A 57,671-nucleotide genomic window follows, 5' to 3' on the forward strand; every position below is an offset into this window, starting at 1 on the left:
GTTCCTGGGCCGGGTGGATCACCAGGTCAAGGTCCGCGGGCACCGCATCGAACTCGGCGAGATCGAAACCGCCCTGCACGCCCACCCGGCCGTACGCCACGCCGTGGTCACCACCGTCGGCCGGCCGGCCCGCCGCCTGGCCGCCCTCGTCGTCGCCGACGCGGATCCCCGGGCGCTCACCGAATGGCTGGCCGAGCGCGTGCCCGCCTACGCCGTACCGGCCACCGTCACCTTGCTGGAGCGGTTCCCGCTCAGCGCCAACGGCAAGGTCGACCGCGCCGCGCTGGCCAGGCTCGCCGAGCGGGACGTCCCCGCGGCGGCCGAGGACGAGCCGCCGTCCGGTCCCGTCGAGGAGAGGCTCGGCCGCATCTGGTGCGAGCTGCTCGGCATGGAGCGGGTCGGCCGCCATCAGAACTTCGTGACCCTGGGCGGCGACAGCATCCTGGCCGCCCGCCTCGCCGAGGAGATCCGCCGCGCCTTCGGCGCGGATCTCGCCCTGAGGCAGATATTCGCCGGTCCGACCGTCGCCGAACACGCGGTCCTGATCGAACAGCAGGAGACAGGAGCCTTCGAGGAGGGCGTCGTATGACAGCCGGTCAGCTCATCGCGGAACTAGAGAACCTGGGCGTACGCCTGTGGGAGGAATCAGGGCGGCTGCGCTTCCGGGCACCGCAGGGCGTGATGACCGAGGAGCGGAGGGCACAGCTCTCCGCGTACCGGGACGACCTCCTGGAGTGCCTGCGCGAGCCCGCCGGGGCACTGACCCCGGAACCGGCGGACCGGCACGAGCCGTTCCCGCTGACCGACGTCCAGGCCGCCTACATGCTGGGACGCAGGGAGGCCTTCGACTTCGGCGGCACCGCCTGCCAGGTCTACGCCGAGCTGGCCTTCGCCGAGCTCGACCCGCCCCGCCTGGAGGCCGCCTGGCAGCGGCTGGTCGGCCACCACGACATGCTCCGCGCGGTCGTCCACGTCGACGGCCACCAGCGGATCCAGGCCGACGTCCCCGCCTACCGGGTGCGCGTGACCGACCTGCGCGGGCGCCCGGCCCGGGAGGTGGACGCCCACCTGGAGGCCGTCAGGGCCGAGATGGACCACCGGGTCTACGACACCGGCACCTGGCCGCTGTTCGAACTGCGCGTCACCCAGGCCGGCGACCGGGCCGTGCTGCACGTGTCCATCGACTTCCTGATCGCCGACTACCTCAGCATCCAGCTGCTGCTGACCCAGCTCAAGCGGCTCTACCTCGATCCGGGCCACGAGCTGCCCACCCTGGAGATCGGCTTCCGCGACTACCTGCTCGCCGCCCGGCGGCAGCGAGACGGAGCCGCCTACGAGCGCGACCGCGACTACTGGGAGGGGCGCGCCGACGACCTGCCGGGCCCGCCCGAGCTGCCCGTACGGGAGAACGCCGCCACCGAGGCCGGCCGTCGCTTCACCCGCCACCAGGTCACCTTCGACCCGACGCGGTGGGCGCGCCTGCGCACCCGGGCGGGCGCGCACGGCGTGACCCCGTCCACGGCGGTGCTGGCCGCCTTCGCCGAGGTCGTCGGACGCTGGAGCCGCCGCCCCCGCTTCTCGCTGAACCTGACGCTGCTCAACCGGCAGCCGCTGCACCCGCAGGTGGGAGAGCTGGTCGGTGACTTCACCACCGTCAGCCTGCTCGCCGTCGAGGGCGGGCGGGGCACCGCGTTCCGCGACCGGGCCCGCGCGATCCAGGACCGGCTCTGGGAGGACCTCGATCACCGCCTCTACTCCGGGGTGGAGCTCATGCGGGAGATCGCCCGCCGCCGGGGCCGGGGTGCCGCGCTGATGCCCGTGGTGTTCACCAGCACGATCGGGCTCAGCGACGAGGCCGCCGGGCACGAGGGGATGAGCGGTCTCGCCGAGGTCGTGTACGGCGCGAGCCAGACGCCGCAGGTGTGGATCGACTGCCAGGCGGTGGTCGAGGGCGGCGCGCTGGAGGTCAGATGGGACGTCCGTGACGGGGTGTTCCCCGAGGGGGTCGTGGAGGGCGCCTTCGAGGCCCTGTCCGGCCTGCTCGGCGAGCTGGCCGACACGGACGAGGCGTGGGACGCCACCTGCCCGGTCGAGCTGCCCGCCGCGCAGGCGCGCGAGCGCGAGAAGGTCAACGACACCGCCGCGCCGCTGCCCCCGGGGCTGCTGCACGAGCCGGTGGTCGCCCAGGCGCGCCGCACGCCCGAGCGGCCGGCCGTCGTCTCCGGCGGCCGGACCCTCACCTACGGCGAGCTGCTCGGCAGAGCGGAGGACGTGGCGCGGGTCCTGGCCTCGCGCGGCTTCGGCAGGGGCGACCTGGCCGCGGTCATGATGGAGAAGGGGTGGGAACAGGTCGTCGCGGTGCTCGGCACGCTGCTGGCCGGTGGCGCGTACCTGCCGGTGGACACCGGGCAGCCACCCGCAAGACGGGACAGGATCCTCACCGACGCGGGCGTCCGCCACGTGCTCGCCCAGTCGCGGATCGGCGACCGTCCGGAGGGCGCGATCGACGTCGACCTCCTGCCCGGCGTGCCCGGTCCGGGCGGTTCCGGCTCCTTCGTGCCCGGTCCGGGCGACGCCGGATCCGGCGCGTCCGGCCGGAACGGTGTCGGCTCCTTCGTGCCAGGTCCTGGCGATGCCGTTTCCGCCGCGTCCGCTCCGTCCGCCACGTCCGCTCCGTCCGCCCTGTCCGCCCTGTCCGGTCCGTCCGGCCCGAACGGTGCCGCGTCCGCCGTGGACCCGGGGGACCTCGCGTACGTGATCTACACGTCGGGCTCCACCGGTGCCCCCAAGGGTGTGATGATCTCCCACCGGGCCGCGCTCAACACCGTCGCCGACGTCAACCGGCGCTTCGCGGTGACGGCCGAGGACCGGGTCCTGGGCCTGGCGGGCCTGGGTTTCGACCTGTCGGTCTACGACATCTTCGGCCCCCTCGCCCTCGGCGGGACCCTCGTGCTTCCCGACGCGGGCAGCCGCGGGGACCCCGCGCACTGGGCCCGGCTGATCGCCGAGCACGGCGTCACGCTCTGGAACTCCGTCCCCGCTCAGCTCCAGATGCTCGACCACTACCTCAGCTCCCAGCCGGAGCCCGGCCTGACGTCGCTGCGGCTGGCGCTGCTCAGCGGCGACTGGATCCCCGTCAACCTCCCCGGCCGGGTGCGGGGCCGCCTGCCGGGGCTGGAGCTGGTCAGCCTCGGCGGGGCCACCGAGGCCGCCATCTGGTCGATCCACCACCCCATCGGCGAGGTCCCCGAGGGCTGGCGGAGCATCCCGTACGGCACGCCCCTGGCCAACCAGACCTTCCACGTCCTCGACGAGGACATGCGCCCGTGCCCCGACCACGTCCCCGGCGAGCTGTACATCGGCGGGGCGGGGCTGGCCCTGGGCTACCTCGGCGACGAGGAGAAGACCGCCCACAGGTTCGTCGGGCACCCGGTCACCGGTGAGCGCCTCTACCGCACCGGCGACCTGGGCCGCTACCACCCCGGCGGCACCATCGAGTTCCTCGGCCGCGAGGACCGGCAGGTCAAGATCCGCGGGCACCGGATCGAGCTCGCCGAGGTCGAGGCGGCCGTCCAGGCCCACCCGGCGGTCGCCGCGGCGGACGTGCTCGTCGAGGGCACCGGCCTGGACCGGCGGCTGGCCGCGTTCGTGGAACCGGTCCGCCTCGAACGGACGCCGGACGACGACGACCCGGTGCCGGAGATGACCGCCGCGGGGTCGGCGGCGGGCGACGTGCACACCCGGCACATCGACCGCGCCGAGCTCCTGGAGTTCTTCGACCGCCTGGACCGGGCCGCGGTGCTCGGCATGATGTGGGCGCTGCGCCGCCGGGGGCTGTTCGAGACAGCCGGGCGGGAGTCGACCCTGGAGGAGATCCTGGCCGTCACCGGGGCCGCGCCCCGCCACCACCGCCTGGTCCGCAGGTGGCTGCGGGTCCTGGTCGACGAGGGGCTGCTGGAGCGCGAGTCCGGCCGCTTCCGCGCGCTGCGCACGGCCGGTGCCGACGACCTGGAACAGGCCTGGCGGCGGGTCGGCGAGCTGCGGCGCGAGGACAGCTACAAGGCCGAGCTCATCGACTACTTCAGGACCAGCACCGAGCACCTGCCCGAGCTCGTCCGTGACGAGATGGACCCGCTGCCGCTGCTGTTCCCCGAGGGCCGCCTGGAGATATCCGAGGCCGCCTACCGCGAGAACATCATCAGCCGCTACGTCAACCACGCCGCCATCGCGATCCTCACCGACATCGCCGGGCGCCACGAGGGACGCCTGAACGTCCTCGAGGTCGGGGCGGGCGTGGGCGGCACCAGCGCGCAGATGATCCCCGCGCTGGCCGGTTTCGACGTCGACTACCTGTTCAGCGACGTCTCGCCCTTCTTCCTCAACGAGGCAAGGGAGCGCTTCGGCGACCGTCCCTGGGTGCGCTACGGCCTGTTCGACATCAACCGGGACTACCGCGAGCAGGGCTACACCGCCTGCTCCTTCGACGTCATCCTCTGCGCCAACGTGCTGCACAACGCGCGGCACGCGGGCCGGGTGCTGGCCAGGCTCAGGGAGATGCTGGCGCCCGGCGGCTGGCTGGTCTTCATCGACACCACCAAGGACAGCTACCAGATCATGACCTCGATGGAGTTCATGATGCCGGAGAAGGACCCGCGCAAGTGGGACTACGAGGACCTCCGCAAGGGCCGCGACCAGACGTTCCTGGGGCGCGAGCAGTGGCTGGAACTCCTCACCGAGGCCGGCGCCGACGCCACCCTCTGCCTGCCGGGACCCGGCGACGCCACCGTCACCCTCGGCCAGAGCGTCTTCGCGGCCCGCTTCAAGAACGACCGCGCGCGGCTGGACGCGCCCGGCCTCACCCGGCACCTGGCCGAGCGGCTCCCCGAGTACATGATCCCCGGACACGTCCAGGTCGTGGACGCCCTCCCGCTCACCGGCAACGGGAAGATCGACCACGACACGCTGCGCTCCTGGCTGCCCCGCGCCGTCGCCGGTCGGGCCGCGGCCGGAGGTCCCCCCGCCGACGACCTCGAACGCGCGCTCGCCACGGTGTGGGCCGAGGTCCTCGGCCTGCCCGAGGTCACCAGGGACGGCGACTTCTTCGAGCTGGGCGGGGACTCCCTCGTCATCGCCAAGCTCGCCGCGCGCCTGCGCGAGGAGGTCCCCGCCACCCGCGACGTGTTCTGGGACGACCTCGTCCGGCAGATCCTGCACCGGCCCACCGTGGCCGCGCTGGCCGAGCACCTGCGCCGCTCGCACGACGAGGGGGAGCAGGGCACCCGGCAGGCAGCCTCCCCGCTCGTGCGCCTCGGCGACGACGGGAGCGAGGGCGGCGGCGAGAGCGGCGAGGCCCTGCGCGTGCTGGTCCACGAGGGCGGCGGCACGCTGGCGCCGTACCGCGCGCTCGCCCGGCGCCTGGCGGACAAGGGAGGCCCGCTGGCGGGCCTGGCCGTCACGGAGGTGGAGCCCTATCTCGCCGAGGAGCCGGAGGGACTCATCGAGCGCCGCGCCGCCCGCTACGCCAGGACGCTGCTCGACAGCGGCTCCACCCGCTTCCACGTCGTCGGCTACTGCATGGGCGGGCTGCTGGCCACCGAGGTCGCCAGGCACCTCACCGAGGCGGGCGCCGACGTGGAGACCCTCACCGTGATCAGCAGCTACACCCTGCCTCGCGTCATCGAGGACGAGCTGGTCGCGGAGTACGTCTTCGCCCGCGTCATGGGCGTCGACCCCGCCGACGCCGGCTACCCCGGCGACGAGGACGTCATGTCCAGGGTGTTCGAGCTCCTGCTCGGCGAGAACCCCGAGCGGGTGCCCAGGGGCCGGGTGGCGGAACTCACCGGAGACCCGGCCGTGGAGGCCGCCGCCGCCGACTTCCGGCGGCTCGCCGCCGTCGCCCCCGAGGAGAGGCTGGCCGCCATCGGCCGCGCCGCCACCGCCGCCCACTCCGACCGGGAGGTCGAGCGGCACGTGAACTCCCTGTTCCGGGTGGTCAAGCACAGCCTGGACGCCGTCGGCAGGCACGTCCCCCAGCCGTACGCGGGGGACATCACCTTCCTGCGGCAGCTCGGCGACACCAGGTTCCTGCCGTGGCTGCGCGACGACATGACCGGCTTCTGGCGCGACCTGTGCCTGGGGGACCTGGACGTGGTCGACATCCCCGGCGACCACTTCTCCTGCCTGCAGCCGCCCAACGTCGACCAGGTGGCGGACGCGCTGGCCCGGATACAGGGGGAACGATGAGAGCCGTCGGGATCCTCGGCTGTTACGGGGCGGTCGGCCGCTCCGCCGTGCGCAGGCTCCGCGAGGCGGGCATCGGCCCGCTCCGGCTGGGCGGCCGGGACCTCGGCAGGGCCGGGGAGCTGGCGGAGCGGGACGGCCCCGGCGACGGGGCCGGGCGGGACGTTCGCGACTCCGGCGGCGGGGCCGGGCGGAACGCCTCCGGCCGCGGCCCCGCCGACGAGGCCGTGGCCGTGGACATCGCCGACGCCGCCTCGCTCGCCGCGTTCTGCGACGGCTGCCGCCTGGTGCTCAACTGCGCCGGGCCTTCATGCGTGATTCTCGACACGGCCGCCCGCGCGGCCCTGGCCGCGGGCGCCCACTACGTCGACGTCGCCGGGGACGCCGCCGCGTTCGACGGCGTCTCCCGCGCGGCCCGCGACAATCCGGGACTGGTCGCGCTCCTGTCGGCCGGCATGATGCCCGGCCTGTCGGCGCTGCTGCCCCGCCACCTCGCCGCCGGATTCGACCGGCCCGAGCGGCTGCGGGCCTACACCGGGGGCCTGGACCTGTTCACGCCGGCGGCCGCGCTCGACTACGTGGCCTCGCTGTCGGGCGGGTACGCCACGCCGCTGGCCGCCTGGCGCGGCCACCAGGTGATCCCGCGCGCGCTGCGTCCCGGCATGGGCGTGCGGGTGCCGCACTTCCCCGGCAGGGTCGACACCTACCCCTACCTCGCCGCCGAGACCGAGCGGCTCGCCAGGGAACTCGGCCTCGCCGAGGTCGAGTGGGCGAGCGTGTTCGACGGCGACCTCACGGCCGCCGCGCTCGGCAGGCTCCAGGACATGGACGCCGAGGAGGCCGCCGCGGAACTGGTGCGGGTCTCCCGGCTGGAGGCGTTCGGGCGCTCCCCGTACTTCCAGCTGGTCTTCGAGATGTCCGGGGAGTCCGGTGGCGCGGCCGTGACCCGCACGCTCCTCGCGCGCGCGGCCGACGGCTACGAGCTGACCGCGGCGGTCGCCGCCGCGGCGGTGGAGGCGGTGGAGGCCGGGCGGGTCCCGCCGGGACCGGGCGAGGCGGCGGACGTGCTCGACCCTGGCCGGGTCTTCGCCGCGCTTCTCGACGACCCGCGGGTCACCCGCCTGGAGATCGTCGAAGGGGCGGCGCACACCGCGCCGGTGGAGGAGGGGGTCCTGTGAGCGACCGGCCACGCGTCGTCGTCTGCGGCACCGGTTTCGGGCGGGTGCACCTGGCGGCGCTGGAACGGCCGGGCACGCCGTTCGAGCTCGCCGGAGTGCTGGCCAGGGGAGGCGAGCGTTCGCGCCTGTGCGCCGAGCGCGCGGGGGTGCCGCTGTTCACCGACGTGGACGAGATACCCGCCGAGGTCGACCTGGCCTGCGTGGTGCTCCTCGCCGACGTCAACGGCGGCCCCGGCAGCCAGGTGGCGGCCAGGCTGATGGAACGCGGCGTCCACGTGCTGCAGGAGGCGCCGCTGCTGCACGACGAGCTCGCCGCCTCGCTGCGCGCCGCCCGCCGCAACCGGGTCGTCTTCCGGGTCAACACGCACTATGTCCACCTCGATCCGGTACGGCGGTTCGTGGCCGCCGCCAGGACGCTGCTCGCCCGCGGGCCCGCGCTGTTCGTCGACGCCGCGTGCGGCGTCCAGGTCTCCTACACCATGTTCGACATCCTGGGCCAGGCCCTCGGCGGGCTGCGGCCGTGGGGCTTCGCGGAACCGGGCCGGCTGCCCGAGACGGTACGGCGGCTGTCGGAGAGCGCGCCGCCCTTCCGCACCGTCGACGGCGTGCTGGCGGGCGTCCCGCTCACCCTGCGGGTGCAGAACCAGCTGCACCCCGCCGACCCCGACAACCACGCCCACCTCCTGCACCGGATCACCCTCGGCGTCGAGGGCGGCACGCTCACGCTGGTCAACACCCACGGCCCCGTGCTGTGGTCGCCCCGGCCGCACCTGCCGGCCCGCGCCAGGGAGCTCACCGCGCTGGACGGCGCCGAGGACGAGCACCTCGACTTCCCCAGCTGCGTGCCCGTCGGCCCGGCGCGCGCCCCCAGCTACCGGGAGATCCTCGGCGAGATGTGGCCGGGCGGGGCCGGGCGGGCGATCGACGCCGCGTGGGAGGCCGTCCGCAGTAACCGGGATCCCTTGAAGGAGGGGCAATATCATCTCTCCGTGAGCAAGGCGTGGCAGGATGTGGCGGCGGTCCTGGGCTATCCGGAACGACTCGCGGGGCCGTCTCCCCGCCCGCTGTCGGCCGGTGATCTGATGTCCGCGATGACCGCAGAACACCAGGAGGTGCCCCTATGACCATCACCGGCGACGACCTGCTGGCGCGATGGCTGCGCCGCTACCGGGACGTGCCCGTGCCCGGCCTGAGGCTGGTCTGCTTCCCGCACGCGGGGGGCGCGGCCGGCTTCTTCAGGACGTGGGCCGCGCGGCTGCCGTACGGTGTGGAGCTCTACTCCGTCCAGTATCCCGGCCGTCAGGACCGCATCCAGGACGGCTTCGCCCCCGACATGGACGCCCTCGCCGGTCCCGTCGCCGCGGCGCTTCGCCCCCTGTGCGACCGCCCGCTCGCGCTGTTCGGCCACAGCATGGGCGCGGCCGTCGCCCACGAGGTGGCGATGCGGCTCGAGGAGGGCGGAAGCGGGCCGCTCGCCGGGCTGTGCGTCTCCGGGCGCCCGGCGCCCGACCGCACCCGGCACGCCGAGGTGCACCTCGGCGGCGACGAGGCGCTCCTGGCCGACCTGCGCAAGCTCGGCGGCACCGACGAGGAGGTCCTCGCCGACCCCGACCTGCGCGAGCTCGTGCTCCCCGCGCTGCGCGCCGACTACCGCCTGATCGAGACGTACGAGGCGCCGCCCGCGCCGCCGGTGGAGACCCCTGTCCACGTCTTCGTCGGGGACGCCGACCCGGAGGTCGACGGCGACGAGGCCGCCGCGTGGTCGCGTCACACCTCCGGCGCGTTCACCCTGCGGACCTTCCCCGGCGACCACTTCTATCTGCTGCCCAACGAGGCCGGCGTGGTCGAGGAGGTGATGCGCGCCTGCGGCCCGGTCGATCCGTGGCCTTCGACCCCCTAACACTCCCGAGATTCCACGACATCGTCAGAGAGAGGAACCATCATGGGTAACGGTGCCATCGAGAAGGAACTGCTGGTCCTGGAGGAGCAGGGCTGGAGCGCGATCTCGAAGGGCGACGGGGAGTTCTACCGGCGGCTGGTCACGGAGGAGACGCTGTGCGTCGAGCCCGACGGCCTGCAGACCGGTGCCGAGCTCGCCGACGACATCGACGCCAACCCCTCACCGTTCGACGACTACAAACTGGAGGACGTCAAGGTCCTGCCGCTCACCGGCGACAGCGCGATCATCACCTACCGCGCCGTCGTGCGGCTCAGCCAGACCGATTTCACCTTCCAGCTCTACATGACCAGCGCCTACGTGCGGCACGACGGCGGCTGGAAGCTGATCTTCCATCAGCAGACGCCCGTGAAGGAGGAAAACCAGGAGGCCCAGGCGAGCTGATCCGGGTTCCCGCTCTCCCCCCGGGCATATGGATGGGACCACTTCTCACAGTAGGGAGGCACCACCATGAACGGAGGCGGCATCGACGTCGACCACCTCCGCAAGACCTTCGGCAAGAAGGTGGCCCTGGACGACGTGTCATTCGTGGTCGAGCCCGGCAGCATGGTCGGCCTGCTCGGCAGGAACGGCGCCGGCAAGACCACGGTCATCAACTGTCTCAGCACGCTGCTCCCGCCGGACGGCGGGCGCGCCACGGTCGCCGGCCACGACGTGGTGAGCGATCCGGTCGGCGTGCGGGCGTCCATCGCCCTCACCGGGCAGTTCGCCGCGGTCGACGAGGTCCTCACCGGGCGCCAGAACCTGGTGCTCTTCGGCCGCCTGCTGAAGCTGAGCAAGAAGGCGGCCCACGCGCGCGCCGGGGAACTCCTGTCGGGATTCGGGCTGACCGAGGCGGCCGACGATCCGGTGGGCTCCTACTCGGGGGGAATGCGCCGCAGGCTGGACCTGGCGGCCAGCCTCGTGGTGGAACGGCCGGTGATCTTCCTGGACGAGCCCACGACGGGGCTCGACCCCGCCGGGCGGCGCGAGGTGTGGGACGTCGTCTCCGGCCTGCGCAGCGGCGGCACCACCATCCTGCTGACCACCCAGTACCTGGAGGAGGCCGACCGCCTCGCCGATCGCATCGTCGTCGTCGAGGGCGGAGCGGTCATCGCCGAGGGCACCCCGCGGGAGCTGAAGGACCAGGTCGGCGGCACCGTCTGCGCCGTCCACCTCGAGTCGGCGACCGAACGCGAGAAGGCGCTCGGCGCCCTGCGCGGCGCCATGGACGGCACCGCCGAGCACGACGGCGTCATCACCGTGCCCGGCGCCACCGTCCGTACGGTCGCGGAGGTGGCGCGGATCCTCGGCGACGCGGGCATCGAGCCCGACGACGTGGCACTGCGCCGCCCGACGCTCGACGACGTCTTCTTCGCGTTGACCGGGACGGCGCCCCGCGCCACCGGAGACGACGGCCCCGGAGACGACGGCCCCGGAGACGGTGGCGCAGGCGACGGTGACGCGGGAAGCGGGCCGGGCGGCTCCGACGGTTCCGGGAACCGGGACGCCGGATCGCGGTCCCGCGACGGCGGTCCGGTGAGGACCCCGGAGAGCGGGCCGGCCCGGCAGGGAGCCAGGCCGTGACCGCGGTGCCGGTGCGGACCGAACGCGGGCTCGGCAACCTCGCGCGACAGGGGATGCTGCTCGCGGGCCGCAACATCCGGCTCACCTCGGTGTCCGACACGATCAGCACCATGATCGTCTTTCCGGTGATCTTCGTGTTCGGCTTCCTCGCCCTGTTCGGCAACCTGTTGCAGGTCAAGGGCATCGAGTACGCGCAGTTCCTGCCACCGGCACTCGTCGTGCAGTGGATGTTCTCGGTCGCCATCTCCACCGCGTTCTTCTTCGCCTCGGACCGGCGCTCGGGCATCCTCGCGCGATACCGCGCGCTCGCGATCAACCGCGGCGCCGTGGTGGTCGGCCGGATGGCCGCCGACGTGCTGCGCGCGCTGCTGGCGATCGCGGTGATCGTGACCGCCGGATACGTCGCGGGCTTCCGCTTCGAGGCCGGGCCGCTCGCGGCGCTCGGGTTCGTGGCGCTGTCGGTCGGGTTCGCGCTCACGCTCTCCGCCGGGACGAGCGCGCTCGGGCTGGCCTCCAGGGAGCCGGAGACGGTCTCCTCGACCCTGCACCTCGTCTACATGCCGCTGCTGATGATCTCCTCGGCGTTCGTGCCCGCGGACGCGTTCCCGGCCTGGCTGGAGCCGGTGGTGCGCCTCCAGCCGGTCACCGCGGTGATCGACGCGTTGCGGGCGCTGGCCGAGGGCGGGCCCACCGCGGGCCCGGTGACGCGGGCGCTCCTGTGGATGGCGGGGCTGCTGGTCCTGTTCTCCCTGGCGGCCGTGCGGGCGTTCAGGAGGGCGACATGAACACTCTCACCGAGACCGGCCTGCTGGCCGGTCGCAACCTGCGGAGGTTCTTCAAGACGCCGCAGCTGGTCGCCGACACGGTCATGTTCCCCGTCATCCTGCTGTTTTTGATGCTGCTGGTCTTCGGCGAGCTGGTCGGCGCGGCCACCCGTGGCGCCTACATCGACCGCCTGGCCCCGGTGATCATCCTGTTCAGCGCCGCCTACGGCGCGGTCGGGACCGGCATCGGCTTCCACACCGATTTAAGGAGCGGCCTCGTCGACCGGTTCCGCGCGATGGACATCGGCAGGCTCTCGGTCCTGACGGGCAGGCTGGCCGGAGACCTGGTGCGGGTTCTGATCGTCGCGGTGGTCACCACCGCGGTGGCCTATCTCGCCGGATTCCGCTTCACCCAGGGGCCGCTCGCCGCCCTGGCCTTCTTCGGGGTCGTCCTGCTGTTCGCCTCGATGTTCCTGTGGCTGGCGATGGTGGTGGCGCTGACCGCGTCCAGCGAGCAGGCGGTCAGCGGCGCGCTCAACACCCCGGTGACCCTTCTGCTGTTCCTGTCGTCGGGCTTCGTGCCGCTCGAGCAGTTTCCCGGCTTCCTGCAGCCGATCGTGCGGGCCAACCCGCTCTCCCTGGGCGGCGACGCCCTCGTGGGGTTGTCGCAGGGCGGCCCGGTGGCGGCGCCGGTGCTCTTCACGCTGGCGTGGACGGTGGTGGTGACCGCGATATCGGCACCACTTTGCGTTCGGCTCTACCGGAGGCGGTAATTCACCGGAGGCGGTAATTCGCCGTGACGATCATTGGGAGCCGGTGACGATTCCGACGGGAATTGTCTGGGAACGGTGCCGGATAAATGTGGAGGAAGAATTCCTCCGAGCCTTTTCAGGCTCGGAGGAATTCGATCAGCCGGTAGTTTATGCGGCCCTGCGGCGCGAGGCATTCCGCGGCTCGCAGGGTGACCTGGCGCCAGCCGTGCCTGACGGCGATCTCGTCGATCAGCGACGCGTTCCCGAGGTCGGTGAACCCGAGCAGCAGCCTGCCGCCCGGGTGCAGGCGGGCCGCGGCGCCGGCGAGGTAGGCCTCGTGCGCGGCGTATCCGGGGTCGAAGAACGCCCGGTCGAGGTCGTCGGCCGAGGCCTCTCCCGCCGGCGCCTCGACGAAGTTGGAGTTCCAGTAGATCATGTCGAAGCGCTCGTCCCCGCCCAGCGGCTCGAACATGTCTCCGCAGCTCACGCGGACACGATCGGCCACGCCGTGCCGCTCGGCGTTGCGCCGCGTGTTGTCGGCCGCCGCCCGGCTCATGTCGATCGCGGCCACCTCGGCGCAGCCGCGCAGGGCGGCGGTCACGGCGATGTAGCCCGTGCCGCTGCCGACCTCGCAGAAGCTCCCGAACAGGGGATAGGGGATCCACTCGGCGTACAGCGCGGACGACTGGGCCAGGTGGGGCGCGTAGACGCCGGGCAGCAGGTCCCATTCGAGGCCGAGCAGGCGGAACGTCCGCGGCCCGGTTATTTCCCTGTGCCGGGCCAGTAGATTTCCCGCGGCCTCCTGCGCGCGAGTATTCATCGGCTCTCTCCGATCTCCGGTTGACATTGCGTCTCTCAATTATAGGCATTAGCGTTTAAAGCATGCCAGCCGTGGCATGGTGCCGAAAGACATTCAACAGAGGGAATGAAGATGTCGATGACAGCAGACCTCTCGCGGCTGGGCGCCTCCTACCGGAGGGAGGGGGTGGAGCCCTCGGAGCTGGAGAGCGACCCGCTGGCGCAGTTCCGCCGCTGGCACGACGAGTGGCTCGCCGCCGCCCGTCCGGCGAGCTCGTCCGCCGTCCTCGCGACCGCGGACGACGCGGGCCGCCCGTCGGCCCGCTGGGTGGACGTGGCGTACGTGGACCACGGGTTCGTGTTCTTCACCGACCACGGCAGCCGCAAGGGCGCCGACCTCGCCGTCAACCCGCGGGCGGCCCTGTGCTTCGGCTGGCTGGAGGTGGGCCGCCAGGTCCGCGTCGAGGGCGAGGCGGCCAGGATCCCCGACGTGGAGTCGGACGCCTTCTTCGCCGCCCTGCCCAGGGGGATCCAGTCGCTCGCGTGGGCGACCGACCAGCGCCGGATCGTGAACGGCGGGCAGGAGCTTCGGGAGAGCCTGGCCGAGGTCGGCGAGCGTTTCTCCGGCCAGGAGGTGCCGCGCCCCGTCCACTGGGGCGGCTACCGCCTGGTGCCGGGTGAGGTGGAGTTCTGGCAGCGCCGCGCCGACGAGGTCCAGGACCGGTTCCGCTACAGCCGCGAGGGCGGCGGCTGGCGGATCGACCAGGTGGCCCCCTGAGGGCGGACGCCGAGAAACAGGCGGCCCCGCGGGAGCCGCCGGGCGACCGGCGGCTCTCCGGGAGCGGAGGCCGCCGGGCGACCGGTGGCCCTCCGGGAGCGGAGGCCGCCGGGAAAGGTGGCTCTCCGAAAACGGACGCCGCCGGGAAAGGAGACCCATGCTTGCCGGATGTGTGGAATGGCCGTCGGAGATCGCGGACTTCTATCGGAGGGAGGGCTACTGGCGCGGTGAGACGCTCGGAGACCTGCTGCGCCGCCTCGCCGCCGCCCACGGCTCCCGGACCGCGCTGGTGGCGGGGGAGGCCCGCTGGACCTACCGCGAGCTCGACGAGCGGGCCGACCGGCTGGCGGCGGGCCTGAGCCGCCTCGGCATCGGTCACGGTGACCGCGTGCTGGTGCAGCTGCCGAACGTCCCGGAGCTGGTGGTGTTGTGCTTCGCGCTGTTCCGGCTCGGCGCGCCGCCGGTGCTGGCGCTGCCGCCCCACCGCGGCAGCGAGATCGGGCACCTCGCCGAGGCCACCGGCGCCGTCGCGTACGTGATCCCCGACGTCTTCCAGCGGTTCGACCACCGTGAGCTCGCCCGCCGGGTGCGGGCGGAGGCGCCGTCGCTCGCGCACGTGCTCGTCGTCGGCGACCCGCAGGAGTTCACCGCCCTCGCCGACCTCGAAACAGGCCCCGAGGTCGTCTCCGAAACCACTTCCGGAGCGGGCATGGGAACCACCCCCGGGGCGAACCTCGAAGCCGCCTCCGGGGTGGGCGCCGGAGCGGACCTCGAACGCGGCGGCTCCCCGCCGCGGGGGCCCGAGCCGGGTGACGTCGCGCTGTTCCTGCTGTCGGGCGGCACCACCGGCCGTTCCAAGCTCATTCCGCGCACGCACGACGACTACGCGTACAACATCAGGGTCAGCGCGGAGAACGCCGGTCTCGACGAGACCTCGATCTATCTCGCGGCCCTGCCGGTGGCGCACAACTACGCGCTCGGCTGCCCCGGCGTGCTGGGCACGTTGCAGGCGGGCGGCACGGTCGTGCTCTCCCCGGCGCCCAGCCCCGACGAGGCGTTCCCCCTGATCGAGCGGGAGCGGGTGACCGTCACCGGCCTGGTGCCGTCCCTCGCGCTGCTGTGGGTGGAGGCGGCCGGCTGGTCGCCCCAGGACCTGTCCAGCCTCCGCCTGGTCCAGGTCGGCGGCGCGGCGGTCTCCCCGGACCTCGCCCGCCGGGTGGGCAAGGAACTGGGGCGGGTCCAGCAGTCCTTCGGCATGGCGGAGGGACTGCTCAGCCAGAGCCGCGGCGACGACCCGGACGAGCTGCTGGAGACCACGCAGGGCAAGCCGATCTCCCCGGCCGACGAGGTGCGCATCGTCGGCGAGGACGGCGAGGAGGTGGCCCCCGGCGAGGTCGGCGAACTCCTCGCCCGCGGCCCCTACACCATCCGCGGCTACTACCGGGCCGCCGACCACAACGCCGCCGCCTTCACCCCGGACGGCTTCTTCCGCAGCGGCGACCTGGCTCGCCTCACCCCGTCGGGTCATCTCGTCATCTCCGGCCGGGTCAAGGACGTGATCAACCGGGGTGGCGACAAGGTGCCCGCCGACGAGGTGGAGGACCACCTGCTGGCCCATCCGGGCGTCCGCGCCGCGGCGGTGGTCGCCATGCCGGACGCGTTCATGGGGGAGCGCTCGTGCGCCTACCTCGTCGCCGGCGCCACGAACACCGGCACCACCACCGCAACCGCCCCGAGCACCGCCCCGAGCACCGGCACCGGTGCCGCCCTCGACCTGCCGTCCATCGCGGCCTTCCTGCACGAACGCGGGGTCGCCGCCTACAAGGTGCCCGACCGGATCGAGGTGGTCGCGGCCCTGCCGCTGACCCCGGTGGGGAAGGTCGACAAGGCCGATCTCCGCGCCCGGCTCAGGGACGGTGACGGATCGTGAAGACCACGGCCACCGGAGCCGCCACCACGACCGCCGGGGTCGCCGGGGTAGCAGCCCAGCAGCCGGAGTGGAGCGACCCGGAAGCGCTCGAGGAGGTCAGGCGCGAGCTGCGCTCCCGGCCGCCGCTGGTCACCGAGGACGAGTGTGCGACGCTGGCGGCGTCGCTGGAGCGGGTCGCGCGCGGCGAGGCGTTCGTGCTCCAGGGCGGCGACTGCGCCGAGCGTTTCCGCGAGGCCAACGCCGAGGAGACGGGCAGGAAGGTCGACCAGCTCCACTCCCTCTCCGCCCGTCTGCGCGCCGGTTCGGGCGCCGGCGTGGTGGCGATGGGCCGGATGGCCGGGCAGTACGGCAAGCCGCGCTCCGAGTCGTGGGAGAGCGCCCCCGACGGCAGGGTGATCCCCACCTACCGGGGCGACGCGGTCAACGGCCCGGCGGCCGAGCCCGGCGCCCGTTTCGCCGACCCCACCCGCCTGCTGCGGGCCTACGACTGCGCCGGGCGCGTGCTGGCCGCCGTACGGGCCTCCTGGGAGGGGCGCGAGGCCACCGAGCGGATACACGTCTCGCACGAGGCGCTGCTCCTGGACTACGAGTACCCCCTGGCCAGGGACGGCGCCACGGGCCGCTACGCCTCCTCGGCGCACTCGGTGTGGATCGGCGACAGGACCCGCTCCGTCGACGGCCCGCACGTCGCCTTCGCCTCCTCGGTCTCCAACCCCGTCGGCGTCAAGATCGGCCCGTCGATCGGCCCGGCCGAGGCGGTCCACCTCAGTACCCTGCTCAACCCCGGCGCGCTCCCCGGCCACCTCACCTTCATCGTGCGCATGGGCAGCGCGCGGATCCGGCGCCTGCTTCCCGAGCTGGTGGGCGAGGTCGCCAGGCGGGGCATGCCGGTGGTGTGGGTGTGCGACCCCATGCACGGCAACACGATGCGGATGGGTACGGGGGTCAAGACACGGCCGATGGAGGCGATCCTGGAGGAGACCACCGCGTTCGTCCGGATCCTGCGCTCCCTGCGCGAGCATCCCGGAGGGCTGCACCTGGAGATGACGCCGCAGGACGTGACGGAGTGCGTGTCCGCCCCGCGCCCGTTCTCGGCGCCGCCGCCCCTGTCGCGCTACCGGACGGCCTGCGACCCGAGGTTGAACGCCGAGCAGGCCTGCGAGGTCGTCGAGCGATTCGCGGGCATGCTGTGAGCGTACGAGCGTGAGCGCAGGGAAGGAGAGACGACATCACCGGCTTCCAGGGGATCGGCAGGAAGGCGTTCGCCTTCTACGAGGAACTCGCCGCCGACAACACCCGTGAACACTGGCACAGGAACAAGGAGACCTACGAGAGCGAGGTCCGCGAGCCGCTGCTCGCCCTGCTCGAGGAGCTGGAGGACGAGTTCGGGCAGGCCAAGCTGTTCCGGCCGCAGCGCGACACCAGGTTCACCGGTGACAAGTCGCCGTACAAGACCTATCAGGGGGTGACGGTCGGCGTGGGCGGCACCGTCGGCTACTACCTCCAGCTCCAGGCCGACGGGCTGTTCCTGGGGGCGGGCTTCCACTCCCTCGACTCCGCCGACACCGCCCGCTACCGGGCCGCGGTGGACGCCGACGGGCCGGGCAAGGAACTCGTCAAGATCACCGACCGTCTGGTGCGGGACGGGTTCGAGCTCGTCGGCGAGCGCGTCAAGACCCAGCCGCGCGGCTACTCCGCGGACCACCCGCGCATCGAGCTGATCCGTCACAAATCGCTGGGAGCCGAGCGGACCGTCCCGAAGTCCAGGCTCCAGGGCCGTAAGGCGCTCACCGAGGTACGCGACGGCTGGCGCAAGGTCCGCCCCCTCGCCGACTGGCTGCTGGAACACGTGGCGACCGGCTGACCGGTCACCCCCGGGGCAGGGGGACCGGAGCGCGGCTCTCTTGCCGGAGAGAACTTCCGATGCGGAGTTTCTGGCGGGCGGGCGGGCGCGACCCGCGCCCCGGGCGGGGCGCGGGTCGCGGGGTGCCGCGGGAGACGGCCGTCAGAGCCGGGTGAGGCGAACGGCGTCGGCGATGACGAGTCCCGTGCCGGAGGTCCAGCGGCTGACGCCGACGGCGTTGTACGTCCCGGCCTTCAGGGGGAACGTCCCGATGCTTCGCCAGGCGCCGCCGCCGGCGCGCTGGTCGACGTAGACCGTCCTGCTCCCGGCGGAGGTGGCGACGATGTACGGGGCCGAGCTGTTGTGGCCGGGGGCGGCCGGGTACCAGACCTCGACCTGGTAGGTGGCCGCGGCGGGGACGGCGAACCGGTACCAGGCGACGTCGCTTGAGGTCACCGGCCTGGCCTGGCGGTGGTCGGGGCCGTGGCGCCCGGCCGCCTGGGCGGAGGCGGTCCAGTTCGCGCTCGCGGTGAACGCGCCGGAGGTGGCGTTGTCGGCGGTCGCCGACCAGGGGGCGGTGCTCCCGGTGACGTACCGCATGTACTTGGCCCAGTCCCAGTGGGCGCCCGGGTCGGTGTGCGTGGCGCCGGGGACCTGGTTGTGCCCGATGATGTGCGAGCGGTTCTTGGGGATGCCGTACTTGTCGCAGAGGGCGCGGGTCAGGGCCGCCGAGGCGCGGTACATAGCGTCGGTGAACCAGGAGGCCTTGTTGACGAACCCCTCGTGCTCGATCCCGATCGACCTGGCGTTGTAGGACCGGTTCCCGGCGTGCCAGGCGACGTCCTTGTCGCGGACCATCTGGGTGATGTCGCCGTCGGAGGAGCGGACGACGTAGTGCGCGGAGACCTTCGCGCTGGGGTTCTGGAACCAGGAGAGCGTGCCCGCGTACGCCCCCTGGGTCACGTGGACGACGATCCGGTCGATCTTGGAGCTTCCCGGCCTGCTCGCGGTGGCCCGGTTGCCGGCGTGGGCGGCCACCCAGCTCGCGGCCGGGTAGTCCGGGCTCGGGGCCTTGGCGGCCAGCTCCCGCACGCCCTCGTAGACGCCGCGGTCGGCCTGCAGTTCCACGGCCGTGACGGTGACGACCTCGCCGTTCGCGGCGGTGGCCCGGACGCCCTTGCCGAGGAGGTCGTAGACGGTGTCGGCGTACAGCCTGGCCGTCTCGGAGCTGGAGGCGTTGCCGTACCTGGCCACGGCCGGGTACCACCGCCCGGCGTCCTTCCTGGCGGTGGCGTCGAGGCCGAGCGCGTCGGCGTGGGAGCGCAGCACCGCGGCGCCGCCGAGGATGTTGGCCGCGTCGTCGGTCTTCAGCGTCGCCGCCGGCCGGCCGGTCAGCTGGGCCGCGCGTTCCAGAACGCGCACGGCGGGGTTGCTGACCAGGTGCATGACCCCGTACCCGCCGCTCGCGCTCGGCTCGCCGTCGTGCCCGTCGAGGTGCGTCTCCGCGTACGCGAGCGCCACGAGCAGGTCGCGCGGCACGTCGTACGCGGCGGAGGCGCGAGCGAAGGCGTCCGCCAGGGGGCCCGCCGACCGGGCGCCCGCCGCCTGGGCGGGCACGAGGAGCAGGACGGCGAGAACGGCGGACAGGATCGCGGCTGACCGGCGGTGCGAGCGCGGCCGTGCGTTCTGCACGGAGCCTCCTCGGGAATCGGGGTCCGGGTCCCGTCCGGACACCGGCTGATTCGGCACCGTAAAGCAGAAACACGACAAGTGTAAATAATTAACACTTCTTTGTTTGTTTCAGACAAATTCCCCCTTTAGTCTGATAGTCCGTTATCTGTGCAGGTGGGCGGGGGTCTCAGTGGACCGCCAGCCGGGTCGCCTCGTCCTTGGAGATCGTGTACGAGGCCGCGCAGAAGGTGCACTGCATTCCGTATCTCGTCCGTACCGGGAACAGCGGGATGAAGAACAGGCTGAACTTGGTGACCCGTCGCGACAGCACCTGCGCCGCCGTGTTGCCGCAGTTGCGGCAGGTGAGGGGCACGACCCCGAGCTGGTGGGCCACCGTACGCAAACCGAAGATGAGCATTCCCCAGACCTACCCGGTACGGACGCGCTACTCCCCGCGCTTCGTCACCCCTTGTCGGCCCCCTCGTTGGCGCCGCGGATGAAGTAGCGCTGGAAGATCACGAAGATGATCGCGACCGGGATGGTCGCGAGCACCGCCGCGCCGAGCTTGAGCGGATACTGGCTGCCGACTCCGAGGGAGCCGCTGACCAGGTCGGCCAGGCCACGCGGCAGGGTGAAGAGGCTGGGGTCCTGGACGGCCACCAGAGTGTGCGGGAACTCGTTCCAGCTGCTCTGGAAGGAGATGATCGTCAGGGTGATGACGGCGGGGCGTCCCATCGGCAGCACCACCGACCAGAAGACGCGGAACCGGCCCGCCCCGTCGATCCGCGCCGCCTCCTCCACGCTCACCGGGATCGACTCGAAGAACTGCTTCATGATGAACACCCCGGCCGCGTCCGCGACGATCGGCAGGATCAGCGCGGTGTAGCTGTCGTAGATGCCGAGCTGGTTCAGCACCAGGAACTTCGGGATGAACAGCACCACCCCCGGGACCGCCATGATCGCGACGATCGCGGTGAAGAGCGCCCCGCGCCCCCGGAAGCGCAGCCGGGCGAGCGCGTACCCGGCCAGGGAGTCGAGGAACACCCGGCCGACGGTGATGACGACGGTCACCAGCAGCGAGTTGCCCAGCCACAGCGGCATGCCGGTGTCGACGAACACGCGCTCGAAACCGGCCGTCGTCACCGGGTCGGGGATCGGCGAGAGCGGGCTGGCCGCGGCGTCGGGCTCGGTCTTGAACGCGTTGGCCACCTGGATGACGAACGGGTAGAGGAAGACCAGCGAGAAGAAGACCAGGACGGCGTACCCGCCGAAGGTGGAGACCAGCGAGCGGATCCCCCCGCCCGCCCCCTCCGGACGGGCGGGGGCGGGACGGGTCTTGACCGCGGACATCATGCCCTCCTCCGGCGTGACACGGGGCGCGGCGCGCGGCGTCTCGCGGTGCCGCCGCCCTTGGCGTCCCTGTCGCGCATGACCCACCGCTGGAACGCCGCCAGCACCACGATGAGCACGAACAGGACGAACGAGATGGCGGCGCCGGAGCCGTAGTCCAGCTCCTTGAAGGCCGTCTGGTACGACAGGAAGGCCGGGGTCAGGGTGGTCTTCGCGGGTTTGCCCTGGCTCATCACGTACACCTGGTCGAAGACCTGCCAGGTGGCGATCAGGCCGAGGGTGAGGACGAGGAACAGGGTCGGCTTGAGCAACGGCAGCGTCACGTGGCGCAGGCGCTGGCGGGAGGTGGCGCCGTCCAGCATGCTCGCCTCCTCCAGGGTCACCGGGATGTCCTGGAGCGCGGCGAGGAACATCAGCATGAACGTGCCCGAGGTGGTCCACACGACCAGGATGATGATCGTGCACATCGCCACGCTGGGGCCCGCCAGCCAGTCCCACCACGACAGCCCGAACGGGCCGCCGTCGGTCAGCGCCGCGGGGGGCGCCTCCGGATCGACCAGGCCGGCGGAGCCCAGCAGCAGGTGCAGCACGCCCCGCGCGTCGGAGAACCACGGGGGGCCGTCGACGCCGACGAACGCGAGCAGCTGGTTGACCGCGCCGGAGTTGCTGAAGATGAACAGGAACAGGACGCTGATCGCCACCGAACTGGTCACCGAGGGGAAGAAGAAGGCGGTGCGGAAGAAGGTCTTGCCCTTCAGCAGCCGGCGGTTGACGACCAGCGCCAGGCCGAGTGCCAGGACCGTCTGGGCGGGCACCACGATCAGCACGTAGTAGAAGTTGTTGCGAAGGCTCGTCATGAAGTTCAGGCGGCTCAGGTTGTCCTGGGTGAACAGCTCGGTGTAGTTGTCCACGCCGACGAACGGCACCTGCGCCCGGAACGGGCTGCCCTGCCCGTTCCAGTCGGTGAGGCTCACCCACAGCGCCATCAGGATCGGCAGCAGCATGAACAGGGTGAGGATCACCACCACCGGCGCCACGAAGAGCCAGCCCGCGATGTTCTCCCTGGCCCTGTCGCCAAGGCGGCGCGCGGGTCGCCGCGGTGCGGTCGTTGTCTCGGCCACGTCAGTCTCCCTCACGTCCGGTGCGCGGCCCCGGACCCGTCCGGGGCCGCGCACCGGGCTGACTCAGTTGCCGAGCGCGGCCTGGGTGTTCTTCTGCAGGTTCGCCAGGATCTTCTTGGGGTCACCGGCGGGCAGCCGCTGGATCGCGGTGTCGAAGTCGGCCAGCACGCTGTCCATCTTGGGGGCGTTGACCGGCCCCTGGGCGTACTCGGCGCCGTCGACGAACGGCGCGTCCTCGGGGAAGGCCTGGGTGAAGGCGTCCTTGGCCGACTGGCGCGAGGGCATCACGCCGAACGCCTTGGCGAAGGCCATCTGCTGGTCGGCCTTGGTCATCGCCTCGACGAAGGCGATCGCCTGCTCCTTGTACCTGCTCTTGGCGGCGACGCCCCAGCAGGTGGTGAAGGACAGGGTGCCCTTGCCCTTGGGGCCGGCCGGCAGTTCGTGGGCGCTGTACTCGACGTCCGGGTAGTCGGCCTTCATCGCGCCCTTGATCCAGTTGCCCTCGATGGTCATCGCGGCCTTGGCCTTGCCGAACGCCTCGCCGCCCCAGCCCGCGTCCACCTGCTTGGGGAACCGGGCGAGCTCGTCCTTCAGCAGGTCCCGCACGTAGCTCAGGCCCGCCGCGTTCTCCGGGCTGTCGGCGGTCGCCTTCTTGCCGTCGGGGCTCACGATCCAGCCGCCGGCCTCCACCATGAACGCGCCGACCCGGTCGCGGGTGTCGCCGATGACCAGCGGGGTGACGTCCGGCACCTTCTCCTTGAGCGTCCTGGAGACCGAGGTGAGCTGCTCCCAGGTGGTCGGCACGTCGGCGTCGGTGAGCCCGGCCTTCTTCCACAGGTCGTCGTTGACGATCAGCGCCAGGGTGGAGAAGTCCTTGGGCACGCAGTAGAAGGTGCCGTTGTAGGTGAACGTCTCGCGCAGGCTCGGGTAGAAGTCGGCGGCGTCGGAGATCTTGTCCGCGTACGGCTCCAGCGCCCCGACGCTCGCGTAGTCGGCGAAGCGCGCGGCGTCGACGTAGAACACGTCCGGCGGGTTGCTCCCGGCGAACGCCTGGCCGAGCTGCTGGGTCAGGTCCTGGGCGGGGGTGATCGTCGCGGTGTTGCCCGAGGACGCCGACCACGCTTGGGCGGCGGCGCGCAGCGCGCTCGTCTCCGCGTCGCCGGAGGAGCCGAAGAGCACCTGCAGGTTGGCGGGCCCGCTGCTCTGCGGGGCGGCGCTCTGGCCGGAGGAGTCGTCGAAACCGCTGCCGCAGGCGGCCGAGGTCGCCAGGGCGCCGGCGGCGAGCGCGGCGAGCGCCGCGGTACGGAGGCCGCGCTGCTTGGTCCGCTGTTTCATCGTGGTCTTCCAATCTTCTGGGGGGTGGTCGGAAAGAGAGTCAGGTGATCATGCGGTCATGACGACTGCCGCAGGACCAGGGAAGGCTGGAGCAGTACGTGCGTGCGAGGCCCGCCGGCCTCGGGGTCATACGGGTCGCCGGAGCCACCGGATCCAACAGAGCCACCGGATCCACCGGGGTCACCGGGGGAGGGCGGGTCGAACAGCCGGGTGAGCAGGCCGACGCAGCCGGCCGCGGCCTCGGCCAGCGGCTGGCTGACGCTGCTGAGCCCCACCGCCTTCGCCACCGGCGTGTCGTCGAAACCGATCACGCGGACCGGAAGACCCTCCTCGCCGCCGGCCCGCCCCCCGACCGTGAGATGTCCCTCGGCCGTCAGGCGCCCGGAGGCGGTCAGCTGTCCCGAGGCCGTCAGGGAACGGACGGCGTGCAGCGCGCCGAGGGCGAGCGAGTCGCTGGCGCAGACCAGCGCGGTGATCGGCTGGTCGGCGCGCAGCAGGTCGCGGGCCGCCTTCTCGCCGTCGGCCACCCCGTCGTCCGTGGCCTGGTCCAGGCCCGCCGGGTCGACCCCGGCGGCGGCGAGGGTCCTGGCCCAGCCGGACCTGCGGTCGTCGCCCACGCCGGAGCCCGGCGGCCAGCCGAGGAACCCGATCCGCCGGTGACCCGCGTCGAGCAGGTGGCGGGTGGCCGCCGCGGTGCCCGCCGCGCCGTCCACGTCGACCCAGGGGTACCCCGGATCGCCGGAGGTGCCGTCGGGGCTCCCGGTGTCTCCCGCGTTTCCCGTGTTTCCCGTGTTTCCCCATGGCCGCCCGAACGTGACGAACGGCAGCCGCCGCTCGCGCAGCCACGCGGGGCGGCCGTCGCCGTGGTAGGTGCTGGTGAGCACGAAGGCGTCCGGCTCGTGGCTGCCGACCAGCTCGTCGAAGGTGTCGATCTCCGAACGCTCGTCGCCCGCCGCGTACAGCAGGATCCGGTATCCGGCACGGGCCGCCGAGGCGGTGAGCCCGTGCAGGAACCGGTCCAGCACCGAGCCGTTGATCCCGTCCCGGTCGGGCTCGATGCGCGTGGCGATCAGCCGCGAGCGGCCGGTCCGCATCTGCCGCGCGGCCTGGCTGGCCCGGTAGCCGAGCGTTTCGATGGCCTCCCGCACCCGGTCGCGAGTCTCCTCGCGGACCAGTTCGGGGCTGTTGAGCACGTTCGACACCGTCTGACGTGACACCCCGGCACGGCGAGCGACGTCAGTGATCGTCACCTTTGTAGCCATATTCACCTTTCTGGGGGTTTGAACGTTCAAAGGGGTATGAGGCATGATTGGATCGTTCAAGTAAACGAAGCGTAATGGTTGGATCGTTCAAGTAAAGAGAGTGTTTCGCAATGTGCACCCCCCGGCCGTCGTCTGTCAAGACGTCACCGGCTCGACACGATCTCAGGGAGTAAGTCGTGCTCGACGACGCCTCGTCCCCCACCCTCCAGGCGGTCACGGCGGCCGGTTCCACCGTGGCCTACCGCCTCCAGCCGCTGCTGCACGACCTCGTCAGCACCGTGCTGGCGCCGACCGTCGCGCTGAGCGGCGCCGACGGGCAGATCCGCCCGGCCGGTGTCCAGGGCGTGTTCCACGCGGACTCCCGCGCCCTGTCGCAGGCCACCCTGACGATCGACGGCCGGGAGCCGGAGGCCGTCGGCCACGCGCCGCGGGGGCCGGGCGCCACCACGTTCGTCACGCTGGCCCGATGGCTGGGCGATCCCGTCCCCGATCCCACTGTACGGATCGAGCGGTTCCGGCAGGTCGTACCGGGTGGCATGGAAGAACGTGTCGAGATCGTCTCCAGCGCGACCGTTCCCGTCACCGCCGTCGTGAGCCTGGAGCTGGGCTGCGACTTCGCCCCCATCGAGGTGGTCAAGTCCGGCGGCGACACCGCGGAGGCCGCGCCGGAGCGCACCGCGCCCGATGAGATCTCCTGGCGCTCCGGCGGCGTGCGGGTCACGGTGACCGGTACGGGCGCGCGGGCCGAGTCCCCGGGGTCCCCGGGGTCCACCGGGTACGCGCGCACGGGTTTCCTGCGCTGGCCGGTCGAGCTGGCGCCCCGCGGCCGGGTCACCCTGTCCTGGCGGGTGGAGGTGCACGACCCCCAAGCCGTGGTGACCGCGCCCGCCCGCCCCGCCGAGTGGGCGGTGGGGGAGGGGGAGCCCCGGGTCGTCGCCACCGACCACCGGTTGAGCAGGCTCTTCGAGCAGTCCATGGACGACCTGCGTTCGCTGCGGCTGGCCGAGACCGCCGCCCCCGGTGACACCTTCCTCGGCGCGGGAGTGCCCTGGTTCCTCACCCTCTTCGGCCGCGACAGCATCTGGGCCGCCCGCATGCTGCTGCCGCTCGGCACGGAGCTGGCGATGGGCACCCTGCGGGTACTGGCCCGCAGGCAGGGAACCAAGGTCGACCCCGGCTCCGGCGAGGCCCCCGGGAAGATCATGCACGAGCTGCGACGGCACGACTTCGCGGTCGAGGGCAACGGCCTGCACCTGCCCGCCGCCTACTACGGCACGATCGACGCCACGCCGCTGTGGATCGGCCTGCTGCACGACGCCTGGCGCTGGGGCGCCCCCGCCGAGGAGATCGCCGCGCTGCTGCCCCACCTGCAGGCCGCCCTCGGCTGGCTCGGCGGGCCCGCCGACCCCGACGGGGACGGTTTCGTCGAGTACGTCGACACCAGCGGCCGGGGCCTGGCCAACCAGGGCTGGAAGGACTCCGGCGACGCGCTGCGCTTCCACGACGGCCGCCAGGCCCAGCCGCCGATCGCCCTGGTCGAGGTGCAGGGCTACGCCCACCAGGCGGCCCGGCAGGGCGCCGACCTGCTGGAGGCGTTCGGCCGTCCCGGCGCGGCCCGCTGGCGCGAGCACGCCGCGGCGCTGGCCGAGCGCTTCCGGGCCCGCTTCTGGGTGGACGGGCCGATGGGGAGGTTCCCCGCCCTCGCCCTGGACCGGGACAAGCGCCCGGTCGACGCGCTGACCAGCAACATCGGGCACCTCCTCGGCACCGGCCTGCTCACCGGGCCCGAGGAGGCTCAGATCGCCGACCTCCTCGTCTCCCCGGAGATGGCCGGTGGCTTCGGCCTGCGGACGATGTCGGCGAACGCGGGCGGCTTCAGCCCGCTGTCCTACCACTGCGGGTCGATCTGGGCGCACGACACGGCGATCGTGGTCGCCGGGCTGGCCCGCGCCGGATTCGCCACGCACGCGGCGACCCTGGCCGAGGGGCTGCTCGCGGCGGGCGAGACGTTCGGCTATCGGCTGCCGGAGCTGTTCGGCGGCGACGACCGCTCGGCGCTCGGACGCCCCGTGCCCTACCCCGCCGCCTGCCGCCCGCAGGCCTGGTCCGCCGCCGCCGCGGTGACCGTCGTGCACGCGGCACTCGGCCTCTACCCCGACGTGCCCGAGGGCCGGCTGCTGCTGCGCCCGCTCGCCGGCGCCCCCCTGGGCGCGGTCTCCGCCCGCGGCCTGCGGGTCGCCGGAGCGGAGGTGAGCGCGGCCGTCGACCGGAGGGGAGAGGTCGTGGTGACCGGCCTGCCCGGGGGGATCTCCACCGAGCGCGCCTCGACATGAACTGAGCCCCGCCGTCCCGCCCGGTCCCGCCCCGCCCCGGCGCGCCGCCCGCGGCCTCTGCCCGGCGTCCCGCCCCGCTCCGCCGAGGCGGGCGGGGGCGCGTGGACACGGGGACCGCGTGGGCACGTGGGCTGTGGGGCGCTCAGACCAGGTGGCGGCCGAACCAGTCCAGGACGCGCCGGTACGCCTCGGCGGCGGCACCGGCGTCGTACCGCGGGCCGGTGTCGTTGAAGAAGGCGTGGTCGACGCCGGGAAACGTCACGATCTCGTGTTCCAGGCCCGCCCTCTCCAGGGCGGTCTTGGCCTCGTCGCGGGTGGCGTTGACCCGGTCGTCCCGCTCGGCGTAGATCGCGAGGACGGCGGCCCTCGATCCGGAGAGGTCGGCGTCGTCGGGAAGCGGGCCGTAGAACGGGACGGCCGCCGACAGGCGCGGCTCGTCCGAGGCGAGCAGCAGCCAGGTCATCGCGCCGCCGAAGCAGAAACCGGTGACGCCGAGCCTCCTGCCGGGGGCGCCTCGCTCCAGCTCGCCCAGGGCGGCCTTCATGTCCGAGGCGAGACGCTCGGGAGAGATGGCGCCCAGCGCCGCGGTGGCCTGCGCCGGGTCCTCGAAGGAGGCGGTCCCGCCCTCGCGGGAGAGCAGGTCGACGGCGAGCGCGCAGTAGCCGTCGGCCGCCAGGCGCCCGGCGACCGACCGGATGTGATCGGTGAGCCCGCGGTTCTCGTGGATGACCAGCACCGCGCCCCGCGGCTGCGCGGGCGCAGCCCAGGTGCCCCTGAGGGTGACGCCGCTCTCGGTGCCGGAAAAGATGATCTCCTCGGTCGGCAGGGGCGGGGGTCCCGGGGGTGAGGCGCCGTCCGGTGGCACGGCGGACGCCGTCGCCGTACCGGATCCGGTAGCGGCACCGGGTCCCGTGACGGCCGGCGCGGTCGCGTCCCCTCCGCTGGTTTCCCAGGCCGCGAGCAGGGCGGTGGCGGCGGGTTCCGCCAGCCCGAGAAGGGCCAGTCGGTGCAGCGCCGCGCGCCGGGGGACGAGCCCCGCCGCGTGGTCGACCGCGACCTCCTCCGCGAGGTACCGGTGAAAAGACGTCACCAGCACACGGTAGGACCGGCGGATGAAAGCCACGGCAAAGCCGGGCCACATGTCGTCGCCCGATGGAGGGCCCTCCACAGTGGACGTGGGAACCTCCGCGCTCCCCTCTTCGACCTTCCAGCCAGGAAGGTGAGCGGGGACGGGCGCGCGATGCCCGCCGAAGGACGTGGATGGGACGGAGCCGTCGTAGTGCTCCGAGCCGGCGGGGATTCAGCCGGTGCCGCGCGACGTGGACACGTTCCGGAGCCCGAGCGTCAACGCCGTTCGGGGCTCGCGCTGGGATCGTTCGTCACCCCGTGGCGGTGACAAAAATCGCTATTCGGTCCGTACTGGTAACAAAGGGCTCCGAATACCGCGGAGTTTTGCGAAAGTAGGGTGATCGACCACCCGTCGAGGAGCTCCCTGATGGCCCTGCGCGCCCGGCTTATGGCTGTTATCGCTTTATGTCTTCCTTTGCTGATCGTGCCCCGCGCGGCCCACGCCGTCGACCCGTCCGCGATCTGCTCGGTGGAGTTCACCATCGGCACCGGAAAGGACGGTCTCCGGGACGACTCCACGGAGATCATCAGCCTGGCTGGACAGGATTTCGTCATCGACGGGCCAGGCGACACGGGGGACACCCCGTACGCCGATCACACGTGGACGGGCCGGTTGCCCTCCTGCCTGCCGCGTTCGGCGCTGGCGGGCGGCTTCACGATCCGGCACATCACCGAGGCCGAAGGGGCCGACAACTGGGACCTGCGGACGTTCGCCGTCGCGGACGCCGACACCGGTCACGTGTTCTTCCGGGCGGGCCATCCGGGAAGGCGGCTGCACCGTTTCTACAAAAACCAGTTCCAGACCTGGAATTCCAATTCGGCGAATCCTGTCGAGGAAAAGGCCACGGCCGCCATCTGCCGGTTGACGTTCGCCATCAGCACTGGTTTCGAGGATGGAATTCGCGACGACTCCACCGAGATCATCCGCCTGGCCGGGCGCCCCGTCGTCTTCGATGACTCCGACGGCGACGGCGAACCCGACCCCGGCCCGTTCCACCGGGGCGGCACCGGCGACCACGGAAACGCCACCTTCGAGTGGACCGGCACCCTCACGCCCTGCGTGCCCCGGCGCGACCTGGCGCAGGGCTTCGAGCTGGAGCACATCTCACGGGACAACAACTACGAGGTCGACGCCGACAACTGGGACCTGGCCGGGCTGGTCATCCTCGACGCGGACTCCGGGCGGACCTACTTCGCGTCACCGCCCACCGGCGACCAGGTCCTCAACCGCTTCGACATCAACGCCAACCGCGTCTGGAACACCAACCAGGCCCGCAGCACGTCGGATGCCGACGCCGACGGAGACGGCCTGAAGGACGACTGGGAGATCCACGGGTACGACGGCGACGACCCGGACCACCGGGTCGACGTCAACCTCCCTGAAATGGGCGCCGACCCCCGGCACAAGGACATCTTCCTCGAACTCGACTGGCAGGAGGGCCAGGCACCGACCCATGCCGGGATCAGTGCCGTGAGAGGGGCCTTCGCCGCGGCTCCCGCGGACGCGGGCGGTCTGGCCGATGAGCTCCCCAACCGCCGGGGCATCCCGGGTATCGCCGCCCCGCCGAACCCCGACGGACGGCCCGGCATCACCCTGCACGTCGACGCGGGCGGCCGGGCCGATCCGACGGCGAGTGAGGGCGTGCCCGACTACACCTGCGCCGACGGCGGGGACAACGGCGGAGACGGCTTCGCCGACGGGGCCGATCCCGACTGCGTCAGTCTCGACGCCCACGTGGAAGACCCGCCGACACCGGCCACATGCGGCAACGGCGCGGACGACGACGGAGACGGGCGCGCCGACGCGAACGACGAGGACTGCCTGGTCGGCGACCCGCTCCACCCGGACGACCGGCGCGGCGGCCAGGTGTTCCCCTCGGTCGGCGCCTGCGGCCTCGACGACGACTTCGCGGACGTCCGGAACACCGGTTTCCACCTCACCCGCCGCCAGGTGTTCCACTACGGGATCCAGTCGGCGGCACCCGCCGGCTGCGCCTCCGGAGGCAAAGGCCAGCACGGCGGCAACGAAATGATCATCCATGACGGCGAACCGGCCACGATCATGCACGAACTGGGCCACAACCTGAACCTCGACCACGGCGGCAACGTGCCGGTGAACTGCAAGCCCAACTACGTCAGCGTCATGAACTATGACCACAGCGCGGGCATCTCCCGGGTGACCGGTCGCTCCATCATCGACTTCTCGCCGCCACGCCTCAGCCTGAACGGCCCGGCCCGGGGCCAGGCCAGGCTGCCGACCCTGAACGAGGCCATGCTCAGCGAGACGGCCGTCCTGGATCCCACCGACCACGACAACCGGTTCGAGTTCGTCGACTCCACCGGCCGCAAGGGCGGGAACCGGCTCGACCGGCCCACCGACTGGGATCCGTTCAACACGCCGCTGATGCCGTTCGTCAACATCAATACGGCCGACAGCGTCAACGGCCTGCCGCGCGACTGCGCCTCCAACACCTCCGACCAGGACCTGCTGCACGGTCACGACGACTGGGCCCACATCTCGTTGCCGTTCCGGCACTTCATCGGCGAAGCCGGGTCGTCCGAACCGGAACTCTCACCGACCCGTGAGGAGATCGCGATCGTGCGGCAGGCGGAGACCACCACCGATCTCGGGGTGACGCTCGCCACCGACCACGATCCGGTCATCTCGGGCACCCGCCTGGTCTACACGGCCACCGTCACCAACCACGGCCGCAACCCGGCGATGTCGGTGGTGCTCACCGGCACGCTGCCCGCGACGGTCACCCCGGCCGGCACGAACCCGGCGTGCCCCGTCTCGGGCCGCACCGTCACCTGCCGGATCGGCACGGTGCTCCCGGGAGCCTCCCGGGAGGTCGGCGTCACGGTCCGGGTGAACCCGGGGACCACCGCCGCGCTCACCACCAGGGTCTCGGCGGACGACGTCTCCGGGCCCGACCCGGTGAGCGGCAACAACGAGGCCGTGCGCACCACCCAGGTCGTGGCGCCGACGGTGACCCATCCGATCACGATCGACCCGACCGGGTTGTCGTACACCGACTTCGGCGTCTCCGGACACGGCTGGCACGGGGGCCGGGCCGCCAAGACCCTGTCGCTGCCGCCGGGCGAGTACACGTACCTGGCTCCGGTCGGGGGAGCGGGGGCGGGCCACCACGACGCCAGGCAACCCCGGACCCTGCGCCTGTTCCCCGGCTCCCACGCCTACATCGCCGCCGGGGTGACCACACCCGGCCCACGGTTCCGGGTCACCGGCGACGGCCTGATCGAGGTGGACGCCGAGTGGTCGGAGCGGCTCACGGGAACGGGCACGGCGACGGTGGCCGCGACCGGCCTGGCGGTCACGGCCGACGCGACGGCGGTGACCTACACCCACTTCGGCGCCGCCGGGGCGGGCTGGCGGGAGACCCGGGTGGCCCAACCGCTGCGCCTGTTCCCCGGAGGACATACGTACCTGGCCTTCGCGAGTTCGGCGGCGGCCCCGTTCACGGTGGACGCCGCAGGGCTCATCGGCTACGAATCGCAGTACGACGACATGCTCGGCGGCCGGGGCACCGGCACGCTGCGGGTACTTGGACCGGCTTGGACCGACGGCGAGGGATGAACCGTGACCGTGATCGTGGAAATGCCCGGGTCGGACTCCGACCAGCTGCGGAACCTGCGTGCCTGGCTGGTCGAGGAGGCCGGGTTGCGGGGAAACGTGCACCTGGCGGCCAGGCCCCCGGCCGAGCACGAGCTGGGCGGGTCCGTCGACCTGCTGCAGCTCGTGCTCGGTTCCGGCGGTGCGGCGGCGACCGCGGCCGGGGTGGTCATCGCCTGGTTGAACACCCGCAAGGCCGAGGTCACCGTCCGGATCCGCAACGGGGAGCGGGAGATCGAGGTGACCGCCAAGGGGGTGCGGGCCCTGCGGGTGGACGAGCTGCGGGAGGTGACGGCGCGGATGGCAGAGCTGCTGGAACCCGCCGAGGGTGACTGAGGACGCGACCCTGCTGTCGGGGAGCGGGGTCCGGGTGCTGGTGGCCGGGTCGGGCACGTACGAGCCCGGCTCGAAACTGCCGGAGGTCGGCGCGGTCGCGAGCACCGTAGCCGATCTCGGGCGCTGCCTGACCGAACAGGCGGGGTTGCTGCCGGAGAACCTGCGATCGCTGGTCGATCCGGCCGGGCCGCGCGAGTTCGCCGACGCGCTGCGGGCGCTCGCCGGGGAGGCCACCGACGTGGCGGTGCTGCACTACGTCGGGCACGGGCTGGTGGACGCTGACAACCGGCTGCACCTGGCCACCCACGCCACCGCCGACCTGGTGCCGCAGGTGGCGGGCTTCCAGACGCTGCCCTACGACGCGGTGCGCGACATCCTCGCCCAGTGCGGCGCCACTCTGGTGCTGGTCGTGCTCGACTGCTGCTACGCGGGCCGCGCCGACGTACGGGCCGGGCAGGTCGTGGACGTCCTGGCCGGGCGGCCGGGGTACTTCGTGATGGCGGCGGTGGGTCACGACGTGGTGGCCTGGGCGCCACCCGGTGACCGGCACACCACGTTCACCGGCGAGCTGATCCGGCTGCTCACCGAGGGCGAGGAGCGCGCACCCCGGCGGCTCGGCGTGGACGACGTGTTCGGCTGGCTGGCCAGGCGGATGCGGGAACGTGACCTGCCGGTGCCGGAACGGAAGGTCGCCGGGCACCTCGACACCCGCCCGGTGGTGATCAACCCCGCCTACCCGGCCGTGAAGCCCGGCCGCCCGCTCCCGCCTCCGGCCGAGGACGGGCACGCCAGCCCCTATCCGGGCCTGGCTCCGTTCTCGGCCGCCGACGCCGACCTCTTCTTCGGCCGCTCGGAACTGAAGGCGACCCTGCTCGGCCGGGTCGAGAACCTCGGCACCAGCGGGATGATCATGGTCACCGGTCCGTCGGGGTCGGGCAAGTCCTCGCTGCTCAACGCCGGTCTGGCGGCGGCGCTGCCGGGGGGATCGCGAACCATCACCCCGGGCGCCGACCCGCTCGGGCGGCTCGACGCCGTCAGGCGGGTGCTGCGGCCGGATCACGTACTGATCGTCGACCAGTTCGAGGAACTGTTCACCGTCTGCGAGTCGGAGCGCGACCGGGTCGCGTTCGTGTCGGCGCTGGCAGGGCTGCGGGTCGTGGTCGCGCTGCGCGGCGACTACTTCGACCGGTGCGCGCTCTACCCGGGGCTGGTGCCCGCGATGGGACACCCGGTGATCGTCGCTCCGATGACCGACGAAGACCTGCGCGAGGCCATCACCAAGCCTGCCGCCCGGGCCGGGCTGGCCGTGGCCGAAGGGCTGGCGGACCGGATCGTCCGGGAGATCGGTCAGGTCACCTCGGGTACCGGTCTGCCGCTGCTGGCCACCGCGCTGCTGTCGACCTGGACCCACCGGGAGAACCGCACCCTGACCCTGGCCGGGTACGAGGCCAGCGGTGGAATCGCCGGCGCCCTCACCAAAACCGCTGACGAGACCATCGACCGCCTGGGCTCCGAGGGGGCGGAGATCGCCCGAGGCCTGATCGTCAGCCTGGTGCGGGTGGAGGAGTTCCGCGCCCATCGGCGGCCGGTTCCGCTGGCGGGGCTGCTGCCCACCGGTCCGGGGCCACGGCAGCGGGTGCTGGAACATCTGGTCGCGGCCCGGCTCGTCGTGATCAACGAGGGCATGGCGGAACTCATCCACGACGCCCTCATCAACGACTGGGATCTGCTGAAGAAGTGGATCTCCGAGAGCCGGGAGGAGCTCGTCCTGCGGCAGAGCCTGGAGGGTGCCGCGAGTGACTGGGAGAAGGCCCACCGTCCGCCCGACCACCTCTACGAGGGGGCCAGGCTGCACGAGGCCGTCGACTGGGGCCGCCGGAACCGTGACCAGCTCAGTGCGACGGCCTCGGCCTTCCTCGCGGCGAGCACCCGGCGGTCACGGCGGCGGCTGGTGCGGCTGGCCTCGGCCGGTGCGGTCGTGCTGGCCATGCTCCTGGTCGCGGTGCTCTCGTGGCGGGGCGAGGTCGTGCAGCGCGAGGCCGCCGGTCGGCGCGCGTTGTTGTTCTCCGCCGAGGAGCAACGCCAGGTCCGGGCCGGGTTGTCACTGCGGCTGGGCGCGGCGGCCTACGCGCTCGACCCCGGGCAACCGGAGGCCAGAGCCGGTCTGGTCCGTTCCCTCGCCGAGAACCGGTACGCCGGATCGATCACCGACCCCGAGTTCCCCGTGTTCACCACCTACCACCCGCGGTCGCCCGGCGTCATCGCCACGGCGGCGGGTGCCACGGTCACCTTCTGGGACGTCTCCGACCCGGCCGCACCCGCCCGCCTGGGTTCCGCGCCCGACCCGTCGCCTGACGCCGGGGCGCACATGGGCGGCGTCTCGGCGGTCGGCATGAGCGCCGACGGGCGGCTGCTCGCGCTCGGCCACTGGTTCGGCTGGCTGACATTATGGGACATCCGCGACCTGCGCGCCCCCCGCCGGATCCACCTGTCCCGGCCGCACGGCTCACACCCGCCGCGTTACGCCAACGTGCGCAGCGCCGTCTTCGGCCCCGGCGGGCGCTGGCTGGCCACCGGCTCGTGGGACCACCGGGTGATCATCTGGGACCTGTCCGGCGAACCCCGGCAGATCGGCTCCTACGAGGCGGCGGGCCCCGTCCACGCCCTGACCCTCTCCCCGGACGGGGCCCTGCTCGCCGTGGCCACCAACCGGGCGACGCGGCTCCTGGACGTGCGCGACCCCGCGGACATCGTGCCGCGTGCTCCGCTCGGCACCGCCACGGGCGACACGTGGACGGCCGCATTCGCCCCCCGGGGCCGGTTGCTCGCGGTCGGCAGGGAGGACGCCGGCGTGATCCTGTGGGACGTCACCGATCCGGACCGGCCGGTCGAAGTCAGGACGCTGAAGGAGCACACCTCCGCTGTCCGGGGCGTCACGTTCACCCCCGACGGGCGGACCATGTTCAGCGCCGCGGACGACGGGACCGCCGTGATGTGGGACGTCTCCGAACCGGCCGAACCGGTGCGGCTCGACCGGCTGACCGGACACGCACGGGGCCTGACCGGCGTCGCGGTCGACGCGGCGGGCACCCGGATCGCCACCGGCAGCCTCGACCGCACCACCGTCGTCTGGGACCTGCGTCCCGCCGCCCGCCCGATCGCGCACGGCCCGTTCGGGCCCTCCCCCACCGCGAACACCGGGATCAACGCCTTCAGCGGTGACGGCCGCATCGGGCTCGGCGGACGGCAGGACGCCAACGGCGTGACCGTGTGGGACACCTCCGAACCCCTCACGCCGGTCCGGCTCGGCAGTTTCGTGTTACCCGGCGGGGTGCTCGGGGCACCGGCGGTCAGCCATGACGGCCGTCGCGCGCTCATCGGCGTGAACTCGGGCAACGCCCCGACGACGGCCGCCTACGTGTGGAACCTGGACGATCCGCGGGACCCCGTGCTGCTGGGGACGCTGTTCACCGGGCAGCCGGTGTACTCGCTCGCACTCAGCCCCGACGGCCGGGTGGCCGTCACCACCAACCAGCACGGCCACGACACCATCCTCTGGCAGGTGGGGAAGAACCCGCGCCAGCTCGCCCGCATCCCGCGCGAGTACAACCGGGAGGCCGCCTTCAGCCCCGATGGAACCCTGCTCGCCCTGGCCGGACTCGCCGGTCAGGTGGAGCTGTGGGACGTCAGCGACCCCGCCGCGCCCCGACGGCGGGCCGTCCTGCCGCTGCGGCACACCGGAGAGGTCTACGACGTGGTCTTCAGCCCGGACGGCGCCCTTCTGGTCACGGCCTCCGACGACGGGACGGCCGGGTTGTGGCGGATCACCGTCCCCTCCGACCCGGTCTGGCTGGCCTCGATGGAACAGCACACGTCGTCGGTGTACACGGCCGCGTTCTCCCGGACGGCCCCGCTGGTGGCCACGGCCGGCTTCGACGAGACGACGATCCTGTGGGACATCACCACCCCGGAATCACCCCGTCAGATCACCGTGCTCACCGGGCACGGGCTGCCGGTCTCGCCCGTCGAGTTCCACCCGGGCGGCGACGCGCTGCTCACTCAGGACAACACCAGCCGTACCGTCCTGTGGGACATCGCGGAACTGGTCCGGGTGATCCGCGACCCGCTCGCGGCGGCGTGCGCGATCGGCGGCGGCCCGTCGCCCTCCGAATGGCGGCGATACGGCGGCGACGCGACCCCCCTCGACCCGTGCGCCTGATTCCGCTGATTCCGCATCGGACCACGCATGACAGCAGGGAATCCCGGAGGCGGTGAACGGGGCGCCCTTCCCATGGTGATCCGCGATGGCTCACGCGGACTCGGCGCGCCCGTGGGCCCGCCGTCGCGCCTCGCCCGCGAGGGCTGTCCACTATCGGACACCGTTCCCCGAAGTCTTTGCGTATTTCTCCATGGTCGGCCGGGCCCGGCCGGTGGACCATGTGGGGATCGGCCGCGCGCGACCTCGCGTCGCCGTGCGCATGCGACGGCACGTGCGGACACGTACGGGCACAGAGGGTTGGAGTGTCGATGGGCGAGACGCGAGGGCCGCTCCCGTTAGGTAACAGGCCGGTCTTCGACACCGCGGACCTCGACGAGACCCGCGAGCTGGTGGGCCGGGTGTTCTGCCCCCACCGGCTGGAGCTCACCGGTGACGCCTCCCGGCTGGCCGCGCGGCTCAACTCGGTCCAGCTGGGCACCGTGCGGGTGAACTACCTGGACTACGGGGCGGACGTCCGCATCGAGCCAGGGGAGCTCGAGTCCTTCTTCCTGGTGCAGATCCCGCTGGCCGGGCGCAGCCTGATCCGGTGCGGCGGCCAGGAGATCGTGTCGACGCCGGACCTGGCGTCCCTGCCGTCGCCGTCGGAGTACCTCGACATGCGCTGGGGAGCGGGCTGTCCCCAGCTGATCGTCAAATTCGACCGGCCGGTCGTCGAGGACGCCCTGGAGCGGATGCTCGGGGAGCGGCTCGACCGCCCGATCGTCTTCGACCTGGGCATGGACATGACCGCCGGCTGGGCGCGGGCCTGGAAGGCGATGGCCGACCTGATCGTCAGGGAGGCCGAGCACGGCGACGGGCTCGCCGCGCAGCCGCTGGCGATCGCCCACCTGGAGAACGCCATGCTCTCCTCCCTGCTCACCGGGCAGCCGTCCAACTACCTGGAGCGGCTGAACGCCCCCCGGCCGCCCGCCCTGCCCAAGGTGGTGCGCCGGGCGATGCGGTACATCGACGACCACGCCCACCTGCCGCTCACGACCGACGACGTCGCGCGCGCCGTGGCGGTCAGCGGCCGCTCGCTCCAGGAGGGCTTCCGCCGCCATCTCGGCCTGACCCCGATGACCTACCTCAGGGACGTGCGCCTGGGCAGGGCGCACGACGAGCTGGCGGCCGGCGATCCGGCCAGGTGCACCGTGACGAACGTGGCGGCCCAGTGGGGCTTCCCGCACCAGGGGCGCTTCGCCGCCCTCTACCGCGCACGCTACGGCCGGGCGCCGTCACAGACGCTGCGCGGCGACTGACGGCACGCGGCCGGCCGCACGCGTCCCGCCGCCGGCCGAAGCGGTCCGGGTCTGGTGGAACCCGCCTCCACAAGACCGGGGCAGACCAACCTGTGCGACGCCCCCGGGGCGGATGTGGAAACATCCCATCGTCAGGGCCGTTGAGCGTCCGCGCCGGTGCCAAGGCGGCCGAGTCGCGGCGAAAGGAACCACGCCATGACCACTCCGCACGCCTTCCCCCTGGAGCCCGCCCCCATCCATGTCTCCGACGAGGTCCTCGACGACCTGCGCGCCCGTCTCGCATTGACCCGCCCGCCGCTGGACGAGGGGAACGGGGACTGGTCCTACGGCGTCCCGGACAGCTATCTGCGTGAGCTGGTCGCCTACTGGCGGGACGGCTACGACTGGCGCGGGGCCGAGGCCGCCATCAACGTTCACGAGCACTACCAGGTGAGCGTCGCCGGTGTCCCGGTGCACTTCATGCGCGAGCCCGGCCGCGGCCCCCGCCCGATCCCGTTGATTCTCACCCACGGCTGGCCGTGGACGTTCTGGCACTGGTCGAAGGTGATCGGCCCGCTCGCCGACCCGGCCGCGTTCGGCGGTGACCCCGCCGACGCGTTCGACGTCATCGTGCCGTCCCTGCCCGGCTTCGGTTTCCCCGGCCCGCTCACCGGCTTTCCCGACGTCAACTTCTGGAAGGTCGCCGACCTCTGGCACACCCTGATGACCGAGACCCTGGGATACGGGAAATACGCCGCCGGGGGCTGCGACATCGGCGGGATCGTCTCCAGCCAGCTCGGCCACAAGTACGCCGACGAGCTGTACGGCATCCACATCGGCTCCGGGCTGCCGCTGGACTTCTTCACCGGCCCCCGTGCCTGGGACTTCGCCCGGAATCGGCCCCTCACCGACGACCAGCCCGCCGACGTCCGCGCCCGCGTCATCGAGATGGACCACCGCTGGGCGTCCCACCTCGCCGTGCACATGCTCGACGGCGCCACGCTGGCCCACGGGCTGAGCGACTCGCCCGCCGGACTGCTCGCCTGGCTGCTGGAGCGCTGGAACGCCTGGAGCGACAACGGCGGCGACGTCGAGTCCGTCTTCACCAAGGACGATCTGCTCACCCACGCCACGATCTACTGGGTGAACAACTCCATCGCCACGTCGATGCGTTACTACGCCAACGCCAACCGCTACCCCTGGGCCCCCTCCCACGACCGCACCCCGGTCGTGCGGGCCCCGGTCGGTCTCACCTTCGTCACGTACGAGAACCCTCCCGGCATCCACACCGCCGGCGAGCGCGTCCGGGCATTCAAGAACGGCCCGCAGGCCGATTGGTTCAACCACGTCAACGTCAACGCCCACGACCGCGGCGGCCACTTCATCCCCTGGGAGAACCCCGACGCCTGGGTGAGCGACCTGCGCCGCACCTTCCACGGCCGCAGGCCCTGAACGACCCTGCGGGCTCGTCCGGCGACGGGCCAGGCGTCTGCCGCCGGGGCGGCGAGGGTGCCGCCCCGGCGGCGCGAGCCGGAGTGGCCCGGACCCTGCGGCTCTTCCGATGAGGGCGGGCCGGTGTGACCCGCGCCGCCCGGCCGGACGCGGACGTCCTGGAGCGACACCGCGCCGGGCGCCATGGCGCCGCCGGCCGTGCATGTAAATAAACTTTGACATGGTGTCTGAGACGATTTACATTGATTGATGTCAGCTTTGTTTTACATGAGGGGCGGGCATGGCCTTCGAGGAAAAGCGCGCCTGGGTGATGATCGTGGTCTCCATCGGCGCGTACACGATCTACGTGGTGACCGTCCTGAGCCGGGCCGGCGACGGCCCGCTCGCCGACGTCGCCTACGCGGGAACTCTGCTGTGGACCATCGGCGGCGCCATCGTCGCCGCGATGGTGGCCCACATCGCGATGGCCGTCGCGGGCGGCCACGGCGCCGACCGCACCGACGAGCGCGACCGCGAGATCAACCAGGTCAGCGAGCGCATCGGGCAGTCGATCGTCATCATCGGCGCGCTCGCCGTGCTGGTCATGGCCATCGCCGAGCTGCGCCACTTCTGGATCGCCAACACCGTCTACCTGGCGTTCATGCTGTCCTCGGTGCTCAGCTCGTTCGCCAAGATCATGGCGTACCGCAAGGGCGGCTTCCAGACGTGGTGAAGCCGACGCGGGTCACCAACGCGATCCGGGCCCTGCGGTTCGCGCACGACGAGATGACCCAGGCCGAGCTGGCCGACCGGGTCGGCGTCACCCGCCAGACCATCATCGCGATCGAACAGGGTCGCTATTCCCCCTCGCTGGAGATGGCGTTCCGCATCGCCCGGGTGTTCCGGGTCGGACTCGACGACGTCTTCCAGTACCCCGACATCGAAGGAGACCCCTCATGAGGGCGATCGTCCAGGACGAGTACGGCCCGCCGCACACGCTGAGCCTCGGTGAGGTCCCGATCCCGGCGCCCGGCGCCGGCGATGTGCTGATCCGGGTGCACGCGGCCGGCGTCGACTACGGCGTGTGGCACGTCATGACCGGGCTGCCGCTCGTCGGCCGCCTCGGCTTCGGCCTGCGCCGGCCCCGCAACCGCGTGCCGGGCATGGACGTGGCCGGCGTGGTGGAGTCCGTCGGCGCCGACGTGACCGCGTTTCGCCCCGGCGACGAGGTGTACGGCCAGGCGACCGGCGCGTACGCGCAGTTCGCGCTCGCCCGCCCGGGCAAGCTCGCCCGCAAGCCCGCCAACCTGAGCTTCACCGAAGCGGCGGCCGTACCCGTCTCAGGGGTGACCGCGTTACGGGCCGTCGGCCAGGTCACCACCGGCGAGAAGGTGCTGGTCATCGGCGCCGGCGGCGGAGTGGGCAGCTTCGCGACGCAACTCGCGGTCGCCGGCGGCGCCCACGTCACCGCCGTGTGCAGCACGGCCAAGGCCGACCTCGTCCGGTCGCTGGGCGCCCAGGCCGTCATCGACTACACGCGCGAGCCGCTCACCGGGACCTACGATCTGATCATCGACATCGCGGGCATCCGGCCGCTGCCCCTGCTGCGCGGGCTGCTCACCGAGCGCGGCCGGCTCGCCATCGTCGGCGGCGAGGGCGGCGGCCGGTGGTTCGGCGGGATCGGCCGGCTGCTGGCCGCCCGGCTGATCACCCCGTTCACGCGCCAGCGCCTGGACGCGCAGATCGCGCTGACCCGCACCGCCGACCTGGACACGCTGCGCGACCTCATCGAGGCCGGGGCCGTGCGACCGGCCGTCGGGCGCACGTACTCCCTGGCGGAGGCCTCCACCGCGGTGGGTGACCTGGCGGCGGGCAACGCGCCGGGAAAGCTCGTCATCACGGTCGACTGACCCCGCGACGCCGGCACCCGGCAGCGCGAAGACGACGGCCGCGGGCGCGCCATCCGTCCTCGAAGACGGTTCCTTGAAGACGGTTCCTTGAAGACGGTTCTTTGAAGACGGTGAACCCTTCAACCAAGGGCGCGGGCCAGGGACTCGGCTCTGCGGTGGTCGTACGGCGCGGCCAGGCGTTCGGCGGTCGCCATCGCCCGCTCGGCCGCACGCCTGGCCCGCCTTCGCCCGCCCAGGGCGGCCAGGACCAGCGCGAGGGCCCAGCCGATCCGGGCGGCGGCGCCGGGGTTGCGGGCGGCGTACCGGGAGAGGTGCCCGAGCAGGAGGGGGGCCACGGTCCGGTCCCGCCCCGCGTCCCCGAGCAGCTCGGCGAGGCCGGTCCAGCACTCCAGCATGCCGGGCTGCACCGTCGGCAGCCGATCGGCCAGCGTCAGCGCCTCGGCCAGCGCCGCGGGCGCCCGCGCCGGGTCCAGGCGGGCCGCGACGGTGAGCAGGCGCAGCTCCTGGATCGTGCGGCTCGCCGGGCTGTCGCGCAGGCCGATCTCCTTCGCGTGCGTACGCCGCCGCTCGTGCGAGGCGCGGGCGGCCGCCAGCAGCTCCCGGATCCGCTCCACCGGCACCCCGTCCAGGCGCAACAGCGCTTCCGCCCGGCCGGTCAGGCACCAGTGGCGGCCGATGTCGTCCCCGCCCACCCGCGCGACCGCCAGCTCCTCCGTCTCCGCGTACCCGGCGGCCGCCGCGGCGAACTCGCCCTGCCACAGCGCGGTCTCGGCGAGCATGCCGGCGCAGTTCTCGGCCACCCGCGGGTCGATCGTCCGCGACCGTCCCTCCGTGAACGACCGCCTGGCGTCCTCGAAACGGCCCGCGTGGAGCAGGTCGATCCCGCGGGCCAGCCGGGCCCGGTGCACGGCCTCGTCCGGATGGCCGATGCCGGAAAGTGCCTGGTCGGCGAGGCTGCCGTAGCAGGTGGCGATCCGGTGGCGACCGGCGAGGCGGGCGATGGTGGCGAAGTTCGCGCAGGACTCGGCGCGCAGGGCGAGGTCGGTGCCGCGGTCGGCGGCGTTGAGCTGGCGCAGCGAGGTCACCAGCATCACGGGGAGGTCCTGCCCGTGGTAGGCGAGCCGGGCGAGCAAGGTCAGCGCCTGCGCGGCCTCGGCCTCGTCCGCGCGGGGTGCGGGGAGGAGAAGGCGGGCGGGCGCGGCCGGCAGGAGGCGGTGGGCGGCCTGGCGGGTGGCGGCGGTCAGGAGAGCGGCCGCGAGGCCGGTGGGGGTGGTGGGGACTGGCTCGCCGAGCGTGTCGAGGGCGGCGCGGGCCAGGCGGGTGGCGGCGCGTTCCCTGGCGAGCTGGTGGGAGCTCACCGCGGCCATCCGGAGCAGGCGGGCCCGCAGGCGCGGGTCCTCCACAGGGCGGTCGAGGTGCTCGCGGACGATCGCCACCGACTCCTCGTACAGGCGTAACCGCAGGCACAACGTCCAGTAGCGGTCCAGGAAGCGCGGCTGCCCGGACACCCGCCAGGCCAGGCGGATGTTGTCCATCTCGACGCCGAGCACGCGGACGACCTCGGCGTCCGAGCCGTCCTGGAGCGCGGTGGCGTGCCGGTCGAGGAGACGGGCGTAGTGGCGGGCGTGCCGTTCGCGTACCCCCGGGTCCTCCAGATGGGCGGCGGCGAGCCGCTGGATGAGAGGGTGGAGGGTGTACCGGCCGGACGGGGTGAGCCGCAGCATGCTGTGGTCGACCAGGTGGACCAGCACCTCAGGGCCGGTTTCCGCGACCTCCAGGGCCGCGCGCAGGGTGGCGCCGCCGCCGAACACCGACAACGCCGCCAGTGCCGCCCGCCTCGCCGGGTCGAGCAGCCGCCAGGACGTCTCGAAGACCGTACGCATGCTCGCGTGCCTGGGCCGTGCGGCGGGCCCGGGCGTGCAGAGCAGCTCCGTGTCCACGCCGAGGCGTTCGGCCAGGTCGGCGCACGGCACGGCACGCAGCAGGCCGGCCGCCAGCTCGATCGCCAGCGGCAGCCCGCCGGTCGCGGCGCAGATCGCGGCCACCAGCGGGGCCTCGCGCTCGGGGTCGAACCCCGGCCGGGCCTCGAGCGCCCGCGCGACGAACAACGCCTCGGCGGCCGGCTCGGCGAGCCCCTCCACCGGGACGATCACCTGCCCGGGCACGTCCAGCCGCCGCCGGCTGGTCGCCAGCACCCGCAGGCCCGGCGCCACCCGCAGGATCTCCGCGATCACCCCGTCGAAGGACGGCAGATGTTCGAGATTGTCGAGCACCAGCAGCGTCGAGCGACCGGCGAGGGCGGCGAGCAGCAGCTCGGCGGCGGGCCGCGGCGGCGAGAGGTCCACGCCGAGCCGGCGCGCGAGCGTCGTCACGGCCGCCTCCGCCTGCACCCCGGCAAAAGACACGAACGCGACATCCATCGAGGAGAGGGACGCGGCGTCGTGCTCACCGGGTCGCGCGGAGGAGAAGGACGCGGTGTCGTGCCTCCCGGTCCCCGTGGAGGTCCTCGCGGGGGAGAGGGACGCGGCATCCCGGTCCTCGGCCTCCGCCGCGGCGATGGCCAGGCGGGTCTTGCCGATGCCGCCCGGGCCCGACAGGGTGATCAGGCGTTCCCGGGACAGCAGGGCACGAAGGCGGCGAATGTCGGACTCGCGGCCGACCAGCTCAGCCCCGGGGACCGGCAGGGCGGCCCGGCGGGCGGTCGCGGGCCGGGGAGTGAGGTCCCGGCGGAGCGCGCGGGTCTCGGGTGCGGGATCGACGCCCAGCTCGCGCGCCAGCCGCAGGCGCAGCTCCTCGTAACAGGCCAGGGCCGCGGCCCGGTTCCCGGACCCGGCCAGGGAGGCGATCAGCACCCGGTGGGCCTCCTCGTCGTACGGGTCCAGCTCCGTCACGATCCTGGCCAGCCGCACGACGTGTTCGCAGGCGGCGGGCCCGGCGCGTACGAGCAGCTCGCGCAGCACCAGCCGGGCCCGCCGCCGCTCGCACTCCAGCCACCCGGCGAACGCGGGCGCGTCCCCGAAGGAGAGACCGTCGAGGAACTCCCCGCGCCACAACCGGAGCGCCCCCGCCACCGTCGGGTCCCGGGTGAGCTGCCGGTAGTCCACGAAGCAGCCGTCGCCGGCGCGCAGGCCGACGTGGTCGCGGGTGATGTCGAGCCAGCCGCCCACGTCCCTGCGCAGCTCCGACAGCGCCAGCCGGAGGCTGCCCCTGGCGTTGGCGTCGGGACGCTCGCCCCACAAAAGCCCCGCGAGCTCGGCCCGCGAGCGCGCCCCCGGCGTGGTGGCGAGGTAGCAGAGGAGTGCCCGGGTCTTGGCCGAACGGATCCGCACCGGCCTTCCCCCGACGGCCAGCTCGGGCGTGCCGAGCAGCAGCAGGCTGAAGGAATCTGCCATACGAAGACAGTAGGCGCGGGCCTGCCGCCCGGCTGTGTCAGAAGGCACGAGGATCGTGTGCCCTATGCCGTTGACCTGTGGTCTAACGATGTGCTCACACCGCGTCCGCGACTCTGATGCCGCGTTTCGCGACGGTCGCGAAACGTCAGCGTCTCCAGGAGGAGCAGCATGCATTCTCGTAAGGTGATCGCCGCACTCGCCCTGGCCGGAGGTCTGGTGGCGCCGATGGCGCTGGCCGCGACCCCGGCGGCCGCGATGGCCGGCTCGTGCCGCGTGGAACTGTACGACATCGACGCCGGCAACGTGGCCGACCGGGACGGCCGGGACGAGGTCCGGTTCCTGGTCGGCGGGAACCTGTTCCCCACGCTCAACGCCAACTACTTCGGCATGAACGCCGGTGGCGACGGGGATCCCGGCGACTTCGAATACCCGACCTCGATCATCCAGAGCACCCAGGACGTGGACTTCGAGCTGCGCGAGACCGACGGCCCGGCCTGGGGGCAGGGCGACCGGCTCGGCACGGTGACCGCCTCCGGCAGCACGTGCGCCGGGCTCGCCACGGGCGCCAGCACGATCATCACGAGGACCCTCACCGGGACCGAGCAGACGGCGTACTCGTACGTGGTCCGCCTTGAGATGATCGCTCTGTAACCGCCCTCGGAGCCGAGGCCGCGCTGCCACCGCGGGGCAGCGCGGCGAGAGCGTCGGCCTCCCACAACGCGAGGAACGCCCTGCTCCTGAAGGAGGAGCAGGGCGTTCCCGATCGAAGCTCCGGCCGGGATGCGGTGGCCGGGGGTTCAGCGGACGGTACGGAAGAAGGCGCGCAGCTCGTCCACGAACAGGTCGGGAACCTCAAGCGCGGCGAAGTGCCCGCCGCGGTCGTATTCGGTCCAGCGGGTGATGTTGTTGAGCGGTTCGGCGAAGGCGCGGATCGCGATGTCCTCGGCGAAGTTGGCCACGCCGGTGGGCACCTGGGAAGGCGTGGGCCAGTTGCCGGTGTGCATGGACTCGTAGTACATCTGGGCCGAGGACGTGCCGGTGTTGGTCAGCCAGTAGATCATCGCGTGGGTGATGACCTGGTCGGCTCCGATCGAGCCCGCGGGATGGGCCCAGTCGTGGAACTTCTCGCCGATCCAGGCGAGCTGGCCGACGGGGGAGTCGGCCAGGCCGAAGCCGAGCGTGTGCGGGCGGGTGGCCTGGATCTGGAAGTAGCCGTTGCCGTCGGAGAGGAACTGGTTCATCCGGTCGAGCCTGACCTGCTCGGCGTCGGTGAGGACCGTGTCCGCGGGCACGTCGCCGAGCGGGATGAACCCGACGGTGGCCGCGTTGACGTGCACGCCGGCGACGTGTTCGGGATCCACCCGCCCGAGGTCGGGCACGATGATCGAGCCGAAGTCGCCGCCTTGCGCCCCGTACCTGTCGTAGCCGAGCCTGGCCATCAGCTCGGCGTAGGCGGTGGCGATGCGGCGCGCGTCCCAGCCCGCCGCGGCCGGCCCGGTGAACCCGAAGTTCGGGTGCGAGGGAATCACGAGGTGGAAGGCGTCGGCCGGGTCGTCGGGGTCGGTCAGCGGCTCGATCACATCCAGGAACTCCGCGATCGACCCGGGCCAGCCGTGCGCGAGGAGCAGCGGGAACGCCTGCGGGTGGGGTGAGCGGACGTGCAGGAAGTGCAGGTCCAGCCCGTCGATCCGGGTGGTGAACTGCGGGTTCCGGTTGAGCCGCTTCTCCGTCGCGCGCCAGTCGTATGTCGTGGTCCAGTACTCGGTCAGCTCCTTCAGGTGACCCACCGGCACGCCGCGGCTCCAGCCGACGTCCGGGATCTGGCCGGGCCAGCGAACGGCGGACAGGCGCCGCTGCAGATCGTCCAGCTCGGATTGCGGGATGTGGACCTGGAACGGCCTGATCTCGCTGTTCAACACACGACTCCTCTGTGTCGGCACGAAGCGCTCGGCCGCGTGCGTGGGGTGGTGCCCTGGCTGGGCGGGTTCGCGTCGCTGGGCCCGGTCGCGAACCGGCCCGAAGGCCCGTGACCGGTGTTCCGGGCGAAGGATCCGCCGACACCACGCCGTGCGGCGTCTGCCCCGTTCGGCGGCGGCCGGCGGCGGACACTGAGACGATCATGTCAGCCAAGGAGGTCAGTTACTGTCCTCGTTGCGATGCACAATGGGGGCATGCTTGAGACGTCCGCCCGGTTGCTCCGGCTGTTGTCGTTGTTGCAGCAGCGCCGGGACTGGACCGGTCCGCAGCTGGCCGAGCGGCTGGGGGTGACGGTGCGTACCGTGCGCCGTGACGTCGATCGGCTGCGCGAGCTCGGCTATCCGGTGCACGCCACGATCGGGAACGTCGGCGGATACCGGCTGGGTGCCGGGGCCGCCATGCCGCCGCTGCTGCTCGACGACGAGGAGGCCGTCGCGGTCGCGGTGGGGTTGCGCACCGCGGCCAACGCCGCGGTGGCCGGGATCGAGGAGACGTCGGTGCGGGTTCTGGCGAAACTGGAACAGATCCTGCCTCCCCGGCTGCGATACCGGGTCTCGACGCTGGACGCGGCCATCGTGGCCCAGCACCGGCCGGGCGCGGTCGTCTCGGCCGAGGCGCTGACCACGATCGCCGCGGCCTGCCGCGACCACCAGCGGCTGCGCATGGACTACTGCGGCCACGACGGCACGGAGAGCACCCGCACGGTCGAGCCGCACAAGCTCGTCCACGCCGGGCGCCGCTGGTACCTGGTGGCCTACGACCTCGACCGGGCGGACTGGCGGACCTTCCGGGTCGACCGGCTGCGGACCCGGCCCCCGGCCGGCCCCCGGTTCAGCCCCCGCGAGCCGCCCGCCGACGACATCGGCGGGTACGCGTCCTGGGCCGTGGGCGTCGGCCGTTATCGCCACCGGGCGCGGTTCACCATGTACGCCCCGGCGGCACGGGTGGCCGAACGGGTATCGGCCGAGACAGGGGTGATCGAAGCGGTCGACGAGCGCAGCTGCACCCTGTGGGTCGGCTCGGACTCCCTCGACGGGCTCGCACTGCACGTGACCCTGCTCGGCTTCGAGTTCACCGTCCACGAACCGGCCGAGCTCGTCGAGCGCTTCGGAACGCTGCACGCGCGCATCGGCCACGCGCTCGGCCCGTCTGCCGGATGACCGGTGCGCACGCGGGCCCGGACGCCCGGTTTCCCGTCGGCGCCGGGCGACGTCCCTTCCCCTTCCCGTCATATGACGATCACCCCTCCATCCTCGCATCGCAGTCCCCGAGAGCCGTCACGCCACGATCTCGACCTCCAGCCCGGAGCCGACCGGATGACCGCCTGCGCGCCTCGCCACTGTCGCGCACCGACTCGTAAGCCGTCGCGGACGACCCCGCCGGCGGCGGGCCGCCGTCCTGCGAGCCGGTCACTCAGCGAGGACGTGCTGATCGTCACCGGCGGCTCGCCGGCGCCGCGTGAATCTTTCATCCGGTTCCGCCTGCCGTCCCCGCCTGGACGGCAGGTGTGAGGGCGGCGTTTCCCGAGGTCTTGAAGGCCCTTCCCCAGGTCTCGCACGGGCTCCGGGGAGGCGATGACCGTACGGGCGACGACGGTGTCTGTACATCCTCCGAGAACCGTCCGAACCTGAAACCGCCGACGCGGACGGGCGGCGGCCAACGGGGTGCCTCAACGGGAGGTCGGTCATTCGTGAGACTCGGTAAGGGCTCGTCAAGGAACAGGGTTCTGACGTCGGCCGCGGCCACCGCGCTGCTCGCGGCCGGGGCCGTCATAGGCGGCACGGCAACCTCCGCCGACGCGGCGGTCGGTTGCGCTGTGACCTATACCTCGCACACCTGGGGCACCTCGTCGGGCGGCTTCACCGCCTTCATCGACATCACCAACACCGGAGACCCGCTCTCGGGCTGGGCACTGACCTTCACGTTCCCGAGCACCCAGCGGATCACCGGTGGCTTCAGCGCGCAGTGGAGCCAGAGCGGCCAGCGGGTCACCGCCAGAAACCCCGCCTGGGGCGGATCGATCGGCTCCGGAGGGACCTTCGGCATCGGCTTCAACGGAACCTGGACCGGCAGCAACCCGCCGCCGACGGACTTCGCCCTCAACGGCGTGCCGTGCACGGTCAAGCTGGTGCCGAGTCCCACCCCTTCACCCAGCCCCTCGCCCTCACCCCCGCGGCTGCGGATCCTCATCTCCCCCTCCAACCTCACGGTGCCCGAGGGCGGCACGGCGAGCGTCCAGGTACGGCTCAGCCAGCAGCCCCCGGGCAACGTCATCGTGGGCACCGCGCGGGTCTACGGTGACACGGACCTGTCCGCCGGACCGCCGCTGACCTTCACCCCGGACAACTGGGACGTCCCTCAGCCTCTCACCGTGACGGCGGCCGAGGACGACGACGCGGTGAACGGCTCGGCGACGTTCGACTCCCGCAGCAGCCAGATCACCGGCAGCAGCGCCTTCCTGTGGAACGCCGTCGAGCAGGACGACGACTAGCGCACCCGCCGCCCGCAGCGCCGCACCGCCCTGCCGCCGCGGACCGAGCCGACCGTGACCAGGCGTGCCGCCGAGGTGTCGAGACAGGCGGTGCCCCCAGAAGCGGTCATGGGGGCATCCCGTCGGTCTTCGCGCATAGACACTGTCTACTCAACGCTGGTAGACAGTGTCCATGCGCGAGGAGGACGCCGGGCTGCGTACCCGCCTGATAGAGGTCGGCGTGGATCTGGTGACCCGCGAGGGGACGCAGGCGCTGTCACTGCGTGAGATCGCCCGCCGGGCCGGAGTCTCGCACGGCGCACCGCGCCGCTATTTCCCCACCCACCTGGAACTGCTCTCCGCCATCGCGCGGGAGGGCTTCGCGGCCCTGGGCGCCGAAATCGCCCGGGCGCTGGGCGACGGCCGGGCGGATCCGCGCGCGCAGCTGACGACGCTGGGCCGGGCATATCTCGGCTTCGCGCTGGCCAACCGCGGCATGTACGAGCTGATGTTCCGCCACGACCTGCTCGAGAGCAACCATCTGGGCCTGCGGGAGGCCAGCCTGCCGCTGTTCCACGTCGTGGTGGATCTGCTGACCCGGGCAGGCCTGCGGCCGGGCGTGGACCCTCGGATCGCCGCGGGCGTGCTGTGGGCGAACGCGCACGGCATCGCCCAGCTGTGGGCCTGGGGCAGCCTGCAGCCGACCACCGGATCGACCGAGCTCGAACCGCTGCTGCGGGCCGCGCTGGAGGCGCACCTCGGGCCGGAACCGCGGTGAGGCCGGGACGCCACCGCCACCTCACGCTGGCCGGCAGCGTCACGGGGGCGGCCGTCGTCGCTCTCGACGGAACCGTGCTCACCATCGCCCAGCCCGCCATGCAACGGGACCTGCACGCCTCGTTCGCGCAGGTCCAGTGGACCAGCACGGGCTATCTCATCGCCGTGGCCGCCCTGCTCGTCCTCGCGGGCAGGCTCGGCGACCGCTACGGTCACCGGGAGGTCTTCGCCGCCGGGACCCTGGGCTTCGCCGCCACCTCGGCGGCGATCGCGCTGGCGCCCGGCATCGGCTGGGTCATCGGCCTGCGCGTCGCCCAAGGACTTTTCGGCGCGCTGCTGCAACCGGCCACCCTCGGGATGCTCCGCGCCGCGTTCCCGCCCGACCGGCTCCCGATGGCCATCGCGGTACGCAACAGCGCCATCGGCCTGGCGGCCGCCGCCGGCCCGCTCCTCGGCGGCGCGCTGACCGCCCACTTCGGCTGGCGTTCGGTGTTCCTGCTGAACATCGCCCCCGCGCTCGCGATCGGCGTGGCAGCTCTGGCCGTCCGCGTGCCGGCACCGCGCGACCCCGGTACCGGGGTCGGGGCAGGCCGGCTCGGACTGACCGGCGCCTGCCTGCTGGCCGCGGCCCTGGCGTGCCTGGTCCACACGCTGGTGGAGGCACCGCGCACGGGATGGACCGCGGGTACCGCGCTCAGCCTGACCGCAGCCGTCGCGGCGGGCGGCGCGTTCGCCCGGCACCAGCGGATCGCCGCCCACCCGCTGATACCCCGGCACGTGCTCGCGTCGGGGACGCTGACCGCGGCGCTGGCCGTCCTGCTGACAGCCGCCGCGGCGATGTTCGGGGCACTGTTCGTCGGCAGCTACTTCCTGCAGGAGGTCCTGGCGCTGGACCCGCTGCAGACCGGACTGCGCATGCTGCCGCCGGCGGTGATGATGGTGGTCGGCGCGCCGGTCGCCGCCGTGCTCCTGCGCCGGCAGGGTCCCCGCCGGACGGCCCTGGCGGCGATGGCCCTGGTCAGCTTGGGAATGCTGCTGTTGGCCGGCGCGGACCGGCCGGCGGCCTCGCCGGTGATGACAGGGGCGTTCCTCATGCTGGGCGCCGGCTTCAGCACGGTGATGGTCACGGCGACGGCCGTCGTCGTGCAGCGGGCGTCCGCCGATGACGCGGGGGTGTCCGGCGGACTGAAGCAGACCGTCATGAACATCGGCCCGGCGCTGGGCATCGCCCTGGCCACCACGTCGATCACGCTCATCGTGCCCGGCCTGGCCGCCGGACAAGCCGGCGGCGGGGGACCGCGGTGGACGGCCGCGGCCTTCGGCGGCGCGATGGGGCCCACGCTGCTGCTTCTCGCCGCCGTCGCCGCGCTCGGCGTCCCGGCGGCGGCCAGGCTGCCCCCTCACGCCGCCCGCCGGTAGCGGCGGCGGGCTGCCACGTCACCTGCAACGGCCTCCTCCCGAACGTGTCCCCGACCCCGAAGTAAGCCGCCCTGACGTCGAGGGAGCCCGATCCTGTTTCCTGTGGGCGGGCCGACTACGACGAGTTCCGGTTCCCGCTCGCGGAGGCGGCGGTCCTGGGAGCGCGGCTGCTGCGGCTCGTCCCCGAGCTGCCACGCGGTCGCTCGTCGTGCAGCGGCCGCCGGCCGGGTACGGGGGTGTTTCTGTGGCACCCCGTACGGGCTCGTGCCGCCGCCCTAACGGGTCTCGGTACGCGACACGGTTTACGACAGCGGCGACGTGGGCAGCGGGACCACGCAATCGCCCGACGCGGTCGCCTCATAGATCCACGCCGAACCGTCGGGCGCGGTGTAGAGGTGCCTGGTGGTGACGGACACGCCCGAGCAGACCTCGCCCGCCGCGCCGGCCTGCTGGTTCAGCGCGGCGCGGGCGTTGGCTTCGGCGGCCCTCTTTCCCGCATCCGGGCTGGGGCCCCAGCCCGAGGAGGTGGCCGAGCGATAGGTGGCGGCGAGGGCGGTGGGGGCGAACAGCACCGCGCCGGCGGTCAGCGTCAGGGCGATGACGAGGACAAGGCGCAGAACCCGGGCAGGATGACGAACGCTGAGTGCCATGGTGTCCCTCTCGCGGGAGGCCGGAGGTTCGGGATTGTCACCATAGGACCGGGCAGGCCGGACCGACCAGCGCCGGGGGCGCGGGCAGGCATCCGCGCACGTCGAGGCTGAAATTTTCACGCAAGCCCGAGAGACAAGCGGCGAGCCGGCCTCTCGCGGGTACGGCCGGAATGCGGCGGAAACGGGCCGCGCGGGAAGCGATCGGTCGGTGGGTAGTTGGGCCGGTACCGGGCGCGCATTTCGGCGCAGACCGGAGGGGGACGAGGCGCTTTCCTTGGGTCATCGGCCCGACGGGGGCCGGGATCACCGAATCGAAGGACTGAATGAAAATGCGTTCTCACATCGCAGCCCTCGCCCTCACCGTCGCCGGTTTAGCCGGCATGGTGTCGCTGTCCGCTCCCGCCCAGGCGGCCGCGCCGATCACCGTGACCGTGAGCCTCGGCGGCCTGTCGGTCACCGGCACGACCGGATCCGACCTGATCACCCTGGCCGAGGGCACCGGCGGCGCCATCAAGGTGACCGGGGCGGGCGTCACCTCCGGCGACAACGACTGCCAGCCGATCTCCGGCGGAGTCAGCTGCAGGAACGCCGGCACGATCATGGTCAACATGCGCCAGGGCGACGACATCGTCAACAACGACACCGTCAACCGGTTCACCGAGATCTTCGGCTCGGCCGGCAACGACACCCTCTGGGGCGGCAGCGGCCGCGACGTCCTCGTCGGCGGCACCGGCGACGACTTCCTGCACGGCCGTGGCGGCAACGACACGACCGACGGCGGCGCCAACATCGACACCTGCACCGGCGAGACAGAGGAGAACTGCGAGCTCTGAGCGACCGGCCTCACGGGAGAGGGCCGGTGGCGGGCCGGGCGTCCGACGGGACGCCCGGCCTTTTCGGGAACGCATGTTCCGTCCTTTTCGGCCCAGGCCGGCTGAGCTGCGCGAACGCCTGGCTTGGGCCTGATGGTGCGAGTCTTGCCGACACCCCGTATCGGGTCGGACCGGGGAAACCCGCCGGGAGTGATCACGGCAGGGCGCCCGGTCCGGGCCAACCCAGCACTCCACCCGAGGAGAAAGCGAAGTCGGGGTGTCGAAGAGTCGTGTCACCAGGTGGGGGTTCCGGTGGTAACGAAGAAATTTCCGACGAAGCACCGTCTGACCCGCGCTGGCGAAGGTGTCGTGGAAGCCGGGGTTTTAGCTGTGGACGACCGTGCCCGGCCCGATGGCCGGGCACGGCCGTCAGGTCACTCGACCATGATCTGGTAGGTGGCCTTGGCCGGGCCGGCCGTGGCCTCCCCTGACCACAACGCGAGGTAGCTGTACCTGCCGGCGATGGCGGGCGTGTCGGCGAACGTGTACGTGCCGTCGGCGTTCACGCTCACCGGCGGCAGCATGACGCTTCCATCACTGACGTTGTCGACGTACACGCTGCGCTGCACGGTGAGCGTGGCCCCCGGCGAGGGCGGCTTGCCACCCGCCGTCAGCACGCCGGTCAGCTCCATGGCCGTGCCGACGACGCCTGACCGCGGCCCGTCCATGGTGAGGGCGGACCTGTGCCTGACCGTCACGGTGACGGAGGCGCTGCTTCGGCGGTAGTGGTCGTCGCCGTCCCAGAACACCAGGTAGGTCACCTCACCGACGTCCGGCGGCGTGTCCTCGAAGGTGAACGTGCCGTTCTTCTGCGTCGTCACGCCGGCGATCGGCTCTTTCGGCCCGTCGACCGGGCGCCGGATCACCGCGAGCGGCTTGAGCCCGAGCGCCTTGCCGTCGGTGCGGGTGAGCCGCCCCTCGACGGTGACCGGCGAGCCGGCATACGCGCGCGCCGGGGCCGTCACCGTCAGATCGGATGCCGGCAGCGCGACGCCCGTCACCCGCCACAGCAGCAGCCGGCTCGCGGAGCTCCGCAGCAGCACGAAGACGTCCGGGCCGGAGAACGCGACGCCGTCCGGGAGCAGTTCGGCGTCCGGCTGGTCGGCCGCGAACATCGCCGCGCCGGTCTCGGCGTCGTAGAGCGTGAGGTCGGTGCTGCCCCACTGGCGTCCCGCGGCGACGTAGGCGCCGCCCGAGCCGAGCGCCACGGCCGACGGATACCCGTCCCAGCCGTCGCCGTAGGTGCCGGTCGCCGCCAGGGTCGTGGTGTCGTACCTGCTGAAGTGCCCGGGGGTGTCGGCCGCGGCGAACAGGGTGGTGCCGTCGGAGGTCAGGGCGAGGTCGCGCAGGTAGTCCATGCGCCACTTCCCGCCGTCGATCGTGCCGCGCGGCTCCGGGGTGCCGCCGCCGACGTCGTAGACCAGCATGTCGGCGTGGTGCAGGCCGGTCCGGCCGACCACGAGCGTGTCGCCGGCGGCCGCGAGCACGGGAGCGCTCAGGTGCTCGCCCCCGACCGCCACCGGCGCCGGTGCGGCCGCGACCAGATCCAGGCCGACGACGCCGCCATGGCCGTCGTCGCACCCGTGCCCCACCCACAGCCGCTCGCCCAGCAACGCCAGGGTGTGCGGACACGGGTGGGCCGACAGGTCGATCCGCCGGGTGACGGCGAGGCTCGCGGTGTCGATCTCGGCCACCTCGTTCGAGCCGGTGAGCGCCGCGTACAGGCGGGTTTCGTCCGCGTTCATGGCCAGCTCGCGGACGCCGGACAGGCCGGTGACGACGCCGCCGGTGAGGTTTCCGCCGGTGTCGGCCACGATGATCCGGTCGTCGGCGGCGACGAACACCCGGCCGCCCCCGACGGCCAGGTCGGCGGCGTAGGAGCCGAAGGTCACCCCGAGGTCGGTCGTGGTGTCGGCCGCCGAGGCGGCGGGGGGCGCGACGGTGAGCAGGCCGGTGAGCAGGCTGGTGAGCAGGCCGGCGACGCCGCAGTGAGCGGCTAATCGGCGAACCAGCGGATGACGCACGAGGACCTCCCGCATAGATGGGAACACACGTTCTAATAACGTCTTATGGGTACTCCCACGTCAAGATCGGCCGACCGCACGACACCAAACCGTGATCAAGCACACCCCGCCCCGGTCGAGAGATCGCGCTCTCGGGGGCCTCACCTCGCGGACGTTCAAGGTCGGTGACGTCCGGCCGGGGGAGGACCCGCCCGCGCCACCCGCGGTCGCGGCGCAGGACTCGAACACGAGCGGATCCCACAACCAGGCAGCCGGTCGTGACCTGGGGGCCTTCTGCGCCCGCTGTCGCGTGTTCACCAGCGGAACCTGCGAAGGAGGAGTGCAGAACAACCCCTCCAACGCCTTCTACGTCAGAATCAGGCCCGGTACCCCGTAACCCACCCTCCTTCGAGAGGCGGCCATGCAGTCACCGACCTACCTGCACGACCTTCTGGTCTCGACCCTCTTCACCGAAGGGCTCGATGCTGATCCGGACCTGTGGCAGCTGGGATTCAGCGCCATCTGGATCAAGGGCGCGGACCTCGACTCTCTCGCCCGTGACTTTTCCCTGGACCTGGCTACCCATACTCCGTGCCATCTGAGTGAGATCCTCGACTACCACGGCGACGACGAATCCAGTTGGGTGGCCGAGGTCGAAGACTGGGTCGCCATCGTACCGGCGCATGGCCACAGCGAGTTCCTGCGATCCATCACCGAAGGCGGCCGACAGGCCCTCGGCCTCCGCCTGGACATCAACGGCAACGCTTACTTCGACTACGCCCGCGACGGGCACATGATCGTCTCCTTCGACCCGACTCGGCCACAGGAGCGATCCGGCGACGACCCGCACGCGCTCGATCACCTGACGGACGGGCTGCGCTTCCAGACCGGCGACGACGACGTCCTCGACGATCCCGTGGAGGCGCCGGAGAGCGTCAGCTCGGCCCTGGCGCTGATCGGACGCTTCACGGAGACCGACATCGCCACCGACTGGTTCCTGGCGCAGCACTCGCGCATCCGACCCACCTCCTGACCGCTCGCGCTCAAGCCCGGAGCGCACCGCCGGCCAAGCCAGACGGATGACGCTCACCCGAGCCGGCCCCACCCGGCGGCCCCAATATCACCGGCGCGGCTGCGGCCGGGCTGATCTGGATGTCGGCTTTCTTCGGCATCGCTTGATACGTCGGAGGTGAGGCGGCGCGGGTGAATCAAGCACAGGATCGCCTCGGTCGACGTAGTCCCCGCGCGGATCGTGGTCGTGCCTCGAGGTCCGCGACTCCGCAACGTACCGGTTCGGCGATTGGGTGCCGGTCAGGGCACTGGCCAGGCGGCCATGGCCAGATCCGCGGTGTCGGTGAGTTCCGCCGCCGTGGCGCCGTCCCGTGCACGCTGGGACATGCCGTGCATGACGGCGGTGAAGTACGCGGCCAGCTTCCGGGGGTCGGCTGTCGCCGGTATCTCGCCCTCTTGCTGGGCGGTCGTCAAGCGCTTCTCGAAGGTACCGACGTTGGCGTTGCGCAGGTCACGCATGTAAACGGCGACATCGACGTCGGCCGCGGCCGCGCTGCAAAGCAGGTTTCCGGCCGGTGTCTCGGGGTCGGTGTACATCGCCGCCGCATCGAGCAGGATGCGGCGGAAAGCATCGAAGGCCGTGGGCTCCCTCGCCATGGCGGCCCAGATGAACTCTCCGGCCGGGGAGCGGCCGTACGCCTCGATGACTTCGTTGAACAGAGACCTCTTGTCCCCGAACGCCGCGTAGAGGCTGCCGGGCCGGATGTTCATCTCCCGGGTCAGGTCGTTGATCGAGGTCGCCTCGTACCCGTTCTCCCAGAACAGGCGCGTGGCGGCAGCCAGCGCCGCCGCCCGGTCGAAGGTCGGCGGCCGGCCTCGCCGCGCTTCTGGTGTGTCCATGCCCCCATTCTAGAGCGATCGCTCAAGAGCGGCCCGGCGACTTTTTGGTCGATCGCTCAAGAAGGGTGTACCCTCTCTCTTGAGCGATCGTTCAAAAAAGGAGCAGTCATGTCAGGAACACTGCAGGACAAAGTCGCCCTCGTCACCGGCGGCAGTCATGGCATCGGCAGGGCGACCGTCGAACGGTTCGCCCGCGACGGGGCAATCGTCGGGGTCGGCTACGGCCACGACGAGCCGGCGGCCCGCGACACGGTAGAGCGCATCCGCAAGGACGGCGGGCGCGCCTTCGCCGTGCACGCGGAGCTGGGCACTCACGGTGACGCGGCTCGCTTCTGGAACGCCTTCGATGAGGCGGGAAAGGAGTACGTGCCCGACGGGAAGCTCGACATCCTCGTCCACAACGCCGCCAAGGGCAGCTTCGCCCGGCTGGCCGACCTCTCCGAGGAGGAGTTCGACCAGGTGATCGCGGTGAATGTGAAGGCGCCGTTCTTCATCACGAAGCTCGCGTTGCCGCGACTGCGCGACGGCGGCCGGATCATCAACATCTCCAGCCTCGCGGCCACCGTCGCCAGCCCGGAACTACTTGCCTACGGCGTCAGCAAAGCGGCGCTGAACACGTTCACCCTTGATCTGGCGTTGGACCTCGGCCCGCGCGGGATCACCGTCAACTCGGTATCACCCGGCATCGTCATGACCAGGAACAGCCAATACCTGCGGGACAACGAGGAACTCGCGGCGCAACAGGTGGCCCGCGTCGCCCTCGGCCGACTCGGCGAGCCGGAGGACGTGGCAAGCATCATCGCCTTCCTCGCCTCCGACGAGGGGCGCTGGGTGACCGGCCAGGTCATCGACGCTTCGGGCGGCACCGCGCTCTGAGCACGGCCGCCCGAGGTCAATCGGCGCCGGTGTCGCCCTCGGCATCCTCGCGCAGCAGAAGCTGCCGGAGCTGCTGGCCTACCGCAGTCGCCTGGCGGCGCCGCTGATCCCGGCCAAGGTGATCGAACCCGCTGTGGTGGACGGTCCGTTCCCGCCGGTGCCCGAAGGTGAGAGCCATCTCATCGTCCGCCTCGTCGGCTTCGAGACCTGAACCCGCCGTCGCGACTCACATTCACTTGCACGACCGTGTAAATGTTGTCAACCTGGCCGACACTTCACAGGAGCCCCCGGGTAACAACGTGCTGCGAGCATGCGCGACATGCGGGCCACCGAGACGCACTGCCCCTACTGCGCTCTGCAGTGCGGGATCGCGCTGACCACGGAGAACGGGTCGGTCCGCCTGGGCCCGACCGACTTCCCGGTCAATCGGGGCGGGCTGTGCGTGAAAGGCTGGACGGCCGCCGAACTGCTTCACCACCCCGACCGGCTGGTCACCCCGCTGGTCCGCGAG

The 57,671-nt window shown here is 72.3% G+C and carries 44 protein-coding genes and 1 pseudogene (1 of these 45 running past the window's edge); 31 read left to right on the forward strand and 14 right to left on the reverse strand.

Annotated features, from left to right (window positions below):
• From ACTOQ1_RS33020 to ACTOQ1_RS33060, 9 genes are all read left to right on the forward strand, one after another.
• The coding region (locus tag ACTOQ1_RS33020; protein WP_440071887.1) for a phosphopantetheine-binding protein at positions 1–589 on the forward strand (589 nt) is incomplete at its 5' end.
• Positions 586–6,243: an amino acid adenylation domain-containing protein gene (locus tag ACTOQ1_RS33025; RefSeq protein WP_440071888.1), complete on the forward strand. Its 5,658-nt coding sequence runs from the start codon at positions 586–588 to the stop codon at positions 6,241–6,243. The genes ACTOQ1_RS33020 and ACTOQ1_RS33025, both read left to right, overlap by 4 nt.
• Complete coding sequence (locus ACTOQ1_RS33030) at positions 6,240–7,418, forward strand: saccharopine dehydrogenase NADP-binding domain-containing protein (RefSeq protein WP_440071889.1); 1,179 nt, start codon at positions 6,240–6,242, stop codon at positions 7,416–7,418. Before ACTOQ1_RS33025 ends, ACTOQ1_RS33030 begins: the two co-directional genes overlap by 4 nt.
• On the forward strand, positions 7,415–8,542 hold the full coding sequence (locus ACTOQ1_RS33035) for a Gfo/Idh/MocA family oxidoreductase (protein WP_440071890.1): 1,128 nt from the start codon (positions 7,415–7,417) through the stop codon (positions 8,540–8,542). The genes ACTOQ1_RS33030 and ACTOQ1_RS33035 overlap by 4 nt, the downstream gene beginning before the upstream one ends.
• A complete protein-coding gene (locus ACTOQ1_RS33040; protein WP_440071891.1) occupies positions 8,539–9,318 on the forward strand; it encodes a thioesterase II family protein in 780 nt (259 codons plus the stop codon). The genes ACTOQ1_RS33035 and ACTOQ1_RS33040 overlap by 4 nt, the downstream gene beginning before the upstream one ends.
• A 42-nt stretch (positions 9,319–9,360) precedes the next feature.
• Entirely contained in the window at positions 9,361–9,759 is a 399-nt protein-coding gene (locus ACTOQ1_RS33045; protein ID WP_440071892.1) for a nuclear transport factor 2 family protein, read from the forward strand.
• A 66-nt stretch (positions 9,760–9,825) separates the two neighbouring features.
• Positions 9,826–10,941, forward strand: coding sequence for an ATP-binding cassette domain-containing protein (locus tag ACTOQ1_RS33050; RefSeq protein WP_440071894.1), 1,116 nt, complete (start codon positions 9,826–9,828; stop codon positions 10,939–10,941).
• Positions 10,938–11,726, forward strand: a complete 789-nt coding sequence (locus ACTOQ1_RS33055) for an ABC transporter permease (RefSeq protein ID WP_440071895.1) — start codon at positions 10,938–10,940, stop codon at positions 11,724–11,726. The genes ACTOQ1_RS33050 and ACTOQ1_RS33055 overlap by 4 nt, the downstream gene beginning before the upstream one ends.
• Entirely contained in the window at positions 11,723–12,478 is a 756-nt protein-coding gene (locus ACTOQ1_RS33060) for an ABC transporter permease (protein ID WP_440071896.1), read from the forward strand. The genes ACTOQ1_RS33055 and ACTOQ1_RS33060 overlap by 4 nt, the downstream gene beginning before the upstream one ends.
• Positions 12,479–12,593: 115 nt before the next feature.
• On the opposite strand, the gene ACTOQ1_RS33065 is transcribed toward ACTOQ1_RS33060, so the two are convergent.
• Complete coding sequence (locus ACTOQ1_RS33065; protein ID WP_440071897.1) at positions 12,594–13,277, reverse strand: methyltransferase domain-containing protein; 684 nt, start codon at positions 13,275–13,277, stop codon at positions 12,594–12,596.
• 111 nt (positions 13,278–13,388) lie between these two features.
• Between ACTOQ1_RS33065 and pdxH the strand changes: the two genes are divergently transcribed.
• The 4 genes from pdxH (at position 13,389) to ACTOQ1_RS33085 (ending at position 17,827) form a co-directional block, all read left to right on the forward strand.
• A complete protein-coding gene (gene pdxH / locus ACTOQ1_RS33070) occupies positions 13,389–14,033 on the forward strand; it encodes a pyridoxamine 5'-phosphate oxidase (RefSeq protein ID WP_440071898.1) in 645 nt (214 codons plus the stop codon).
• Between the two features lie 157 nt (positions 14,034–14,190).
• A complete protein-coding gene (locus ACTOQ1_RS33075; RefSeq protein WP_440071899.1) occupies positions 14,191–15,963 on the forward strand; it encodes a (2,3-dihydroxybenzoyl)adenylate synthase in 1,773 nt (590 codons plus the stop codon).
• Positions 15,960–17,156 (forward strand): 3-deoxy-7-phosphoheptulonate synthase, encoded by a 1,197-nt coding sequence (locus ACTOQ1_RS33080; protein ID WP_440071900.1) that lies wholly within the window; start codon positions 15,960–15,962, stop codon positions 17,154–17,156. The genes ACTOQ1_RS33075 and ACTOQ1_RS33080 overlap by 4 nt, the downstream gene beginning before the upstream one ends.
• 53 nt (positions 17,157–17,209) lie before the next feature.
• The gene (locus ACTOQ1_RS33085; RefSeq protein WP_440071987.1) at positions 17,210–17,827 is read left to right on the forward strand and encodes a DUF2461 domain-containing protein; all 618 of its coding nucleotides are present in this window, start codon (positions 17,210–17,212) and stop codon (positions 17,825–17,827) included.
• Between the two features lie 141 nt (positions 17,828–17,968).
• On the opposite strand, the gene ACTOQ1_RS33090 is transcribed toward ACTOQ1_RS33085, so the two are convergent.
• From ACTOQ1_RS33090 to ACTOQ1_RS33115, 6 genes are all read right to left on the reverse strand, one after another.
• Positions 17,969–19,498 carry a golvesin C-terminal-like domain-containing protein gene (locus ACTOQ1_RS33090; RefSeq protein WP_440071901.1) on the reverse strand — a complete coding sequence of 510 codons (1,530 nt, stop codon included), beginning with the start codon at positions 19,496–19,498 and terminating at the stop codon, positions 17,969–17,971.
• 166 nt (positions 19,499–19,664) lie between these two features.
• Complete coding sequence (locus ACTOQ1_RS33095) at positions 19,665–19,895, reverse strand: zinc-ribbon domain-containing protein (RefSeq protein WP_440071902.1); 231 nt, start codon at positions 19,893–19,895, stop codon at positions 19,665–19,667.
• Between the two features lie 44 nt (positions 19,896–19,939).
• On the reverse strand, positions 19,940–20,827 hold the full coding sequence (locus ACTOQ1_RS33100) for a carbohydrate ABC transporter permease (protein WP_440071903.1): 888 nt from the start codon (positions 20,825–20,827) through the stop codon (positions 19,940–19,942).
• On the reverse strand, positions 20,827–21,948 hold the full coding sequence (locus ACTOQ1_RS33105; protein WP_440071904.1) for a carbohydrate ABC transporter permease: 1,122 nt from the start codon (positions 21,946–21,948) through the stop codon (positions 20,827–20,829). The genes ACTOQ1_RS33100 and ACTOQ1_RS33105 overlap by 1 nt, the downstream gene beginning before the upstream one ends.
• A 63-nt stretch (positions 21,949–22,011) precedes the next feature.
• Entirely contained in the window at positions 22,012–23,283 is a 1,272-nt protein-coding gene (locus ACTOQ1_RS33110) for a sugar ABC transporter substrate-binding protein (RefSeq protein ID WP_440071905.1), read from the reverse strand.
• A 56-nt stretch (positions 23,284–23,339) separates the two neighbouring features.
• Positions 23,340–24,533, reverse strand: coding sequence for a LacI family DNA-binding transcriptional regulator (locus ACTOQ1_RS33115; protein ID WP_440071906.1), 1,194 nt, complete (start codon positions 24,531–24,533; stop codon positions 23,340–23,342).
• A 188-nt stretch (positions 24,534–24,721) separates the two neighbouring features.
• Between ACTOQ1_RS33115 and ACTOQ1_RS33120 the strand changes: the two genes are divergently transcribed.
• A complete protein-coding gene (locus ACTOQ1_RS33120; protein WP_440071907.1) occupies positions 24,722–26,878 on the forward strand; it encodes an amylo-alpha-1,6-glucosidase in 2,157 nt (718 codons plus the stop codon).
• Between the two features lie 142 nt (positions 26,879–27,020).
• Here ACTOQ1_RS33120 and ACTOQ1_RS33125 read toward each other — a convergent pair whose 3' ends face one another.
• Entirely contained in the window at positions 27,021–27,968 is a 948-nt protein-coding gene (locus tag ACTOQ1_RS33125; RefSeq protein ID WP_440071908.1) for a dienelactone hydrolase family protein, read from the reverse strand.
• Between the two features lie 462 nt (positions 27,969–28,430).
• On the opposite strand from ACTOQ1_RS33125, the gene ACTOQ1_RS33130 reads away from it, so the two are divergent.
• The 8 genes from ACTOQ1_RS33130 to ACTOQ1_RS33165 all read left to right on the forward strand — a co-directional run bounded on the left by ACTOQ1_RS33130 (position 28,431) and on the right by ACTOQ1_RS33165 (position 40,813).
• Entirely contained in the window at positions 28,431–31,604 is a 3,174-nt protein-coding gene (locus ACTOQ1_RS33130; protein WP_440071988.1) for a hypothetical protein, read from the forward strand.
• A 3-nt stretch (positions 31,605–31,607) separates the two neighbouring features.
• Entirely contained in the window at positions 31,608–31,976 is a 369-nt protein-coding gene (locus ACTOQ1_RS33135) for an effector-associated constant component EACC1 (RefSeq protein ID WP_440071909.1), read from the forward strand.
• Positions 31,969–36,195 (forward strand): caspase, EACC1-associated type, encoded by a 4,227-nt coding sequence (locus ACTOQ1_RS33140; protein WP_440071910.1) that lies wholly within the window; start codon positions 31,969–31,971, stop codon positions 36,193–36,195. The genes ACTOQ1_RS33135 and ACTOQ1_RS33140 overlap by 8 nt, the downstream gene beginning before the upstream one ends.
• A 308-nt stretch (positions 36,196–36,503) precedes the next feature.
• On the forward strand, positions 36,504–37,493 hold the full coding sequence (locus ACTOQ1_RS33145) for an AraC family transcriptional regulator (RefSeq protein WP_440071911.1): 990 nt from the start codon (positions 36,504–36,506) through the stop codon (positions 37,491–37,493).
• A 195-nt stretch (positions 37,494–37,688) separates the two neighbouring features.
• A complete protein-coding gene (locus ACTOQ1_RS33150; RefSeq protein WP_440071912.1) occupies positions 37,689–38,924 on the forward strand; it encodes an epoxide hydrolase family protein in 1,236 nt (411 codons plus the stop codon).
• A gap of 280 nt (positions 38,925–39,204) precedes the next feature.
• Positions 39,205–39,636 carry a hypothetical protein gene (locus ACTOQ1_RS33155; RefSeq protein WP_440071913.1) on the forward strand — a complete coding sequence of 144 codons (432 nt, stop codon included), beginning with the start codon at positions 39,205–39,207 and terminating at the stop codon, positions 39,634–39,636.
• Positions 39,630–39,863, forward strand: coding sequence for a helix-turn-helix transcriptional regulator (locus tag ACTOQ1_RS33160; RefSeq protein WP_393148387.1), 234 nt, complete (start codon positions 39,630–39,632; stop codon positions 39,861–39,863). The genes ACTOQ1_RS33155 and ACTOQ1_RS33160 overlap by 7 nt, the downstream gene beginning before the upstream one ends.
• Positions 39,860–40,813: an NAD(P)-dependent alcohol dehydrogenase gene (locus ACTOQ1_RS33165; RefSeq protein ID WP_440071914.1), complete on the forward strand. Its 954-nt coding sequence runs from the start codon at positions 39,860–39,862 to the stop codon at positions 40,811–40,813. Before ACTOQ1_RS33160 ends, ACTOQ1_RS33165 begins: the two co-directional genes overlap by 4 nt.
• A 119-nt stretch (positions 40,814–40,932) precedes the next feature.
• Here ACTOQ1_RS33165 and ACTOQ1_RS33170 read toward each other — a convergent pair whose 3' ends face one another.
• Entirely contained in the window at positions 40,933–44,205 is a 3,273-nt protein-coding gene (locus ACTOQ1_RS33170) for an ATP-binding protein (protein ID WP_440071915.1), read from the reverse strand.
• 168 nt (positions 44,206–44,373) lie between these two features.
• Here ACTOQ1_RS33170 and ACTOQ1_RS33175 point away from each other — a divergent pair, with 168 nt between their 5' ends.
• Positions 44,374–44,856 carry a hypothetical protein gene (locus ACTOQ1_RS33175; RefSeq protein ID WP_440071916.1) on the forward strand — a complete coding sequence of 161 codons (483 nt, stop codon included), beginning with the start codon at positions 44,374–44,376 and terminating at the stop codon, positions 44,854–44,856.
• A 146-nt stretch (positions 44,857–45,002) separates the two neighbouring features.
• Here ACTOQ1_RS33175 and ACTOQ1_RS33180 read toward each other — a convergent pair whose 3' ends face one another.
• Positions 45,003–46,124: an epoxide hydrolase family protein gene (locus tag ACTOQ1_RS33180; RefSeq protein WP_440071917.1), complete on the reverse strand. Its 1,122-nt coding sequence runs from the start codon at positions 46,122–46,124 to the stop codon at positions 45,003–45,005.
• 252 nt (positions 46,125–46,376) lie between these two features.
• Between ACTOQ1_RS33180 and ACTOQ1_RS33185 the strand changes: the two genes are divergently transcribed.
• The 4 genes from ACTOQ1_RS33185 (at position 46,377) to ACTOQ1_RS33200 (ending at position 50,848) form a co-directional block, all read left to right on the forward strand.
• The gene (locus ACTOQ1_RS33185) at positions 46,377–47,342 is read left to right on the forward strand and encodes a helix-turn-helix transcriptional regulator (RefSeq protein ID WP_440071918.1); all 966 of its coding nucleotides are present in this window, start codon (positions 46,377–46,379) and stop codon (positions 47,340–47,342) included.
• 530 nt (positions 47,343–47,872) lie between these two features.
• Positions 47,873–48,673 carry a cellulose binding domain-containing protein gene (locus ACTOQ1_RS33190; RefSeq protein WP_440071919.1) on the forward strand — a complete coding sequence of 267 codons (801 nt, stop codon included), beginning with the start codon at positions 47,873–47,875 and terminating at the stop codon, positions 48,671–48,673.
• A gap of 172 nt (positions 48,674–48,845) precedes the next feature.
• Positions 48,846–49,430: a TetR/AcrR family transcriptional regulator gene (locus ACTOQ1_RS33195; RefSeq protein WP_440071920.1), complete on the forward strand. Its 585-nt coding sequence runs from the start codon at positions 48,846–48,848 to the stop codon at positions 49,428–49,430.
• A complete protein-coding gene (locus ACTOQ1_RS33200) occupies positions 49,427–50,848 on the forward strand; it encodes an MFS transporter (protein WP_440071922.1) in 1,422 nt (473 codons plus the stop codon). Before ACTOQ1_RS33195 ends, ACTOQ1_RS33200 begins: the two co-directional genes overlap by 4 nt.
• A 302-nt stretch (positions 50,849–51,150) precedes the next feature.
• On the opposite strand, the gene ACTOQ1_RS33205 is transcribed toward ACTOQ1_RS33200, so the two are convergent.
• Positions 51,151–51,498, reverse strand: coding sequence for a hypothetical protein (locus ACTOQ1_RS33205; protein ID WP_440071923.1), 348 nt, complete (start codon positions 51,496–51,498; stop codon positions 51,151–51,153).
• Positions 51,499–51,827: 329 nt separating this feature from the next.
• Between ACTOQ1_RS33205 and ACTOQ1_RS33210 the strand changes: the two genes are divergently transcribed.
• Positions 51,828–52,331, forward strand: coding sequence for a hypothetical protein (locus tag ACTOQ1_RS33210; RefSeq protein ID WP_440071924.1), 504 nt, complete (start codon positions 51,828–51,830; stop codon positions 52,329–52,331).
• Between the two features lie 413 nt (positions 52,332–52,744).
• Here the strand turns inward: ACTOQ1_RS33210 and ACTOQ1_RS33215 are convergent, their stop codons facing one another.
• Complete coding sequence (locus ACTOQ1_RS33215) at positions 52,745–54,394, reverse strand: hypothetical protein (protein WP_440071926.1); 1,650 nt, start codon at positions 54,392–54,394, stop codon at positions 52,745–52,747.
• Between the two features lie 400 nt (positions 54,395–54,794).
• Here ACTOQ1_RS33215 and ACTOQ1_RS33220 point away from each other — a divergent pair, with 400 nt between their 5' ends.
• Entirely contained in the window at positions 54,795–55,406 is a 612-nt protein-coding gene (locus ACTOQ1_RS33220; RefSeq protein ID WP_440071927.1) for a DUF6461 domain-containing protein, read from the forward strand.
• Between the two features lie 278 nt (positions 55,407–55,684).
• Here ACTOQ1_RS33220 and ACTOQ1_RS33225 read toward each other — a convergent pair whose 3' ends face one another.
• Entirely contained in the window at positions 55,685–56,284 is a 600-nt protein-coding gene (locus ACTOQ1_RS33225) for a TetR/AcrR family transcriptional regulator (RefSeq protein WP_440071928.1), read from the reverse strand.
• 108 nt (positions 56,285–56,392) lie between these two features.
• Here ACTOQ1_RS33225 and ACTOQ1_RS33230 point away from each other — a divergent pair, with 108 nt between their 5' ends.
• Complete coding sequence (locus tag ACTOQ1_RS33230; protein WP_440071929.1) at positions 56,393–57,160, forward strand: SDR family NAD(P)-dependent oxidoreductase; 768 nt, start codon at positions 56,393–56,395, stop codon at positions 57,158–57,160.
• A 16-nt stretch (positions 57,161–57,176) separates the two neighbouring features.
• On the opposite strand, the gene ACTOQ1_RS33235 is transcribed toward ACTOQ1_RS33230, so the two are convergent.
• On the reverse strand, positions 57,177–57,338 hold the full coding sequence (locus tag ACTOQ1_RS33235; RefSeq protein WP_440071930.1) for a hypothetical protein: 162 nt from the start codon (positions 57,336–57,338) through the stop codon (positions 57,177–57,179).
• A gap of 141 nt (positions 57,339–57,479) precedes the next feature.
• On the opposite strand from ACTOQ1_RS33235, the pseudogene ACTOQ1_RS33240 reads away from it, so the two are divergent.
• A pseudogene (locus ACTOQ1_RS33240) lies at positions 57,480–57,671 on the forward strand (molybdopterin oxidoreductase family protein) (its annotated part continues 1,872 nt past the right edge of the window); the annotation flags it as partial.

Origin of the sequence: Streptosporangium sp. OZ121, from assembly GCF_051918885.1 — a bacterium.
Taxonomy (GTDB): Bacteria; Actinomycetota; Actinomycetes; order Streptosporangiales; family Streptosporangiaceae; genus Streptosporangium.

Bases quoted from the DNA above. Each gene is read 5' to 3' on its own strand.
- ACTOQ1_RS33025 (WP_440071888.1), top strand. From the start codon at position 586: ATGACAGCCGGTCAGCTCATCGCGGAACTAGAGAACCTGGGCGTACGC.
- ACTOQ1_RS33030 (WP_440071889.1), top strand. From the start codon at position 6,240: ATGAGAGCCGTCGGGATCCTCGGCTGTTACGGGGCGGTCGGCCGCTCC.
- ACTOQ1_RS33040 (WP_440071891.1), top strand. From the start codon at position 8,539: ATGACCATCACCGGCGACGACCTGCTGGCGCGATGGCTGCGCCGCTAC.
- ACTOQ1_RS33045 (WP_440071892.1), top strand. From the start codon at position 9,361: ATGGGTAACGGTGCCATCGAGAAGGAACTGCTGGTCCTGGAGGAGCAG.
- ACTOQ1_RS33050 (WP_440071894.1), top strand. From the start codon at position 9,826: ATGAACGGAGGCGGCATCGACGTCGACCACCTCCGCAAGACCTTCGGC.
- ACTOQ1_RS33060 (WP_440071896.1), top strand. From the start codon at position 11,723: ATGAACACTCTCACCGAGACCGGCCTGCTGGCCGGTCGCAACCTGCGG.
- ACTOQ1_RS33065 (WP_440071897.1), bottom strand. From the start codon at position 13,277: ATGAATACTCGCGCGCAGGAGGCCGCGGGAAATCTACTGGCCCGGCAC.
- pdxH (WP_440071898.1), top strand. From the start codon at position 13,389: ATGTCGATGACAGCAGACCTCTCGCGGCTGGGCGCCTCCTACCGGAGG.
- ACTOQ1_RS33075 (WP_440071899.1), top strand. From the start codon at position 14,191: ATGCTTGCCGGATGTGTGGAATGGCCGTCGGAGATCGCGGACTTCTAT.
- ACTOQ1_RS33095 (WP_440071902.1), bottom strand. From the start codon at position 19,895: ATGCTCATCTTCGGTTTGCGTACGGTGGCCCACCAGCTCGGGGTCGTG.
- ACTOQ1_RS33100 (WP_440071903.1), bottom strand. From the start codon at position 20,827: ATGTCCGCGGTCAAGACCCGTCCCGCCCCCGCCCGTCCGGAGGGGGCG.
- ACTOQ1_RS33110 (WP_440071905.1), bottom strand. From the start codon at position 23,283: ATGAAACAGCGGACCAAGCAGCGCGGCCTCCGTACCGCGGCGCTCGCC.
- ACTOQ1_RS33145 (WP_440071911.1), top strand. From the start codon at position 36,504: ATGGGCGAGACGCGAGGGCCGCTCCCGTTAGGTAACAGGCCGGTCTTC.
- ACTOQ1_RS33150 (WP_440071912.1), top strand. From the start codon at position 37,689: ATGACCACTCCGCACGCCTTCCCCCTGGAGCCCGCCCCCATCCATGTC.
- ACTOQ1_RS33155 (WP_440071913.1), top strand. From the start codon at position 39,205: ATGGCCTTCGAGGAAAAGCGCGCCTGGGTGATGATCGTGGTCTCCATC.
- ACTOQ1_RS33165 (WP_440071914.1), top strand. From the start codon at position 39,860: ATGAGGGCGATCGTCCAGGACGAGTACGGCCCGCCGCACACGCTGAGC.
- ACTOQ1_RS33170 (WP_440071915.1), bottom strand. From the start codon at position 44,205: ATGGCAGATTCCTTCAGCCTGCTGCTGCTCGGCACGCCCGAGCTGGCC.
- ACTOQ1_RS33175 (WP_440071916.1), top strand. From the start codon at position 44,374: ATGCATTCTCGTAAGGTGATCGCCGCACTCGCCCTGGCCGGAGGTCTG.
- ACTOQ1_RS33185 (WP_440071918.1), top strand. From the start codon at position 46,377: ATGCTTGAGACGTCCGCCCGGTTGCTCCGGCTGTTGTCGTTGTTGCAG.
- ACTOQ1_RS33195 (WP_440071920.1), top strand. From the start codon at position 48,846: ATGCGCGAGGAGGACGCCGGGCTGCGTACCCGCCTGATAGAGGTCGGC.
- ACTOQ1_RS33205 (WP_440071923.1), bottom strand. From the start codon at position 51,498: ATGGCACTCAGCGTTCGTCATCCTGCCCGGGTTCTGCGCCTTGTCCTC.
- ACTOQ1_RS33210 (WP_440071924.1), top strand. From the start codon at position 51,828: ATGCGTTCTCACATCGCAGCCCTCGCCCTCACCGTCGCCGGTTTAGCC.
- ACTOQ1_RS33220 (WP_440071927.1), top strand. From the start codon at position 54,795: ATGCAGTCACCGACCTACCTGCACGACCTTCTGGTCTCGACCCTCTTC.
- ACTOQ1_RS33225 (WP_440071928.1), bottom strand. From the start codon at position 56,284: ATGGACACACCAGAAGCGCGGCGAGGCCGGCCGCCGACCTTCGACCGG.
- ACTOQ1_RS33230 (WP_440071929.1), top strand. From the start codon at position 56,393: ATGTCAGGAACACTGCAGGACAAAGTCGCCCTCGTCACCGGCGGCAGT.
- ACTOQ1_RS33235 (WP_440071930.1), bottom strand. From the start codon at position 57,338: ATGGCTCTCACCTTCGGGCACCGGCGGGAACGGACCGTCCACCACAGC.